The following is a 57,671-nucleotide window of genomic DNA, read 5'->3' as shown; positions in this document are numbered from 1 at the left end:
ATCTGAAAAGGAGTATGTAGGATCATGATTTATAAAAAAAGTATACCATGCAAGGACTTCTTGATGAGTTTGATATCATTGAGTACTTTGAACAACCTGAATCCCTCGTTCATTGTAATAATGATATAACGGAAACCAGTAGTGAACAGACAGTATTTACCTAGCTCCATTCCTCGATAATTAAAGGTACGTGCAACATGATTAACTTTTGCAATGTCCGTTCCGATTACCAGTGTTTTCTCTGTAATTCTCTCAATCCATTAATTTTTCTTTCCAGATCCATTATTGAGTCCCTTCGTTATTATGTTTCGTGTTTTGGTCGACCGAAACCTAGTTTACAGAGAGACTCATTTTTCTTCGAACCTTAAATTTGTTTCTCCACAGGAATACTTTCTTATATTTTAAAAAGAGTCCCTCCAAATGGAGGGACCTTCTATATTTTCTGAGTAACCTAAAGTTAAACTGTAAATCGTGACAAAGTCTCTTTCAGTTCGCTTGAGACATTCTCCAATTTACCGGATAACTGTACCAATTGATTACCGATACTTTGTTGTTCGTTACTGAGCGAAGCGACTTCCTCAGAAGTTGCAGAAGATTCTTCAGCAACAGCACTTACATTCGACATCGCATCTGACAAGACTGATTGTGTCTTGCTCAATCCTTCAATCGACTGTGTTACCGAATCTAATCGCTGAATGAAATCACCCATTTGCCCTTGTACGGATACAAAGATATCATTGGTTTCCTTTACAGCCGTCATCTGGTGTTGAAATAGCGGATATGCTTCTGATAGCGCATCTACTGTTTCATTCATTTCACCCATTATTCGATCCGTAATCTGACCTACCATATCAATAGACTTCCTTGATTGATCTGCCAATTGTCGTATCTCATCCGCAACCACCATAAATCCTTTTCCAGCTGCGCCAGCACGAGCAGCCTCAATCGTCGCGTTCAATGATAGGATATTGGTCTGTTTCGTTACGTTTTGTAGCACCTCAAGCACCTTATTAACAGATAATGTAGTTTCCTTAAGACCATCTACCTTCTTCATTAAGGAACCAACCATATTCTCCGTCTGATGTGTCTGATCCAATAGGTCATTTAGTTGATTCGTACCTAACTCACTGGAATTTTCAACATCACGGGCAGCTTTCCCCATTTCATTGTTTGCATCAATTACCGTTTGCATCTGTTGCGAGATATGCTCTGTTAGCTCATTACCTCGCTCTGCTTCTGTTGCAAGACTACTGGCACCATTAGCAATTTCCTCCGTTGCAACAGCGATCTCACGCGCGGATAAAGCCGTCTTATTAGATGCATCTGATAGTTCACTAGCTGTATCCAGAACATCCTGCGCCGTAGTATTCGTCTGATTCACTAGGTTAGTGATTTGCTCCATCATAATATTAAAACTTCCTGCAAGTCCCCCAATTTCATCATTGGATACATATTTGGAACGAACTTGAAGATTGCCCTTAGACCCTTCCATCAATAGGTTTCTCAGATTGACAAGCGGACGAGCAATCATGCGAACCAACAATAATCCTATCAGAATAGCGATGATAGCAACCCCAACTGCAGCCCAGATTGTAAAGGTAAGGATACCTCTAGCATCTTTTACTAGCTCTGAAGTGGGTATAGCCCCTATTACTTTCCAGTCCACTGTCTTAAGTGTATTGTACACAGCAAGAACTTTGTTGCCACTCTTATCTGTAGCATTCAGGTCACCGGATGGTTCTTCTTGATCGACCATAAACGTAAACTCAGTCTTGTTGCCTGCCTCTCCGGCCACACTTGAAGCAACAACCTGACCATCGGTAGTAACGATCTCTAACTTACTACCAGTACCCAGATTAACGCCTCTCAATTGTTCTTCTAGTACATCCTGTTTAAATTCCATCACAAGTACAAATATTTGGGACCTACCTGTCAAACTTTTAAGCGAGCGTACAAATTTAAAGCTAGGTTCTCCTTTTACACCTGCTTCTGTTGGTATCCACATAGTCCCGTTCTGATCTTTTATTAAGTTGAACCAATCCTGTGAACGTACCGTATCTAAATCCGTGGAAATAGCTCCGTTTGTAATCGGTTTGATTTCCTCATCGTGCGGAACAATAAAGACGCCATTGATCGCATTGTTTGTATTAACTTGACTACCCAATTTCCCGTTAATCTTGCTAACAGTATCAAATAACTCATAATCTGAAATTCCAGGTTCCGTTAGCCCTCCAATATATTGCTGCATTTCAGTATCAAAAAACAATTGCATTGAAATATCTTCATATTGTTTTAGAATAATATCTAGTTTCTCAGATGTTTGAATAATCGTCTGTTTGTTAGCATTCGCCGCGGTATTCTCAATCGTATTCTTGGCCTTTATGTAAGACATAATTCCTACAAGTAAAACAAACGTAACTATTGCTGTGAAAAATATAAGAAATAACTTAACACCGACTGATCTTGAAGGATTGAATTTTCTTAATAGTTTCCATACTTTATTATTGCTCTTCAGTTCACTTGAATTATTATCCTTATTTCGAGTTCCTTCTATCTCCTCCCCCATCTTTGCTGCTTTTCCTGTCGATTTCCGAAATAGTTTCTTCTTCTCATCCTTACCCATGTTTCTTCACCTACCAGTAAATTATGCATAACGTATCCCATATAATGAAAGCGCTATGATTGCTATTATACTAGTAATTCGACAATATGTTCAATTATCCTCTTCTAAAAAAGGAATTTAAAAAAACTGACGATTGCTTCATCGTCAGTTCATTTAATATTTATTATCTTTTAATTCGCATCATATCATAATAAGTAATTGGCTGATCAACCTTTAATGTAATACGTTGTAATGGATGACGCGCTGCATCTAACTCGTTACCATTCTCATCCCAAATTTTACCTACCACTTGTTTAAAAAATCTTCCACCAGGTCCAAAGAACTCTATCTCTTGTCCAGGCTTGAAATGATTGCGCTGTTGAATAATGGCCATTCCATTCTCGGCATTATATTCTAGCACTAAGCCTGCAAAGTCATACGGAGTAGCCTTTTCTTCCGGCTCGTAGATGTGATCTTCGTGATCAGGAGTATCATAGAAAAATCCAGTATTCAATGGACGGTTTGCGGCTTTATTAATCTCCTCCACCCATTCAGGCTTCAATACATAATTTTCTGGATCTGCCATGTAAGAATCGATAGCTATGCGATAAGCATTCACTACAGTAGCTACATAATGCAATGATTTCATGCGTCCTTCAATTTTGAAGCTGTCAATACCCACTTCGATAAGTTCAGGTATGCTCTCTAGCATACATAGATCTTTAGATCCCATGGTGAAGGAATTATCTTCCGGTTGGAACAGCGGAAGCTGTGCTACATTAGGTTTCTTTGATTCTAAGTTTGCTTGATCCTCGATATTCTCTTCGGATACCCACCCTTCATTCAGGGGTCCATCTTCGAATAAATCATAACTCCAACGACATGACTGACAACAGCCCCCACGATTCGAGTCTCGGTCAGTGAAATGATTTGAGAGCACGCAACGTCCAGAATAAGAAGAACACATAGCACCATGGATAAAAGCTTCAATTTCAATATCGACATGCTCTTTAATTTCAGCGATCTCCTTCAGGCTGACTTCACGACCTAATACAACCCGAGGCAGCCCCTCTTCCTTCCAAAACTTCACCGCTTGCCAATTCAGTGTTGACTGCTGTGTACTTAAATGTACTTCTATTTCAGGTACAATCCTCTGTGCAATTTCAATAATAGCAGGATCAGCTGTAATAATTGCTGCAATACCCGCTTCATGGAGCTTACGCAAATACTGTTCAATACCTTCTAAATCTTCGTTATGTGCATAAATATTAGTCGCAACAAACACCTTAGCTCCATATTTCTGAGCAAACTCCACACCTTCACGCATTTCTTCAAAACTAAAGTTATCCGCATTCGATCGTAACCCATAGCTTTGTCCACCAATATAGACTGCATCCGCTCCATAGTGAATGGCAAACTTCAACTTCTCCAAATTACCTGCTGGTGCCAGAAGCTCTGGTTTAGCTAGACGATTTCGCTTACCTTTGTACATCGGTTGATTCTTTACTTCCATTTGTGTACCACCTCACATATAACTTTAATCAATATACTTGTTCTTTATAAAAGAATCCAAACGTCAACTCTCGCTCTGGATCTTGAACCTTACGAATATTGTCCATAAATTGATCTTGGAATCGATAACCTTCTGGATTGGCTACATACTCATCGATCACTTGTCTGAATGTTCTCACAACCGCCTCGTTATAAGCCAAGGGCTTTAGCAATCCTTCAATTTTAAAGGTATTCACACCCGCTTCGATAAGCAAATGTAAATCCTCCAGTATACAAATGTCATCCGAACTCATAATATGAGTTCCATTCACATCTTCATAAATAGGATACTTCTCACCCGGACGATCTGCTTCTAAAAGAAACAGTCCACGTTCTTTACCCAAGCTACCGCCATCCGTTGGTCTACCTTGATGCAACATATAGCTTCCAACTAAGCTCCGCTTAGAATGGTAAATATTTGTCATTCCGTGCACCTGAACCTGCGATTCCATGTCCAGATGACCCTTCATTCCTGTGATTTCTTCCATGTTGAGCTCTCTAGCAAATACTGCTCGAGTTGCACCTCTACGTCCCCAATAGTTCGCTGTCGCATAATTTGTTGTTGTCATCTCTGCATTCCAATGAAGTTTTAACTGGGGTGCGTTCTCTTGAATAGCGAACAACACAGCAGGATCATTAAATTCAACGGCATCCACACCCGCTTCTCCTAATGCCTTAACATAATCAGTTAAGGAAGCTATGATATCATTTGTTATTAGATTATGGAGACTTACATATACTCTGACTTGATAAGCATGTGCCTGCTTTACAGCCGCTTGAATTTCTTCTATTGAGAAACTACCTGCAAGTCTCATCCCAAAAGTATCATTTCCTATCAATAAAGCATCGGCTCCTGCATTGATCAAAGGAATGATATCTTCCAACGATCCTGCAGTTACCAGAAGTTCTGGTTTTTTAACCATATTTTGCACCTCTTTTATTGTGACATACTTTTACTTTTTTCAATATTACTTAAATGTTCTTTATATGTTGTAGCAAATAAATGTTCTTGTGATCCATCTTTCTTGGTCACATAGAAGAAATACTCAGAAGATTCCGGATAAAGTGCGGCTTCAATAGAAGCAAGACTTGGACTGCAAATAGGTCCTGGTGGAAGTCCTTCAATTAAATACGTATTATAGGGACTTTTAACCTCTAAATCTTTATAATAAAGACGTTCTTTAGGTTCATCTAGCGCATATTGAACAGTCGCATCAATCTCCAACTTCTGTCCTTTATTCAATCGATTGTAGATAACACCCGCAACGAGTGAGCGCTCATGATCCGCAACAACTTCACGTTCCACTAGAGATGCAATGGTTAGCAATTCATGTAGCGTCAAGCCTCTTTCCTTAAGATCTTGCTCCCAATTATTTATAGTATTCAGCTTTTTCAGCAGTTGAGTTGTCATTGTCTTAATAATATCCGCTTCTGTAATTCCTTTTTTCAATTCATAGGTTTCTGGGAATAGATATCCTTCTAATGCATGCTTCATTTCTGAATTTGTCGATATCATATCTATAATTGCTGTGTCAGCACTTGATGACTGGTTAGCAAGTTGTAACAATGCTTCTCCATCTATAATTCCCTCTTTATCAAGCTTATCCGCCAACTGTTCGACGGTATATCCTTCAGGAATTGTGAATCGAACCATCTCTTCTTTCACCACATCACCATTGTTGAACATCGCTATTAAATCATCATTTGAGGTTCCTGGGGTGATCACGTAATTTCCTGCTTGAAATCGACTTCCCTGCTCTTTCCATTTCAAATATGCCATAAATATTAAATCGTTCTTAATCAATGCTTTCTCTTGTAACAATTCAGCAATTTGGATCGTACCCATCCCGCGCTCAATTGTAAATTCTACAAGTTCATCAGATTTCTTAACAGGTTGCATGCCATTCCAAACATATATCGCCGCTCCACCTACGGCTAAAACTAGTAGCATAAAAATAATTCCAATGACTTTAGTTCTAGCTCCCAAAAAACCCCAGTCCCTTCACAGCCAAAAAGAGCGGACTAATCCGCCCTCTCGGCACTTCATATTGGAATAAGTTTTAAATATCGATATCCTGTGGGAAAGTCATCTCATCGTACAACTCAGCGATATTCTCCCATTCCTCATCGTCATCAATGGTAACAAGTTCTAATACCCCTTCTGCAGAAGTGACAATTTTAAGAATGTCATATTCATCGCGTTCCTCATCAACGTTAAGCAGAACAGCATAGCTTTGATCACCAACAACAAATTCAGCTGTTAGATCAAATACGGAAGTAGTACCGTCTTCATCTTCCAACTCAATCGTTTGGCCGAAAGTTTCCTTCAATCGATTACTCCAATTAGCCTGATGATTAGAGATTTCACTCATCTTATTACTCTCCTCCGTCGAGTTCAGCAACAAGCGTATTAAAGGTTTCTTCAACGATTGCCCATTCCTCGTCATTATCGATCATATATAACTTGATATCGTCCCCATCCTCGTCTTCTTCATAGCGGAATGCATAAACTTCATCCGTATCTTCATCCTCGGAATCCATGGGTACAACCATCATATACTTTGCATCAGAACCATCCACTTCGAATTTCATGATGACCTCGAACTCTTCTTCATTTCCCTCATCGTCAGGAATATAGATAATTTCCGGTTCATCTACGATATTAATATTGTCATTAGCCATTTATATCACCCTCACCTTATACTCTTAGAATCCAAATAGTTTTGCAAAATCAAACTGGCTGCCATCTTATCAACGACCTGTTTACGCTTCTTCCGACTAACATTGGCTTCAACTAACGTCCGTTCTGCCGACACTGTAGTTAACCTCTCATCCCATAAATGAACCGGCAATTTAGTGATTTCCCTTAATTGATCTGCAAAAGCTATACAGATATCACCCCGGAAACCTACTGTCCCATCCATATTCTTGGGTAAACCAACAACAATCTCAGCAATCTCATACTCACGGACCAGAACAACGATTCGCTCAAATTCAGCACCTTCACGACGACGTTCTATAACCTCAAGCCCCTGACCAGTCCAACCAAACATATCGCTAACTGCCACTCCAATTCTGCGATCCCCATAATCCAATCCCAAAATTCTCATCAAGTTCTCCTAACGGTGATTGGCTAAATAAAACCGAACCAACTCTTCAATCAATTCATCACGCTCTTTCTTTCTAACCAGGCTCCTTGCATTGTTATGGCGTGGTATATACGCGGGGTCTCCGGATAAAAGATATCCTACAATCTGATTGATTGGATGATATTCTTTCTCTACCAACGCATCATATACCGTTAGAAGAATCTCCTTCGAGGAAGCCTCTAACTCATCGCCATTCACATTGAATTTGACCGTCATATCCATCGAATCCATTCACACACCTCGCTTCTTAAAAACATGTCTAGGCATATTTTAGCGAACAACCTTTTGAATATTTGTATCTTTCTCTATCATAACATATTCAATACAGTGTAAGGAAATCCATAGATGAAAAATAGGTGTTTTTTTTTAATGTCAAAGTTTTCGCTTCACCAACTTTAGTTTTTAACACTTTGAGCCACTAGCTCATTTGCTAATTTTAAAGCATCATCCAATTTCCCTGCATCCTTACCCCCTGCTTGAGCCATATCAGGACGACCACCACCGCCGCCACCGCAAACAGCTGCAACCTCTTTTACCAACTTACCCGCATGAAGACCTAACTTCACTAAATCTTGAGGTACTGATACGACAAAGTTCACTTTCTCATCCATCGTTGCCCCAAGAACTAAGACGGCATTCGGAAGTTTCCCCTTCAATTCGTCAGCAAGTGATCTTAGAACATCCATGCTCCCTGCGTTGACACGAACAGCCAGAAGGTCTACCCCATTCACAGATACCACTTGGTCACTAAGTTCTCCTGCTTCTATCATGCTCAGCTTACTTTGTAGAGATTCATTCTCACGACCTAATTCCTTAAGTTGAGCGTGCATAGCATCAATACGTTTAGGAACATCATGTAGATTAGTTTTGAGCAACTCGGCTGATTGCTTCAGAATGTCAAGTTGTCCATCCATATACTGATACGCCAATCGTCCTGTAACAGCTTCAATTCGTCTTATGCCTGATCCAATCCCACTTTCACTTACTAATTTGAAAATACCGATTTGTGACGTATTATTCACATGGCAGCCTCCACACAGTTCAAGACTGTATTCTCCAACTTGCACAACTCTAACAATATCACCATATTTCTCACCGAAAAGAGCCATAGCACCTGAAGCCTTCGCCTCATCAATGGATTTGAACTCAATATCCACATCAAGGGCATTCCAGATCTGTTCATTTACACGACGCTCAATATCAATAAGCTCTTCTTGAGATATGCTACCGAAATGAGAGAAGTCAAAACGTAGTCGTTGTGTATCCACTAAGGAACCCGCTTGATTCACATGAGATCCTAACACTTCTTTTAGTGCTTTATGCAGTAAATGGGTTGCCGTATGGTTCTTCACAATGTCTGAACGTTGCTCACGATTAACCTCTGCCTTAATTGTTTCACCCACTCTTAATTCTCCATCTTCAACTAGCACACGATGAACATGTTGACCTAATGGCGCTTTAAACATTCCTTCAACTTTGGCAGTACACTTTGCTCCTCGTAAAATTCCCTGATCACTGATCTGACCGCCACTTTCCGCATAGAATGGTGTACTATCAAGTATCACCTGACATGCTTCCCCAGCTGATACACGTTCTACCAAGGCGCCATTAACGATGATTGCCATTATTTCAGACTCTGTTTGGATGTCATTATATCCAACAAAGTTACTTTTAATCGTTAGATCTCCAAGAATACCACCTTGAATTTGCATACTGCCACTATCATGTCTAGCGGCACGTGCACGTGTACGTTGTTCTTGCATCGAAGCATCAAATCCCTCTCGATCCACACTTAATCCATGCTCTAAAGCATAATCTTCCGTCAGATCGAACGGAAATCCATAAGTATCATAAAGTTTGAATGCATCCGCACCACTAATAACAGTACGCCCTTCTTTCAGCGCTTGATTACTAAGTCCCTCTAGAATAGATAGCCCATCAGATAAAGTCTCATGGAAACGCTCTTCTTCTTTAAAGATAACCTTAGCAATAAATTCCTGCTTCTCAACCACTTCAGGGTAATAAACGCCCATGACATCCCCGATGGTTTCCGTTAACGTGTACAGAAATGGCGTATCCAGACCTAACACTTTTCCATAACGAACTGCACGGCGTAGCAGACGACGAATGACATAACCTCTACCTTCATTCGAAGGTAGCACACCGTCAGCAACAGCGAATGAAACGGTACGAACATGGTCAGCGATAACTTTAAGAGCGATATCCTGCTCCACACTGTCGTTGTATTTCACTTTTGCTAAAGCTGCAGTCTGTTGAATGATCGGCTGAAATAGATCCGTGTCAAAGTTAGAATCTACATCTTGAAGAATGGATGCAAAACGCTCTAACCCCGCACCAGTATCAATATTCTTATTCGGAAGTGGCGTATAGCTACCATCTTTATTGTGATTGAATTGTGAGAAGACTAGATTCCATACTTCCAAATAACGTTCGTTCTCTCCACCCGGGTACATCTCAGGATCTGACATATCGTTTCCATAGGCTTCTCCTCGGTCATAGAAGATTTCTGTACAAGGACCACAAGGCCCCTCGCCGATATCCCAGAAGTTCTCCTCTAACTTTACAATCCGTTTCTCTGTAAGACCAATCTTCTCATGCCATAGCTTATAAGCTTCCTCATCCTCAGGATACACAGTTACTGACAAGCGTTCTGGATCAAATCCGATCCATTTCTTATCCGTTAGAAATTCCCATGCCCATGTAATAACTTCTTCTTTAAAGTAGTCCCCAATGGAGAAGTTACCCAGCATCTCAAAAAAGGTATGGTGTCTACGTGTCTTACCGACATTCTCGATGTCATTCGTCCGAATACATTTTTGAGAATTAGCAATTCGCGGATTATCCGGCTTCTCACGTCCATCGAAGTATGACTTCAATGGTGCCATTCCTGCATTAATCCACAAAAGGGATGGATCATTATGAGGAACTAGTGGAGCGCTAGGCTCAATCTTATGTCCCTTTTCCGCAAAAAACTCTAGCCATTTGGAACGAATCTCACTTGCTTTCATATCAAACGCCTCCATTATATAGGTCTATTATATCCAAGCTTTTGAACACAAAAACGCCCCTGAATATTCAGGGACGATTAACTCGCGGTACCACCCTGGTTATCGCCTTCGTACAATCCAGTTTCATAACTAACTGCTTGTCGATACTAGCGATCTCCTTTGCTACGGCTGCTAACGGGGTCCACCCGGTGAATTTGTCTCACACTCCGAAATTAGCTTTCCGCCAGGTACACATTCAGACTCTCTCAGCCTTCATGATGATCCATCATAAAGGAGTCTGTTCTCTGGGCAAGGTACATCAGCGTACTTCATTTCATCACCGATTTGTCCATTTCATTGCATATTATCAGTCAAGTATATAGAGGTCCCAAGGTTCTGTCAATCTGGATTCACACAGTCCTTCGCTTAATATAATACGTGAAGAGATGCTGGATGATCACTTTAAGAACAGCTAAAAGAGGGACTGCAATAATGAGTCCGAAGATTCCAGCCATTTCCCCTCCTACCAATAGTGCAAATATAATAAGTACAGGATGTAAATGTAGCTTCCTTCCGACAATCTGCGGGGAGATCACATTACTCTCCATCATTTGACACAACGTATTGACGACAATTACTAATAACACCATTTTCATAGATACCGTAGATGCCATTACAACCGCCGGTGCCGCTCCTAGAAAAGGTCCAAGATAAGGAACTACATTGAATACCGCGACCACACTTGCAAGCAGTAGGGCATAAGGCATACCGATAATCATATAACCGATGTAAGCAAGGACCCCAATAATAAGACAGACCATGAATTGCCCGCGGACATAACTACCTAGGGCGGTATCTATTTCTTTTAACACAACGACAATTGTCTTTCTACCTGATCGTGGTAAGTAGGATACGACCATTCTTTCAAACACATCGAAATCCTTTAATATGTAAAATATAAGAAAAGGTATTATGAATATGTTAAGTACCACATTAATCGTACTTCCAATATTGTTCATAAAATCGGAAATCCCATGTGCCAATCGATCTTCCAACTGAAAGAACCAATCCATGACACCCGCTCTAACACCAGAAGGTAGAAGATTAGAATCTAAATTGGTCACAAAGCTTTGGGCATGCATCGTCATCTCTGGTAAATGCTCATTCAATTCATCCAATTGCTCCATAAACATCGGAATCATATTCATCAGAATGACCACTAGGCAAGATATGAATACCGCATAGATTAACAGAACTGCGATTAATCGGGGTACTTTACGATTCTGAAGCATACATACGACCGGATTGAGAACATACGAGATGATCATCGCTACCACGAATGGAGCAAGAATTACTTTGATAAATTGATATGCATAGATAAATAGCGGGCGTAGTAGCCACATGAAATACACGATAATCAAACCGAGTAACACCCAAATCAACAATCGAAACCACTTATTGTGAGACATCGATTCCAAGTAATTCTCCTCCTTTCGGGCTGGACTAGCTTTGATCATAGTATATGTCGAGAACTAGAAGAATAATCTACCTCAAAGTAACAACTTGCTTATATTTCAAAAAAAACACCCCAAATCCAATGCCTATGTATAGGCAATGGATCAGAGGTGTTGATAGCTCGTCCTTCATTCAATCTTAAGAGGTTGTTCAAAAAGTCACCTTTTGAACTCTCACTTTAAGAAGAAGCATGGACATGTGGAAAGTCCTGAGCGATTTCCTCACCGAAGAATAAATCGTCTAATGAACTCAATGTTCCATCTTCCTCTACTTGATAAACGGACATCTTCTCTCCGTTAACCGTCAATTCGATGAAACAGCCCCAGCAATAGAACTGGTGAGATCCAATCTTTCCAATATCTTTCGAATTGCAATTTGGACATTTCATTTATTTAATCACCTATCCGTTTACAGAATGAATAGCGTTATCCAAACACTCCTCATTCATTGGAGGTACTAGCACAGAGTTTTCCCCAATGACCATATCGGAAGTACAAGGTAGCCACTTTCGGCCTTCAATGATATCCGTGACAAAACCATCACTTATTTCCAGACCTATTATTGTATTGCCCATTTTCTGATCAAAGTAAACATCCGAGATATGTCCAAGCATGAAACCATCTACTGTTAGGACAGGTAAATCGTATAGTCTTTTCTTGCCCAGAGAATAGGTGAACTGTATATTGTCAACTTTCATCTTACGAATCGCCTGTTGATTACGAATCATCACGGCATCCTCACCATATGCAATGATATCGTCCCAAACAATCGTCTTTAACATGTTAGAGAACAATGCTTTACGTTCAAGTTCTAATCCAAGAATGGTCCAATTATGACCGATCATGAAGTCATGAATCTTCCCTATCTTCTTACCTTCCTGAATATCAAACACAGGAAGTCCTATCATCTCTTGAAGCTTCAAGGCAAGAACCTCCTCACCGGCCATCATACCTTCATGTCCGTCGTCAGAAAATCGCCTATATCCTGTTACGTACACGACGTAGAATGGTTCCAATAATTTGAGCGGTTTGTTCCATCTCTTCAGTAGTGTTACCCAAACCAAAGCTAAAACGAATCGCTGAACGCATAATAGGCTCAGAAAGATTCATGGCTTCGAGAACATGTGATAATTCTATTGAACCTGAAGTACATGCCGAGCCACTGGCTACTGCAATTCCTTCCATATCCATACCCAGAAGTAACGTCTCTGAATCCAGTTCAGGAAAACTAATATTGAGTATGTGAGGCAGAGATTCCGTAGAATGACCATTCACAATAAATGAATCACTACCTACTACCCGTTCTAACGCTAAGAGCAATGTTCTTCTAAGAAGTAAATAGTCATCTTTTCCTTCTTCAAAGTGACCTAACACAAGCTCGACAGCTTTCGCGAATCCCACAACACCCGCAATATTCTCTGTACCTGCACGTCGTTTCTTCTCTTGGAGACCCCCATGTAGCTGAGCATTCAACTGGATGCCTCGCCGAATATAAAGAGCCCCCACACCCTGTGGCCCATTGATCTTGTGCGCAGAAAAACTCATAAGATCAACAGGTAAATCTGCACATGAGATGGGAAGGACCCCCAACGCCTGCACAGCATCTACGTGAAAGAGGATACCCCGACTTTGCGCAAGCTTGCCTATCTCTTCAATAGGCTGGATTGTGCCTACTTCATTGTTCCCATACATCATACTAATGAGTATCGTCTCGTCAGTTATCGCGTCCACTACATCCTGAATCTGAATCCGTCCGGTTGAATCAACTGGAAGATATGTAATCTTGAATCCCTGACGCTCCAATTCAGTGCATGAATGCAAAATCGCATGGTGCTCGATGGAAGAAGTAATGATATGTCTGCCTTTATGGCTTAATAATGAAGATACCCCAAACAAGGCTAAATTATCACTCTCTGTACCGCCACTTGTAAATACGAGTTCATCAGGTGAGCATCCTAACAGACGGCTCACCTGATCTCTTGCTCCGTTCAACGTCCGCTTCGCATCTCTACCGAATGAATGAACACTTGATGCATTACCATAATGCTCGGTCATCATATTCATCATGACCTGTGCTACATCTGGATGAATGGGTGTAGATGCCGCATGATCTAAGTAAATTGATTTCATAATGTGGCCACCCTAATTAAATATAGAACATATAATTGTCAGCAGTACTCTTCTCTTCAAAGGAAATAAGATCTGCCAACGTTGTAGAATCTAACGCTTGAGCAATACCATCTCGAATTCGAAGCCATAAATCTCTCTTCGCTGGATCATCCTCTTCTGTGAAATCAACGGGTGAGATTGGACCTTCAAGTACACGAATAACATCACCTGCAGTTATTGTTGCTGGTTCGCCGAATAAAATATATCCTCCGTACGCCCCGCGAATACTTTTAACTAATCCAGCATTACGAAGCGGTGCAATCAATTGTTCCAAATAATGCTCCGATAATTGATTCTTCTCAGCAATACTCTTCAGTGAAGTAGGGCCTTCTCCAAACTTTAATGCAAGCTCCATCATAATGGTTAAACCATAACGTCCTTTTGTTGAAATTTTCATGTATGGCACCTCTTTCTATTATTCTTAAATTATTGTATGATTATTTATTGTTTATTTGGATGCATTCCTATCTATTCCGATCATTACCCTATGCATATACTAACATATTGAGTTCCTATATGGAAAACAAACTATTACAAATGTTTGAATTGCCCGCGCTGCGTGGACATATTAATGGTTGTGTGACACAACCATTAATATGTTAAACTACAGTAAGTAAATAATTTCAGTAAAAAGATGGTGATATAGATGTCAAAAGAAAATAATAACACCCGCGTCGTTGTCGGCATGTCTGGCGGTGTCGATTCATCCGTTACAGCCTTACTTCTAAAACAACAGGGCTATGATGTGATCGGTATTTTTATGAAGAACTGGGATGACACAGATGAACTAGGCCATTGTACGGCAGAAGATGACGCTGAAGACGTGCGCCGTGTTTGTGAACAGATCGATATTCCCTACTATACAGTCAATTTTGAGAAGGAGTACTTCGAGAAAGTATTTTCCTATTTCCTAGATGAATATAAGGCCGGAAGAACACCGAATCCTGATGTCATGTGTAATCGTGAGATCAAATTCGGGGAATTTCTGAATAAAGCACTCAATCTTGGAGCAGACTATGTCGCCACAGGACATTATGCCAGAGTAGTGGAAGAAGATGGCTCATATAAATTATTACGCGGTATAGATAACAATAAAGATCAGACATACTTCCTTAACGCCTTGAATCAGGCTCAATTCTCCAAAGCGATGTTTCCGATAGGCCATCTACCCAAACCTGAAGTACGACGCATCGCTGAAGAAGCAGGTTTGTCCACTGCTAAGAAAAAAGACAGTACCGGTGTTTGCTTCATCGGTGAACGTAATTTCAAGGAATTTCTCAGCCAATACCTGCCAGCTCAATCTGGACAAATGGTTGATATTGCTACGGGCGAAGTTAAAGGACAACATGACGGGCTTATGTACTACACCTTAGGTCAACGCCAAGGTCTTGGTATTGGTGGATCAGGCACAGGAGAACCCTGGTTTGTAGCTGATAAGGATCTAGATCATAACATCCTCTACGTGGTGCAAGGAGATAATCACCCTAGCCTATACTCCACTGGTCTTATCGCAACGGGAGTCAATTGGATTGCCGGAGACGACTCATTGCCCACTGAACCCTATACTTGTATAGCTAAATTCCGCTACCGTCAGCCCGACCAAGCTGTGACGCTGAACTGGCTCCCAGATGGAACGGTTCATGTTAGCTTTGATAAGCAACAAAAAGCTATTACTCCAGGACAAGCCGTCGTGTTCTACCAAGGTGAAGAATGCCTCGGCGGTGGTACTATCGACAAAGTCGACAAAGTCCCTTATATTATTCCTTCTTTGAAAGTAAAATAAACCCACAAGTACAACAATTTAAAATACCCTTCTCGTTATAAAACGAGAGGGGTATTTTGATGATAATATAACCTTTTCCACAATCACTGGCAAGTGTTATTCACGCCTGCGCTCTTGATTCAGCTTAATCTTAGATTCATTCCCCTGCTCAGTCGCTTGATAGAACACCCGTCGCGAGATCTCTTTAGGTAAATAATCTTGCTTAACATAATGATTAGGGAAATCATGTGGGTATTTATAGCCTGCGTGTCCTAGCTTCACAGCACCTTTATAGTGAGTGTCTCTCAAATGCAATGGTACTTCTGCTGATCTTATATCTTCCATAGCGCTCATTGCACGTGAAATTGCTAAGGTTACAGCATCCGATTTAGGACTTTCCACCGCGAATAATATCGCTTGTGATATGTTCAGTTTTCCTTCCGCCCAACCATTATTCCGGTAGGCATCTAGCGCACTTATTGCCTGTACCATCGCTTGCGGATTGGCAAGCCCTATATCTTCACTGCATGCTGCTATCAACCTTCGTATGAATACCATCGGATCCATCCCAAGCTTCTCAACACCATATAGAAACCAGAATATTGCTGCATCACTGGAACCACGAACACTCTTATGAAAGGCTGATATGATATCATATTGTGTCGACTCATCCGCCTTCACAATAGGGCGCCGGATCGATTCTTCTGCTACTTCGATCGTAACATGTATCGTACCATCATCTTCTGGCGTTGTAGTCAGAACTGCAAGTTCCAGTGCATTAATCGCTCGACGAATATCTCCGTTTGCCATTGTTGCTATATGTTCTAACGCTTCCTGATCTACATCAAGCTTCATGAAGCCAATCCCTTTATCTGAATCAACCAGTGCTCTTTTCATAGCGATTAGAGAATGTTCCTTGGTTAACGAATTCAATTGAAAGAGAGTCGACCTGCTCATCAGTGCTCCATTGACGTAATGAAATGGATTCTCCGTTGTAGCCCCAATAAATACAATGGTTCCCTTCTCCACCGCAGGTAACAAGGCATCTTGACGAGAGCTATTAAACCGATGCACTTCATCTAAGAATAGAATCGTCTTGGTTCCATATAAAGTCTTGCTAGTATGGGCTTGTTCTATAACTTCACGTACATCTTTAACCGTAGCTTCCACCGCATTGAGACGTACGAATGTAGCCTTCGTATGATGAGATATAATATGAGCTAACGTTGTTTTACCTGATCCAGGAGGACCATATAAAAGAATCGATGACACTTGATCTGCTTCAATCGCACGTCGCAATAACTTTCCAGGTCCAACAATATGTTCTTGACCAATATATTCATTCAGATTCACCGGTCGCATCCGATCAGCCAGTAGCCGCGAATCCATATCCGATTCCTGCTGAAACGAGAATAAATCCATTATATTTTCACGTCCTTGTTCACATTCATAGATTATTAGATTATTAGATTATTCATCCATCATATCACATCAAGCATAAACATAAGAAAAGTGCCATTTGACGTCCTTAGTTAAAAGAAATAATAGAAAAGGCAAACCAGCTCTGGGCCTACGAGGCTAGAGTGGTTTGCCTTTCATGCTGATTATCTTTCAAGCAATACACGTATATTGGTTCGTGCACCGTGTAGGCCTTTCAAGCAGGAGGTTAAGACATTAAATCGTTTCCTTTATAGAAAAACGACGATAGCGAATTGCAGTATAGATTGCTGCTATTGCTAACAACACTGCTGAAATTATAAATATGATTCGTACATTCCATATTTCAGCAAGAGCACCAAAAGCTAAAGATGAAACTGCGAATAATAACGAAATCAACGCGCTTTGTACAGCATAAATTTCAGGAAGTTCTTCAGTGCTGGCTGTTTTTTGAAGAAATGTGTTCACAGCAATTCCTTTTAGTTGTTGAAAAACCCCAATGAATCCTACAAATACTAGGGACAGCCAAGCAATCGTCGTTAAACCGAAAATGAGTGTCAAGATACTGATTCCAAAAGAAAAAATAATCAAAACATACTTTAATTTTTTCTCGAATACTGAGGAAAAACGTGAGCATATAATCCCGCCAACGACCATTCCGATAAAAAACGATGTATTTATATACCCCCACCAAGCTTCAGTCTCGCCAAGAGTTTCCGTCACGAAGACATAGAGTATAGAAGCAATCCATACAACATCTGCAACGGATTCAAATACGATGATTACATGGAGACTCTTATACAGAGGATTTCTCCATACGATTTGCCAACCTTCTTTTAACTCACCACTCTGACGATCTTCGGAATTTTTTTTATGAAATTCGGTTGGATCAACAATCTTAATCATTAGTAAGGTAGCTATCAGATACAATGCCAACGTGATTAAAATAACATTTTGGCCGCTTAAAACTGCAACAAGTAAACCACCAAGTGCCCATCCAGCTAAATTAACTGTTTCGTAAATAATGGAAAAGAAGCTATTGGCTTTCACAAGTTCACTTTTCGGAACCAAACGTGGTAACATGGCTTGGCTTGCTGGCGCTGCCCACCCGTCTAAAAATGCAATTACAAATACGAAACTTATTATAACGAGTATGCTTGACCATATGTGAAATACTAAGATAAGCGATAGAAAACATAATAATAGTGTTTTACACACTTGCGAACAAACAAGCAGGGTCTTTAGTCTATATCGATTTAACAATAGCGGAGAAATCATCCCGCTAATAAAACGACCAAACATACTGAGAAAAGGTACCAATGCTAATATAAATGGCGACTCTGTCAAAGCATACAAGATCGAAATAAGCCCCACGATATAAAAAATATCACCCAAATTGGCCATTGATTGACCAATCCAAAGAAAACGGAAAGATTCACTTTTCATTCTTACTACCCCTTTGCAATCAAAATTTAATTCTGATTAGTACAGGGTAGTTTTTACATTCGTCTTATACCTCCCAAAATCTATTATTATTTACAAGATAAAATAACACCAACTATTAATTATAAAAGACTCGAAATCAACACAATTTATAGAAGTAGTAAGAATGAGTTATATAGTTCCATTATAAGTAAATTCGAGATATTTAGATACAACTATTTCAGAACACTATTCAAAAAACTTATACTTTCAATTAACATAAGAAGGACTGTCCGACATCATTTGCCGGACACTTCATTCCGAGTAGTAATCAGCTTCCGTGTTCCACTAAGGTTCCTTGAATTGTTCTCAAGGGATGAAACACGACTTTAAAGGCGGACCGTAAACTTTTCGCTCCATATCCATCTCCTTCTTTTATTCCACTTTCGAGAGCATTACTACTTCTAGATTTGTTGCTAACCGCTCTTCGATCCGATAGGTGTATCTATGTACTCATTCATAATACTCGGGATACATTTCTCCTCCACAGCAAGTGTATACAATACAACTAAATCCAGTTTGGTGCTAGTATAAATAGTGGACAAAAAGTGATCATTTAATGAAGTCCAACAAATAGAAGTACAGAAAGAAGTATTGGGTAAATGCCCGCTCTATAGCCATGGGATTATTGAAGGGACTAAAGAGTACGATTGCGGTAAAAAGATTAATTAGCAAAAAAGGCAATATATTCGATGCTAACTCAAATTTTAGATCGGTGGCTATTAAAAATGTGTCTAGAATGTTACTTTTACTTCTTGGTCCATTCTTTTTTTCTGTCACAATAAATTACATCCTCATGCGCTTTTAACAAAACGATACGTATCGTATCACTTTTCAATTGTTATTCATTTCTTGTTTATTATACATCCGGCCCGTTCATCTATCCCCATAATCTTTACAAGGAATAGATAAACTAGATGCTCGAATAATTTATTTCTAAAGATTACTATCAAATGCTTAATAATTATCGATTGTCTTCGTAACAAGCTCAGTAAGTTCAGCATCGTCCATTAATGAACCATCCCAAACAACAGTCATGCCTGTAATTTTACCTTCATCATTTAATTCTAAAGCTGTGGTACCACGAGGTAATGATGAATTAGCATTTGCCCATTCATAACCGCCACCTTGGTCGCCTCCTACTACATAGCGAATGGTTGTATCAGCACCATATGGTAAATCCTGTGTTGCTTTTTTAAAGAAACGTGCAATCGCTGCTGGTCCTTTGATTTCTGTGCGTAACGTCATATCTTCAAATACGCCATCATATGCGAATAATGCAGCTGCTGCTTCATAGTCATTTGCTGATAATGCGTCATTTAATTGTTTTGAGAGATTTCGGATTTTTTCAGATGCATTTTGTTTGATATCTTCACCTAAATCAGCTTGGTATTGTTCTGCAGGTGTTTGAGTCTGTCTCAAGTAATCTTGTGACCAAGTGTTACCATCCCAATAGTCAGCCCAACGTGTAATTTTACCTTCATCGTTGAATGTAACGGATCCTATCAAACGAATTTCTTCGCCGAATAATTCAGGTGTATCTGTAAATAACACCATGGCGCTATTTTCGTCACCTATAATTTTTGTTGCGTAAGATTTTCCTTCACCCCAGTTTGGCATATACCCTTCAAACGTTGATTTTAATACGTCATATGTGAATGGCCAACCCAATGTCACATCGTAGTATTCCACACTTTTATCGAAGAATGACATAGCACCTTCAACATCTTGTGTGGACTTAATATTAAAGAATGAATTTAATGTAGCGACTACTTCATTAGAAGCATGCGTTTTATCTGCAATATCTGGAATCACCATTTCTACTTTTTCTTTATTAGTTTCTGCAGCTTTTGTATTTGTGTTTGTCTCAGTTGCTGCCCCTCCATTTGTACTTGAACAACCTGCCATAATAGCTACTGTTACGCCTAATATTACTAATCCTTTTTTCATTTCTAATACACCCCATGCTTTCTATTTTATTTTCCGAAATGTTTATTAATTGTATCTTCAACTTGCTTTAACATACCTTTATATGCTTCTTCATCCAGGTATCCAATATTTCCGAATAGTAAATGGTTCACAGGTTCAATTCCAGTAAAATTCCATATTCCAATGTCAGAAGTGATGTTTCATAATATGTTAGCTCCTTCTAATTAATTTTGATGATTAAATATGGCTTGATTATTAATCATAATCCTATAGTATAGTACTATGTTCATAATTATAAGTAGTAACTTTTTTAATACGTAGTCACAAAAATAGTACCATCAAGGAAGAGAGGGCTTTGTATGACACAAAGTAAGTTTCAAGGTGAATCTCCCATAGAAAAAATGAAAATTTGTCCAGTTACACATACTCAACTCATAATTTCGGGGAAATGGAAACTCCCCATTCTATGGCAGTTAAGTAAACAGACAAGAAGATTTAGTGATCTTCAAAGGTCATTACCTGGGGTTTCAAAGGGAATACTAACACGTCATTTGAGAGAATTGGAAGAAGATCAAATGGTTCATAGAGAAGTATATAAAGAAGTCCCTCCTAAAGTAGAGTACTCATTAACATCTACAGGGAAAAGTTTTATACCTATACTGGAAAGCATGAGCGAGTGGGGTGAAATTCATAAGAAGAGTATATAAAAAGGAAATGCGTCAACACATACTGAAAAAGCTAATTCCTATATTGTAGTAGGTCTTAGCCTTTTCTTCTTCACTTTAACTCATATATTTCAAACTTCCACCCAACTACCAAGTTCATAACAACGTCCTTGGTGAAAAAATGAATAATAGAAAAGATAAACCACCTCTGAGCTGAACTGCACCCCGATTGTTAGACACAACTAACATTCGGGGTGCAGTTCAGCTAGGGTGGTTTATCTTTTCATGCTGATTATCTTTCAAACAATACACGTATATTGCTTTGCGCACCGTGTAGGCCTTGCAAACAGCGGGTTAAGACATTAAACCGTTTCCTTAATGAAAAACTGCGAATAATAACGAAGCCAACACAGTTTATAGTGGTAGTAAGAATGAGTTATATAGTTCCATTATACGTAAATTCGAGATGGATTGAACTAACTCTTTACAGAAGATTTACCAAGCTCAATCCTCATTTTTACAATCACTTTACGTATACTATCTTCGGATAAATAATAAGCTTGCTGAAGATCCTCCACAGAGCGACCTTCTGAATATAATTGATATATTTCTTCATTCCGACTAGTAATCAGCTTCCGTGTTCCACTAAGTTCTCCCCAGCCTACACGCTGATTGTTCTTCTTCGGGACATATATTATTTCCCCCTGAATATACTTTTGAAGTTCTTTCAACAAATCAGGTGGAAGTACATCCCTGCCATTTTTGTAATTCGCGATAATCAATTGCCTCCTTAAACGATTGCTTTTGTCTTGCTCCATTTAAGTCTGTTTTACAAAAATTCATTGATTTCGCCTCCTTTTCGTTTATGTATTTTGAACTTCCTCTATTATACTCCACAGAACACTATTATGGCATTAAAAGTAATAAGGGAGACCGCTTGCAGCGGCCTCCCCCTACTACGGGTTTCCGCTTACGCGGAAACCACCTCGTATGCTTTGATCATTTCAATCAGCCTCCTTTCACGGCGTAATGGTCGGTCCGACACCCTTATTAACTCATATAATCAGGGGCACAACAAGTGAAAGAATAAGTATAACTATTCTTTATTCAGGCCAACCATGAACCGCAATATCCTCTTCCAAACTCTCTAAGTAATCAGGAATAGCTTCACCATGCAGAATCCATAGCTCATGCAGCGCACGCGTACATCCTACATACATCAGCTTAGCATCCCATGCCTGTGGACCATAATGGTCTACATCCGCATCGGCAACAATAACAGCATCAAATTCCAAACCTTTGGAGAGATATACTGGAAGTACAGAAAGCCCTCCTTGGTAAGCTTGCTTACTTCCGTCGATCAGATGGATATCCGATCCATTGCCAGCTAATTGTTCATGTAATTCTCTAGCCTCACGAAGGGTTCTCGTCAGAATGGCTACCGTTCGGTATTCTTTGGATGAGAGCCGTTGTAATGCTTCTTGCAAACTACTCAACCTTGCTTCGTCACCGTTGCCATAAGGAATCAACCGAACAGGATCTCCACTACGGAATACTGGAACAGCCATCAGATCACTTTGAACACCCTTCTCAAGAATACCATTTGCGAATTCGATAATCTCCATCGTTGAGCGATAGCTTCGAGTTAAGGCGAAGTAGGCTGTCTCATCTGGTTGGAACAACAAACTCATCTCTTCCCAATGATGAATACCCCGGTAAGCATGAATACCTTGTGATAGATCACCTAGAATCGTAAAGGAATGACCCCGCACAAACAAATCTAATACAGCTACTTGAAATGGGGAGAAATCTTGCGCCTCGTCAATAACGATATGATCAAATCGCTGCTCACTCGTATTGCTGTGAAGTAAATAGTGAATGTACAGAAGTGGTGATAGATCCTCTTCACGAATAATATCTTTCTTAAGATCTTGTTGCGTTGATTTCAGTACACTGGCAGGAATACCTTGTAAAAATTCCTCTGACCAACTGGATGGTGTCTTCAAGGTACGGAATAGTTGTTTATATAAAATCAAAGGCTCATACTTAGGCCATTTGGCTGCATAACTTTTCTCACGTAGTGTTGCCTTTTTCTTACGTTCTTTAAGCACCTTTTCAGATGGTGATTTCTTGAGTTCCATCTCCACCCAACGATGAATTCTCGCCATGACGCGTTCTTTGCGTTTGGCAAGGGGATAAGGCTTATATTCTTCATTATACCAATACAGAATCTTGTCGCGTGAACACACGGCACCTTCCCATGGGGAGAAGTCCCCTTCAGGGACGGACGAAGTCTCCAAAGACTCTATCAAGCTTGAGATCATCTTCATAAGTGTCAATGAGCCTTTAAATCGACCAGATACCTCATCATTTAATTCACGAGTTTCACCCGAATATTCGAACCAATAGTGGAGCGTCTCCGCAGCATCTGCAAGAGGTAAATTCAATTCAAGGACATTCATGGCCCAATCAGCAAATGTACTCTGTTGTATATCTCCCACACCTAATTCTGGTAACACATCCGATATATAATCCAAGAACATATGGTTCGGGGCAAAAATAATCATTTTGTCTGCCGTAACCTGCTCCTTATACTGATACAGCAAAAATGCCAACCTGTGTAAAGCCACAGTCGTCTTGCCGCTCCCCGCTACCCCTTGAATAATGAGCGCTGTGTTCTTGGCTGCACGAATGATTTGATCCTGCTCAGCCTGAATAGTTGATACGATATCGCGCAGACGATTATCTTTGTTCTCGCCAAGACGATAGACTAGAAACTCATCAGAGACAGCTGGTTGCTCATTCTCCCGATTATATGTATCCGCAACTCTCTCCAATATCTGCTTTCGGATAACAACGTTTCGTTTTAGATAGACAAGTCCCTCAATTCAACCCTCAGGTGCTTCATATGACGTAGAGTCCTCACCACCCGTGAATGAGTAAAAAAGACTCGCAACAGGCGCTCGCCAATCGATCACAAGTGGCTGTTCAGTAATAATTTCTCTATCCACACCTATCTTACCAATATACAGTGGTTTTCTTTCTTCATCCTGCGTAGCTTGGAAATCCAATCGTCCAAAATAGGGTTCATTAACGCTTTTGCCTAGTGCAATGCGTTTCTCTTCCCGTGCAGCCTCAAGGACTTGTTCAGTGAAATCATGTCCAGTATAGACATCAATACCTTGTAATCGCTTCAGCTGCCGATCAATTTCCGAGATTGAATCATTTAGCCTTTTCTCTTCCTCTTGATAGGCACTTTGAAAATCTTCTTCCATTTCAGTTACCTCCTAAAAGTTTTATGGAGCTTTGCTTCCTGTGTTACTTCGCAATAAAACTCGCTTCGAAAGCATTTACTTAGTTTTGTGGAGCAATACTTCCTGAATCTCTTCGCAATAAAACTCGCTTCGAAAGCATTTACTTAGTTTTGTGGAGCTTTGCTTCCTGTGTTACTTCGCAACAAAAGAAGCTAATTATAGCATACCGATAGTTCAGAAACCACAGTTGATTCCCTCAATCCCATTTCTTATCCTTCCTTAAGAAAAACGCCGATCAACGCCTTCACCATTGACTATTAGGTACATTAAATACATCTAAATTCAACCCAATCCCTCTGAAGCTAACATTAGTTGCATGGAGTACATCTAGATTACAGGAATCCTCACTTTTCAGCGTAATCGCCATTTTTAACTGTAGTTTTGACAACTATTTCTCCCTTTCTCTTCTTTTTTCGCTAATTAAATGCAGTTTATGCATCTATTCTAGTCTCACCTTCACTACCTTCATCACGAAGCATTGTTCATCACTCTAACATCTCCACTCTCTGCAAAAATGGATAGTCTTTTAAAAATCATAAAGGGTAGAGTGGACAATTCTCCAAAAAGCTTATACTTTCTACTATGTAAAAAAAGGCGTGAACACCGAAACTCGGTATCCACGCCAGAGCTCTTATGAAATTAGTTACTCTCGCTTATGTCGTAATCCCATTATTCGCAAGAAGATCACGAACCGCAACGCTGGACATAATCAATCCTACGACGGGAGGTACGAAGGCATTACTTGCCGGTGGCTGTTTAGCCTTCCGAATATTAGGAGCATTATCCGACACTATTTTCTGCGTAATATCTTCTCGGGGCTTAATCGGGTTCTCTGTCGAGAATACGACCGTCACACCCTTCTTAATGCCATCCTTACGAAGTTTAGTCCTGATCACTCGGGCGAGTGGATCTACTGTTGTTTTGGATATATCAGCTACTTGGAACCTTGTTGGATCCATCTTATTCGCTGCACCCATACTAGAAATGATCGGAATTTTCCTCTTCAGGCATTCTTTAATAATGTGGATTTTATATGAGATGGTGTCTGATGCATCCAGTACATAATCCATTTCGTACTTGAACAATTCCTCATACGTTTCATCCGTATAAAACATATTGAGTGCGATAGTCTCACAATCAGGGTTAATCAATTTAACACGTTCAACCATCAATTCCGTTTTTTCCCGACCAACAGTCGTTATTAGCGCATGGATTTGGCGGTTTACATTCGTAATGTCCACGACATCTTTATCAATCAATATGATTCTTCCAACACCCGTACGGGCAAGGGCCTCCACTGCAATCGCCCCTACCCCACCAATGCCGAGAACCGCTACTGTACTATTCTTCATAACTTCAAGACCTTCAGTACCAATCGCAAGTTCCGTACGTGAGAATTGATTCAGCATGGTGTAGAATCCCCCTCTACTATTTCTTGTCTTCGCCAGGCTTTTTCGCCAATTTAATATGAAGCTGTTCAAGCTGTACATTTTCAACTGGAGAAGGAGCATCCATTAACAAATCTGTTGCACTAGCTGTTTTTGGAAATGCAATCGTCTCACGAAGGTTAGTACGTCCAGCTAATAGCATGATAAGTCTATCTAGACCAAAAGCAATCCCACCATGCGGAGGTGTTCCGTACTCAAATGCATCAAGAAGATAACCAAATTTATCATAAGATTCTTCAGGAGATAGACCGAGTGCGTTGAACATTTTCTCCTGAATTTCACGTTTGAATATCCGCATCGAACCGCCACCAACTTCATAGCCATTCAGTACAATATCGTAAGCTTCCGCACGCATCTTCAGAGGATCTGTATCGAACAACTCCACATCTTCATCCTTTGGACGAGTGAACGGATGGTGTTCTGCTATATAGCGTTTTTGATCATCATCATAGCTAAGCAATGGGAAGTCCAATACCCAGACAAATTTGAATTCTTTGTCATTAATTAATCCCAGTTGACGACCAATTTTTAGACGCAATGCACCTAGAACATCTGCAACGACCTTGCTATTATCCGCTGAGAATAACAATAGGTCTCCCTCTTCAGCCCCAGTACGTTCTTTAATCGCTTCAATTTCTTGTTCCGTAAAGAATTTCACGATAGGCCCTTTAAATTCGCCTTCTTTGACTTGAACCCAAGCTAAGCCCTTCGCTCCATAACGACTAGCGTATACTCCTAGTTCATCGATATCTTTTCGACTCCAAGTACCGCATCCTTTAGCGTTAAGACATTTCACTTCTCCGCCTTTCTCTATGACAGAAGCGAATACCTTCACCCCGCTGGTTGCGACAATATCGTTCAACTCAACGAGTTCCAAACCAAAGCGCAAGTCTGGTTTATCGGAACCATACTTACTCATAGCTTCGGCATGACTAATACGTTGGAATGGTGTCGGTAATTGTACACCAACCGTTTCTTTAAAGAGACGAACCATCAATTTCTCCATCATTTCCAAAAGCGTATCTCGATCTAGGAAAGATGTCTCAATGTCGACTTGAGTGAATTCTGGTTGACGGTCTGAACGAAGATCTTCATCGCGGAAGCAGCGAGCGATTTGATAATAACGTTCTATTCCACCTACCATCAATAATTGTTTGTAGATTTGTGGAGATTGAGGAAGTGCAAAGAATTCTCCAGCATGTACCCGACTCGGTACCAAATAGTCACGTGCACCTTCTGGTGAACTCTTGGTCAAGATCGGAGTTTCTACATCCATAAATCCTTCTTCATCCAAGAAGTCACGGAATACTTTGGTTGCCTTTGAACGTAGCATAAGTGTCTGTTGCATCTCTGGTCTACGCAGATCCAAATAGCGATACTTCAGACGAAGTGATTCATCTACTTCAACACCATCTTCAATGAAGAATGGAGGTGTCTTCGCTGCATTCAACACATCAATTTCTGTAATTTGAACTTCAATTTGTCCTGTAGGGAGATTAGCATTAACTGTCTCCGCATCCCGCATCACAACTGTACCTGTGACGGATAGGACATATTCACTACGTACCTTATCAGCAATCGCTAATGCGTCACCGGAGAAAGCTGGACTAAATACAATCTGTACAATACCGCTACGATCACGGAAATCAATAAACATAACGCCGCCAAGATCACGACGAGTCTGCACCCAACCATTTAGGGTAACCGTTTCTCCGATCTGTGCTGTCGTTATTTTTCCACATTGATGTGTTCTACTCATGATTCATCATTCCCCTTTTATATAATTAGCCTTGTAGAGGTTGTTCAAAAAGTCATCTTTTGATCACGAAGTATATCAAGAAGCGTATTCGACATCGAAGATTGAATTCAGCCGGTCCTTCCGGTGCTCACGTAGGTACTGCCTACGCTCCGCTCCTCACTCCCTTGCTTCATCCAATCTTCTCGGTGCTGAAAAGTCAACTTTTTGAACACACACTTATAGGCGGTTTACACTAATTTCAGATGGAGCTCGTCCAATTTCACAGTCTGCTGTTCACCTGTCACCATAGACTTCAACGCTATTTCACCACGACCCAGCTCATCATCTCCAAGTATAGCCGTATAACGAGCCTTAAACCGATCGGAGGATTTCATTTGTGCTTTCATTTTACGTCCCAAATAGTCACGTTCTACTGAAAATCCGTGTTGACGAAGCTTGAATACTTGTTTCGTAATCTCTTTATCAGCTTCTTCACCTAAAGCAACGAAGTATACATCCAACGATTTCTGAACCTGAAGTTCAACCTGTTGCTTCTCAAGAATCAGTATGATGCGTTCTAGACCTATCCCAATACCAATCCCTGGTTGATCTGGACCGCCTATTCCACTGACAAGTCCGTTATAGCGCCCTCCGCCACCAATCGTATCGATAGCGCCAATGCCCTCTGCTTTGAATTCAAAGGCAGTATGCGTATAATAATCCAAGCCACGAACGAGTCGAGGGTTAATCACATATTCTACGTCCATTACATCCAAATGTTGCTTTACTTTCTCAAAATGTGTACTGCATTCTTCATCTAGACTTTCTAGTATGGAGGGTGCATCCTGAAATTTATCTTGATCAACCTTACAATCCAATACACGCATTGGATTACGATCTATCCGTGATTGGCAGTCTTTGCATAAACTGTCCTTCATCGGGTTGAGATAGGCAAGCAATAGCTCTCGGTAAGCGGTACGCGTCTCTGCTGTTCCTACAGAGTTGATCTCCACCTTCACACCTTGAAGCCCTAATTCTTTGCAAAATTGATAACCAAGCGAGATAACTTCTGCATCAATAGCCGGATCAGTGGCCCCAAAAGCTTCTACACCAAATTGATGAAACTGACGATACCGTCCTGCTTGAGGACGTTCATACCGGAACATAGGCCCGATATAATATAACTTGCATACATCAGGTTCACCATATAACTTATTCTCCACATAGGCTCTCACTACGCCTGCTGTCCCTTCTGGACGCAAAGTCATGCTACGGTCGCCCTTATCATTGAACGTATACATTTCCTTCTCAACAATGTCTGTTGTATCTCCAACACCACGTACAAACAAATCAGTCTGTTCAAAAAGCGGTGTGCGAATCTCGCGGTAATTAAACCGTCGACATAGATCTCTCGCCTTCTGTTCGACATATTGCCACTTCTCTACAACACCTGGTAATAAATCTTGTGTTCCTGTTGGTTTTTGAAAGGCCATTACAACTACCCCCTATTACATAATTAACCATTTTAAAATACAAAAAAATCTCCCGCCCTGTTCAAAAAGAACTAGGGACGAGAGATTATCATTAACATAATCACCCGTGGTACCACCCACATTATCGGATAACATCGCCATGTCATGATCCAAAAGATCATTCCATCGCTATCCGCTCATACGATTAACGCCCGTTCAGCGCAGTGTAGCTACTATAAATATACGAATCCTCCAGATCGAGTATTCCGCTTATTTCGCCAACTGTTCTCGAGGAAGTCATTCATCTGGTCAACAAGAGAATCCTTACAGCCAAGGGACTCTTCTCTGATCTTGTGAAGCTCAGATTACTTAATCCTGTCATTAAATCAATTTTCAACTATTTGTAGATTGTAATGAACTAGCGCGCTAAAGTCAATAGCTGACGTCATTTTACGACAGAAAAAAGACCTACAATCGATATCGTAGGTCCAAAATTATATTAAAAAAGGGGGTCATAGGTCTATTATAGTCAAGCTATGTTAAGAGAACATGAATACTACATTACGGTTATATTACATTTTTGGAAGCGCTTTAATATGTGCGTTATTTCGACGGAGTTTTTGAACAATTTCATCATAGTGTTCATCTTCAACCTTCGTAACAAGAACATAATTTAAGCCTTCATAATTATCCACATCGGTAAGATTCGTCAATCCCTCTCTTGGGTTGACATCTGACTCTGTTGACATATCTGATTGGGGATCATTCTCCATTACAATAGGAACAATATTATTTCCCGCTACACCGCCTGCTCCAGACATGCCGAGAGCTCCCACTGAAGTCGTATTATCTGAAGGACTAATAGCCACTAAAGGTGTTAGAAGATTAGTACTTCGGCCAATGGTATTCTCAAGCTTGCTAACTTCCAGGTTCTCAGTTTTATAGGCTAGAAGAGATGTTCTTGCACCTTCCGCTTGATCTTCCGTTTGAAAATAGGCTTGAATTTGTTTCGTCATGGGAAGTCCTCCTTTTTTCAGATCACAATCTTACATTACATTCTAGTGTCTAGTCTGTTATTACCCAAAAGTCATACTTTCATAACATCAGCAAGAAACAATCAAGAACTTTTCGCTATTCGCCAAAATGTAAAAAAGACAACTCTTCAAAGTTGTCCATTTCAGAATTATCTAATGTCTAGGAATCTGATTTCTCCACTGCCCTTTAGGGCTTACGAGCCCTAATGGAAATGACGTCGTATTCGCAGCACGATCATTGTGAATGATTTCAGCAATATGACCCATTGGGAGCAACGATAGTGCTTGGCAAGATGATTGTTTCGGTGAGTGACGCATGCTGTATAGTACTCCTTTGGTAAATAAGAGTGATCCTCAACTTCTACTCTCATCTTCCCCTGGGAAGTCCTATTCTATGCGTCTGACCTGCTTTCAATAATTAAAGTTACAGGTCCCCAATTCGTTAAAGAAACATCCATCATTTCGCCAAATTTACCTGTTTCAACTTGAAGTCCCTTAGCACTCAATTCTCGATTAAACAATTCATAAATTTCTTCAGCTACATCTGGCTTTGCTGCAGCCATAAAGTTCGGTCGCTTCCCATTACGACTATCCCCATAAAGTGTAAACTGAGATACTGATAATATCGCACCACCCGTATCTTTAACACTAAAATTCATTTTCCCTTGCTCATCTTCAAATATACGTAAACCGGATACCTTTTCTGCCAAATATTTAGCATCCTTCTCTGTGTCTCCATGAGTTACACCTACGAGAACCATCAGCCCGTGACTAATCTGTCCTACGATATGGCCATCAACTGCAACAGACGCGTCTTTGCAGCGCTGGATAACTACTTTCATAAGCTCTTACTCGCTCCCTTATCAACCATCTCGCGATTATTGGATAATTCGGTTAACTGTATATACATCCTTCACCCGTTTAATTCGTTCAACTACCGAATGAAGATGATCCGTGTTACGGATCAGAATAGTCATGTGCATCTGAGCCATTTTATTCTTATCAGAACGACCAGTAACAGCTGAAATATTAGTCTTTGTCTCAGATACTGCTTGTAGCACCTCATTCAATAGACCGTTGCGATCATGACCAGTGATCTCGATGTCGACGCTATAATTAGCTTCGGCCTGTTCTTCCCACTCAACTTCGATAACCCTTGCTGCTTCCTCCCCATCCATGTCTGTGGGAATATTCGGGCAATCGATGCGATGAATAGATACTCCTCTTCCGCGTGTCACATAACCGCTAATATCATCACCTGGAACAGGGTTACAGCATCGTGCGAACCGCACCAATAAGTTATCAATCCCTTTTACACGAACTCCATTCGTAGGGCGATTTCTTTTTTCTACCGTAGGGGCTTTAATCTCCTTGATTTCCAACGTCAATTCGATCAGATTTGCTTCTTCCTGTTCCTTGCGTAACTTCTCCGTCAACCGCGAACATATTTGAGATGCAGTTATACCACTATATCCTATAGCTGAGAGCATATCCTCCAAGTCATTGAAGGCGAACTTCTTAGCCACTTCCATTAATTTATCTTCAGTCATCCATTCTGAAGGCTCCAAAGCAAGACGCTTCAATTCACGCTCAACAGATTCGCGTCCCTTTATAACATTCTCTTCTCGTCTCTCCTTTTTAAACCACTGCTTAATCTTACTCCGAGCATGAGAAGATTGCGCAATCTTAAGCCAATCCTGACTAGGACCGTAAGAATGTTTAGATGTCATGATCTCAACAATATCTCCGGTCTTCAGTTTATGATCTAGAGGCACGATTCTACCGTTCACCTTAGAACCAATCGTCCGATTTCCAACTTCTGTATGAATTCGATACGCGTAATCTAACGGAACTGATCCTGAAGGTAGCTCTACAACTTCTCCTTTAGGCGTAAATACAAACACTAGATCCGAGAAGAAATCCATCTTAAGTGATTCAACGAACTCGGAGGCATCTTTAGCCTCGTGCTGAAGTTCAAGAATTTCACGGAAGAATGTTATCTTGTTATCGAAATTACCTGCCGCAGCTACACCTTCCTTATACGCCCAGTGAGCCGCAATACCAAATTCAGCAGTCCGATGCATTTCTAAAGTCCGAATTTGCACTTCCGTAGGCTCACCATTAGGACCGACTACGGTTGTATGCAACGATTGATACATATTAGCCTTAGGCATAGCGATATAATCTTTAAATCGTCCAGGCATAGGCTTCCATAAGGTGTGAATGATGCCTAATGTAGCATAGCAATCTTTAATATTGTCCACAATAATACGAATAGCTAACAAATCATAGATCTCATTAAATTGTTTGTTTCTTGTAGTCATTTTATTATAAACACTATAAATATGCTTAGGCCGACCCGAAAGATCACCATCAATACCCATTTCTTCTAATTTCTCTTTAATCTTTAAAATAACATTCTCAATAAACTCTTCCCGTTCGGCACGCTTCTTGTGAATTAGATTCGCAATACGATAATACTGCTGTGGATTTAAGTATCTTAGAGAAAGATCCTCCATCTCTCCTTTAATGGCAGAAATACCAAGCCGATCAGCGATTGGACAAAAGATCTCTAATGTTTCATAGGCAATTCGACGTTGACTCTCTTCCGATTGAAACTTCAACGTTCTCATATTATGAAGACGGTCAGCTAATTTAATGACGATGACACGTATATCCTGTGCCATGGCAATAAACATTTTGCGATAATTCTCATTCTGCTGCTCTTCCTTAGAACCGAACTTAATTCGTTCAAGCTTAGTAAGACCATCTACAAGCATTGCACAGGTATCGCCAAATTGGTTGCGAATCTCCGCCAAGGATACCGTTGTATCCTCAACGACATCATGTAGTAGTGCCGCAATAATGGATAGTGTATCCATCTGCATACTCACGACAATTTCTGCAACCGCTAACGGATGCAGAATATAAGGCTCGCCCGATTTACGTACCTGACCGTAGTGAGCCTGGTCCGCGAAATCGTATGCTTCACGAATGCGAATCAGATCATTTTCTTTTATATAGGCTTCAGCCTTTTCAAGTAATCTATCTATGCCCATTCTAGTCAATTCCGTTTCCCTTCTATATAAAATGGAACCCGCATCTTATATAAACTTGGCAGGTTCCCTCCGTGTGATTTTTTATTAATTATGACGCTTACGACGCAATACGTCAACACTTCATCCAATCACTGGTAAACCCTGACAATGAAAGGGCATTAACGACATAAAAGTAGTCTATTCAGTGTTTTTTACGAAAATGTTATTGTAATATTCAGCAAATCTATTTACTCTTAGTAAGATCCATTTGTACACCGTCACATTAATAAATAAAATAGGAGTGAGATTCTTTGCAAAGAGAAATTCAAGTCAATGAGAAATTACCTTTCGGCCCAGGCTTTCTACTTAGCCTACAACACTTGTTCGCGATGTTCGGTAGTACCGTATTAGTCCCCAATCTATTCGGTGTCGATCCTGGGATGATTCTACTTATGAATGGGATTGGCACATTATTTTACATTCTGATTTGTAAGGGTAGAATACCTGCTTATCTAGGCTCCAGCTTTGCATTTATAGGACCAGTACAATACGTGATAGTTCAACATCCAGGTAATGGATATTCCCTAGCGCTAGGTGCATTCATTATTACAGGGGTTATTTTCTGTCTCGTTGCGCTAATCGTAAAGTTTGCAGGTACAAGCTGGATTGATGTTGTGTTCCCTCCAGCGGTTATGGGAGCGATCGTTGCAACCATCGGACTTGAACTCGTTCCCGTTGCAGCACGAATGGCTGGACTTATCGCTCCTGAGAAAGCAGCTGCTACCTGGAGTCCAGATCCCACTACCATCATTATATCCATGACAACATTAGGAGTGACGGTTATCGGTGCGCTTATGTTCCGTGGATTTCCGAAGATTATACATATTCTAGTCGGAATTGTAACGGGTTATACACTGGCATACTTCATGGGTGAAGTGAATACAGAAGCGATTGCTGGGGCTAGCTTCTTCTCCGCCCCACAAATTACAACACCAAGCTGGAACTTATCCGTCATTCTAACGATCATTCCAGTATCCCTTGTTGTCATTGTTGAACATATTGGTCATTTACTTGTAACTAGCAGTATTGTTGGTAAAGATCTAAATAAAGACCCTGGTCTACACCGTTCACTATTGGGAAATGGAATTTCAACGATTTTCTCTGGATTTGTAGGTTCAACTCCTAATACAACTTATGGAGAGAATATAGGCGTCATGGCTCTTACGAAAGTATACTCCGTCTTCGTTATTGGTGGAGCTGCTATTATCGCTATTGTGCTATCCTTTTCTGGATCTTTCTCTTCTGTTATTTCTAATATTCCGCCTGCAGTTATGGGTGGCGTATCTCTACTCTTATTCGGTGTCATTGCAGCTTCAGGTCTTCGAATATTTGTAGAACGAAAGGTTGACTTCTCTAAAGCATCCAATATGATATTAGCTACTCTAGTACTCGTTATTGGTTTGAGCGGTGCAACACTCAGCTTCAGTGGTATAGAGCTCAAAGGTATGGCCCTTGCAACGATTGTCGGTATTGCACTTAGTCTGTTCATCAAAACAATTGATGTGCTTGGCTTATCGAATGAGAAAGAAGATAGTGCTTAACAAATATCCATAACATCCTAAGCATGAATAAAAGCCCTTTTCCTTATATACTGGAAGAGGGCTTTTTATCGTATTCATTTCACACTATTTCCCGGGAAACTTGTTACTTATGATTCATAGGATAGAAGTGAGAGTACTTCAACATCCGTTAACTTGTCTCGTCCATGTAAATGCTCCAACTCAATTAAGAAAGCAGCACCCACGACATCTCCACCCAGTTGTCGAACTAAGTTCACAGAAGCAGAGATGGTTCCTCCAGTAGCCAATAAGTCATCAGCAATCAGTACCTTCTGTCCCTTTTGAATAGCATCTGTATGCATCGCTAGAGAATCTTTACCGTACTCCAAATTATAGCCAGCCTCAATGGTCTCGTACGGTAGTTTACCACTTTTACGAATGGGTATAAAACCAACACCCAATGCGTAAGCAAGTGGTGCTCCAACGACGAACCCGCGTGCCTCTGGACCAGCAATAACGTCGATCTGAAGATGGGCAACAAGCTCCTTCAGTTCATCGATTGCCTTCTTGTACATCGGTCCATTCTGAAGTAGTGTCGTAATATCTTTAAAGCTAATCCCTTGTTCTGGAAAATCTGGAATGACGCGAATATAATCCTTCAAATTCAAATTCAAATTGGTATCCTCCTAAAAGTTTTTGAGCGTTACTACTTGATATACTTCGAGAAAACTCACTTCGGAAGCATAATCACAGTTTTTGAGCGTTACTACTTGATATTATGAACCCTCTCTTAAGAGGGATAGCATCCATTGCGTCAATTGTGCGGTATTCGTATCGAAAAGATTCTGCTCCATCTCTGCAAGAATAACTAATTCACGAAAATGTGCAGATTGATCAAGGCCCTTCTTCGAAGGGGTAGAGACAAGATTAATCATTCCATCGTTCCGCTCGATAAATGATAACTCTTCGAATACGTCCATCATCAAGGAGAGCATCCTTACCGACGTCGAAGATTGACGACTAATTTGACCTAATACATCCTTCTCCGGTAAGGGTTCAGACCCTATTCGAGACAACATGATATATAACTTTTTAAATAATTCCCTATCTGGAACTTGGAGCTTCTCTTTGACATCGCTCTTAACATCATATCCAACAAAGACATTATGCAATGACTTGAAATCGGCCAATATCATATGAAGCTGCCGCGGAGATCGGGGTGCATCCAAAACAAATAAAGTTGTTATATCATCCTTCCCCTCTTGAGATGCAACTAAATTAGTCGCGACAATTCCATCGACCTCATCATATACCCAAAGGGATAGTTCATTCAAATCATTTGTTACATCCTTGGTCGTCTCTTCTGCAAATATAGCTGCTATTTGAGTAGTTTGACCCCTTAGACGCGAATTCAAGAGTTGCAAATAAGTATTTATTACCCCTTGTGATCCTTTCAATCCACGTAAATCAAAAACTTGCGGCTCAGATATCATGATATCGTGAAGCATAAGTTGAAGTTTACGGGAACCATTCCACTCATTAATAGACAACTCTCCGATGACATCGATTGAAGCACCTATTGTCAATAGGTCAGCCAGATCACCTTGCCCGAAGGAAACAGCTTCCAACCTGCTATTTCCTTGCTGCATAGTTAGTCTAAGATGCTTCTGATCACGACCCATTTTACGAGTTTCCTGCAGTGTCACGTCTCTTATAATGAAGCGTGGTACCGGATTAGCCATTCCAAAAGGTTGTAACAACTCCAGTTCTTCGATCACTGAAATCGGTAAATCCGCCAGTTTCCATTCTCCATCGGCAACAGTAACAGGAATTAGATCTTCTGGCATTAAGATCGCCTTGGCATATTCATTAAGAGCATATTCAAATTGTTCTAACTGATCTACATGCAAGCTCATTCCAGCAGCTGCAGGATGCCCCCCATAATGATCCATTAAATGTTTACAAGAGGTTAGAGCCGCATGAATGTCGATAGCTGGAATAGATCGGGCTGAACCTTTACAAGTTCCACTATCTGCATCAATTCCGAGAATGATGACGGGGCGATAGTAACGTTCTAATATTTTGGAGGCTACAATGCCAACCACACCAACATTCCAACCATTACCTGCTAATACAATCACAGATGGTAGTCCGCGAGACTCTATTTTCCCTTCAAGTTGAGCTAAAGCTTCTTGAAGGATATCTTCAACAACGGTTTGTCTTTGTTTATTTAAGCCGTCTAATTCATGAGCTAAGCCTATAGCTACAGTGGAATCCTCCGTTGTCAATAAAGAAACCGCTCTTCCAGCATGATCAAGTCTACCACTCGCATTAATTCTCGGAGCCATTCCAAACGCAATATTCGTCGAGGTCAATGTCTCTTTGTCTATTCCACTTACTTCAAGCAAGGCTTGAAGTCCTGGAAAAGAAGATCTTCGCATTGAGGTGATCCCTGTTCGAACAAGAATGCGATTCTCACCTGTCAGCGGCATTAAATCGGCTACAGTACCTATCGCAACGAGTTCAGTCCACTCAATAGGTGGGTTGCCTAATAAAGCCTGACATAGCTTGTAGGCAACTCCAACGCCCGCTAATCCTTTATAAGGATATAGGCAGTTGGACAGCTTCGGATTAATTAGGGCATAGGCATCTGGCAATATATCCGGTGGTTCATGGTGATCCGTAACAATAACATCGATCCCAAGAGAATTCGCATAGGATATCTGATCCACAGCACTTATTCCTGTATCTACAGTGATGATTAGAGAGACACCTTGTTGATGAGCCCAGTCGATAGCATGATTATGAAGTCCATATCCTTCGTTAGAACGATGGGGAATATAAATATCAAACGATGCATTCATATGACGCATAAGATAAATCATCAAAGATGTGCTTGATACGCCATCTGCATCGTAATCACCATACACTAAAATATGTTCTTCACTTTCAACAGCATGAACAATTCTCGGTACCGCTTCCGTCATTCCTCGTAATAAAAAAGGATCATGTAAGTCATCCATGCTTCCTTGTATAAACATGTTAGCATCTTCGACAGTACATACCCCTCTAGTTATTAAAAGAGAGGCTATCAACGGAGATATAGACAATGCCTTGGCAAACTCCTCTGCCGTATTAGCATTGAATAGTTGTGACTGCCACTTATATTTCGAATGGAGCACGTCAATTCACCTTTCTTTCTCTTACCTTGTTCATATTCAAATTCATAAAATGCGTGTTCAAAAAGTCAGTTTTTCAGCACCGAGAAGATTGGATGAAGATAGGGAGTGAGGAGCGGAGCGTAGGCAGTACCTACGTGAGCACCGGAAGGACCGGCTGAATTCAATATTCGATGTCGAATACGCCCCCCTGCTATACTTCGTGATCAAAAGATGACTTTTTGAACAACCCCTTAAAGTTTATTGGAGTAATGTTGGTATATCCTGATCCAATGATCCATGATTCGATTTATAAGGATAACCTGGATCATAAGGAATGACTTCAATACTGACATCACTAACATGAAGAAATCGATTCATTAGTAACTTTTTTACATGTCCAGATATAGCATGACCTTCAAGCACGGTAATACTTGGATTAACACTCACTTTTACATGAACAACAATATAATGTCCTACCTCTTGCGATTTCAATTCATCCACTGTGATAATGCCATGAACGCGCTGAATCGTATCCATAAATTCGGATTTATTTTCTTCCACCAGTTCCTCATGAGGATGCCTACCATAAATCGAATCCACCATAAGTAGATATCCACCCCTAAGAATTAGACCCGACACAATGATGGCAGAAATGGAATCCATGTATAACAATCCAGGCCAACCATACACATCTCCCAAGACAGACAGAGATACCCCGAGGAGTACTATGAACGAAGTATATAATGCTAGTCGGTGGTTCGAAGTATACACCGTATGTTCACCATTATTTCTTTTCTTAGATACGCGATATTGAAATTGAAATATGCCTTCTCTTACAGCAAAAGAAACAAAAATAGCAACAACTGAAAACTGTCCAGGCGCCTTTAAATTACCCTTTGAGAGATTATGAATAGCGTCAGTGGCAATTTGTACTCCTCCCATTATAACCAATACAGAGAAGAGAATCGTTATAACTAGCTGAGTTTTCTCGGCTCTACGACTTCCATTAACTTTAGCCTTCTTCCAAGGAACTTTATCAGCAAGACAAGAAAAGGCATCCGTTGCTGAATACAATGCATCACCAAGTAAAGCCTTACTGTCTGAGAAATAACCAACAAATCCTTTAAATATAGCTAGTGTCAATTCACCGATAATTCTTGTCCAAGTTGCGGTTTTATTTGGTATTGAATGTTGTATAGCCACATAAGCCCCCCTCTAGCAACTTCAATGCCCATAACATTTGAAAGCCGCGTCATCATTGACCGCGGCTTTCAAAATGTTATTCCTAATTATTATATGCTTATGATGCTTTGCCGACTGGTTTATTCTTTTGTTTACTCTTAAGTAGAAGCCAGAGTGGGCTTGCAATAAAGATCGAGGAATAGGCACCGAATATTAGTCCAATGACCATCGCCAAAGAGAACATTCTTATCGATTCACCACCAAATAGGAATAGAAATAACGCGGCAATAAATACCGTGAGTGCGGTATATAGTGAACGCTTAATCATTTGGTTGACACTCTTATTCACCAAGACAACAAGATCTTCATTGGTTTTCAGCTTAGCAAAACGCAAGTTCTCACGTATTCTGTCGAATATAACAATGGTATCATTGATTGAATAACCAACAATAGTTAATACCGCTGTAATGAATATCAAATCCACTTCCAACTGGAATAGGGAAAATACGGTGATGACCAGGAATGCATCATGGATGAGCGCTACGATCGCTGCAACTCCAAATCGCCATTCAAAGCGGACACTCACATAAATAATAATACCAACACAAGATAGAAGCACGGCGTAGATAGCATTTCGTCCAAGCTCTTTAGCCATTTCTGTATCAACTGTATTGATCTCAAATGAAGCACTGCTATCTAACTTTTGAAACTCTAATATAAGTTTATTATGGTTTTCCTCTGTCAGTACTTCGTTAAATCGGATGTTAATCCGTTGCTCTCCCTCTGTAATATCCGTTCCCTCATCAATTCCGATATTTTTCAGAACAGGTTCAATTTCATTTTTTGTTAACGTCTTTGAAAGTGATACATCCACATTCGAACCCGCTTTGAAATCAACACCGTAATTCAATCCAAAAACCGCGAGGCTAATAAGACCTAGGATCGTAAGAATAATGGAAAGGGTATAGAAATACTTACTAACATGAACAAAATCAAATTGTTTCTTAAAGTTCACGAATTTCACTCTCCTTTACACCAAATTGCTTCGGTTTTTTAAGTAAGCCTGACTTAACCAACAAGGTAATTAGCCAGTGAGTGAAATATACGTTCGTGGCAATACTTAATACAATCTCTACCATTAATACTAATGCGAAACCTTTTACAGCACCTGTTCCGTAAGCATACATAACACCAGCAACAATGATCGTCGTCAGATTAGAATCTAGTATCGTACGGAAAGAAGACTTATTCCCTGCTTTAACAGAGGACATCACACTTCTACCGTTACGCATTTCTTCCCTGATCCGCTCGTTGGTAATAATATTAGCATCTACAGCCATCCCGATCCCTAATATAACTGCTGCTATACCCGGCAGTGTTAAGGTGAAATCAGCCATTACGAACACTAGTATAAGCAACCAAGTATGCAGAATCAATCCAAAGCTAGCTATTAATCCAGGTGTACGATACATTCCGATCATGAATAATAGAATAGCAGCAGATGCAATTAGCCCTGCTACAACAGTCTCATCAAGTGACTGCTTACCGAGCGTTGCCCCTACACTTTGGGAGTATTTCTCTGTAAGCTTCAATGGTAACGCGCCTAGATTAATCGTATCGCGTAAGCTCTTAGCTTCCTCATTAGTGTAGTTACCAGTGATTTGAGCTTTACCATCCGTTAATTCAGCTTGAACAGTCGGAGCAGAAAGCATCGTTTCATCCAAGAAAATAGCTAATTCTTTGTTAATAAGACGTTTTGTAATTTCAGCAAACTTCGCCTTATCTTTTACTTGGATACTTATTAAAGGTTTATTTAGATTGTTATATTCGACTTCTGCACCATTCTCTTTAAAGTCATTTCCTAAGAGTTCAATTTTAGTGAAATCAGCCTCTTCTATTCCTCCATCAGGCGAACTACGAAACGTTAGATTCGCAGGCTCTTTCATTTTCTTTCTAACCTCAGCCTCGTCGGTAACTCCGGCTATTTTCAGACGAATTCGGTTAGTTCCTTCTGTAGTTACCTCAGGTTCGCTTGTCCCTTGAGAATTCGCACGTTTCTCTAAACTTTGAGCTGTATGGGTCAACGATTCTTTGGTGACCTTTTGCCCTTCTTCTAGAGGTTGAGCCTCATACAGAATTTCAAACCCACCCTTAAGGTCAAGACCCAAACGGATCTTATCAAGTAACCCTGGAGTTGATACTGCCATTACGCCAGATAACACAATTATTGTAACAAAAAAACTGACAATTCTCTTCATTCCGTTCTTATTTCCCCTTTCGTCCTCAATATTCCTATTATAGCTATGCCTTAAAATGCAGTCAATTTATGATTTTGTACAATTCGTGTCTTTTTGGCATTTAACGACAAAAAGAATCCCCCCTTATTCAAAAGTAGATCCTTTGTACGCCGCCATTGTCATAAAATTCATAAACCCAGTTACCTTTAAAGATAGAATATCATTAACTAACTTATGGAGTGAAGGTGTTCCATCTTTCTCATATTTCGAACTGACACAATCCCAAATATCTTTCTCCGTCACATGCTCATATCCGATAAGTCTAAATTCCTCAGCTTTACTCTGGCACATCATTTTAATATTCTCATCGAGCTGGACAGTGCTTATCCCTTCAATTTCCACGCGTAACCCATCCTCTCTATGGTGTCTGTACCACTTCATCGAGTAATTCGACTTTAAATCTCTAATTCCTTTTTTTCGAAATATAAGAAAGTATAAGTTTCACGATATATTATCTAGCATGAGAATGGACAGGTTGAGCATATCCATATAGTAATCGTCATGCTGGACATCCGGCTAGCCTTGACTTGGAAAGAGGGAGTGAATATTGAATACACGTCATAAACAAACTTTTATACAAGGAACCATGATTCTATTGACAGCAGGGATCATCAATCGCATCTTGGGCTTTATCCCACGAATTGCTTTACCCCGTATTATTGGAGCGGAAGGTGTAGGTATTTACCAATTAGGATATCCTTTTTTCCTTGTCATTATGACTCTGATTACTGGTGGTATCCCACTTGCTGTATCCAAACTTGTCTCTGAGGCCGAAATTGCAAATAATCCGCTGGCTTCAAAACGTATACTACGTATTAGTCTTGGCTTAACCTTCACGCTAGGCATTATCTTTATGCTGCTGTCCATATGGTTCGCACCTTGGGTAACGCAGAATATTCTGACTGATCCCAGAGTTTATCATACATTTGTAAGTATGAGTCCCATGCTCGTTATCGTTGCTGTCTCTTCCGTATTCCGTGGATACTTCCAAGGCAAACAAAACATGATCCCATCAGCTGTTTCCTCCATAGTAGAGACGCTGGTTCGAATGGTATGTGTTCTAAGTTTCTCTTTCTTGCTACTACCAAAAGGAATTGAATTTGGTGCTGCTGGCGCAATGCTCGGAGTCATGGCTGGTGAATTTATTGGTCTGCTTATACTGCTCTTCCATTATCATGCCGAAGATAAAGATGTTACTCATTCTAACAACGTTACTGAAGAGTTACCTGTCCATCTTAAAGTCGGTGTACTACGTCGCTTACTTAAGATTACAATTCCTGTTACTGCAGGCAAACTTGTAGGATCCTTCTCCTATTTGTTTGAATCTATCATTACAGCACAGAGCCTTGCCATAGCGGGTTTAGCCACTTCTGTTGCTACGGCCCAGTATGGTGCGCTACAGGGTATGGTTATTCCCCTATTATTGTTACCAGGAGCATTAACAACATCATTAGCTGTTTCTCTTGTACCCTCTTTATCGGAAGCTGCAGCACGTAACGAGCAAGCTACTATTCACAAAAGACTCAATCAGACGATAAACCTAGCCCTTGTAACGGGTGCACCTTTTTCAGTCATTATGTTCGTCCTATCCGTCCCACTATGCTTATTACTATACAACAATCAGAATATTTCGGGTATGTTACAACTTATGGCACCTTTTGCCTTATTTGTATACATACAAGGGCCCTTACAAGTAGCACTTCAAGTATTAGATCGTCCTGGCAAGGCTCTCCGAAACACATTGATTGGGGCGGCAATTAAGCTATTTCTTATTTGGTACTTATCATCTCAACCTCAATATGGTATATATGGTGCCGTGATCGCAATTATTGTTAACAGTATCATCGTCACTTTAATGCATGGATTCAGTGTAACTAGATTACTCTCATTTAGATTCAATGTTCTCAATATTATAAAAGTGTGTGTAGCCATGATTCTAATGGCCGCAGGAACACATTTAGCTTATACCCAACTACCCTTCCAACAACATATCTGGCTGCAGTTCATCATCTCAAGTATTATCGGGATCGTTATTTATATGATCATCATATTTAGAATTAAACTTGTATCTATCCGTGATTTAGAGAAATTACCCATCATCGGACAATGGTTTCCATCTAGTTAGTGTCTTTTAAGTCAATATAGATTTGATTCTTATGATCAATACTACACAGAAAAACATCCTTGAACTCGTTAGCACCATTCGACTGAATCATGTTCTTTAACCAGAATCGTGTCTTATTCATCAATAATAAATTTTCATCCATGACTCGACCATCCATAATCAACGGAATAGGTAATCCCTGATGGGTTATCCTTCCAACAGGCATAAGCACCTTCCTTCTGCTTTTCCATTTCTTTGCCACCGTTAAATCGCTGGAAGAACTAGACTGCGTATTCGAATCTTTTGGGAATACCGTGAGCTGGCCCGTAGTCTCCAAAATCGCAAATTCCACATCAGCTATATTATCGATATCTTTTTGACGGATCTGAAACATGAGATCATCTAGATTATATCTCTGCTTCTTCATCGCATCTCGGTGTAACTTACCTTTGGATATAAGAACAACCGGTTTACCATCAAATAGCAAACGTAGTTTTCGACTTTTTAAGCTAATCTGCGCGATGACGATTTGTAACACTACAAGCGTAACCATCGGGATGATACCTTCCCACAAAGGTCTCTTGATATCTTCAAGCACAAATACGGCAATTTCCGCAATCATAATAGAAATAACTAAATCAAATATGGATAGTTTCCCAATTTCCCTTTTCCCCATAATACGAATCGTAGCATATATAAAAAAATACATCAGCAGAGTTCTAAATATATATGCCGTAAAGTCCATATTCACTTAAATCCGCTCCTTAATCTTGTTACAATTGACATATTGTATAGTTATTGTCGCCTTTTAGTGTACAACCCATGCATTCAATAACGCATTCAATTAATGGGATTTCCTTCGGCAAGTGAATTCTCTATCCTAATTGTTGTAATACTGGGGCAAGCCTTATCATAGAATGACAGTAATATATGGACTATAAAGGGGGTAACAACATGCAATCTATCCGTCAATTATTCTCATTTAGAATTAGTAATCCGATTCTAGCCGGACTATGCTATTCATTCGCATGGATGATGCTAGGCGCATTCATTCTCTCACTTTTCTTGTGGTTAAGTGGACTTCAGGAACATGACCTTACAATGTACACATACATTATTCATGCATTCTCTGCCCTTGCTGGTGGTATAGTCACAGGTAAGCGTTCAAAGCAAAAAGGATGGGTTCACGGAGGACTGACAGGAGTGTTTTATGGACTAGTTATACTTCTGATTGGGTTTCTTGCATTAGATGGTTCTTTTACACTAAAGGATATCTCTTGGGTCGGAGCTAGCTTTATAATCGCTGCTATTGGAGGAGCGTTTGGAATTAATTTAAAAAGTAATATGTAGTTCCCAAATATATCCTCTTTCTTTTATATGTGGTACACTAATTCCAGTCATGCTAAAAAGAAAGGATTGTTTTTGTGATTTATGATTCCATGGGAACTATTGCTCTAACTTCAGCAGTAACCGTTGTATTACTTATTTGGATAGGGTCTCTTCGAAACCCTTTCTTAATCGTCAAAGAGTTCACCCAATCACTTCTATCTTCACGTACATTTCTAGTATTATTCCTAGGCGTTGCGTGTATTTTATTAATTAACAAATACGAGTTGCAATTCGAAGAGAGTTTGAACTATCAAGCTGATTTCACACCATTTATTTTTGGCATAGAAGGCCATTTCGTGCAAACTTTGCAGCAATTCTTTTACAATCCAATGCTCACTCAAGTATTAGTGTTTTTCTATGTCATTATATTTCAATCTTTATTGATCGCTTCCATTGGAGTCTACATGTTGGATCGTAACAAGGTGTTCGTATATGCAACCTTCTTTGCTATTATGATTAACTATGCAGTAGCTATCCCCTTCTACATTCTTGTTCCTGTAAATGAGACTTGGTCCTACGCACCTTCAGGAGTAGTCTTTCACATGTTGGATGTCTTCCCATCATTCGAGCAGGACTACAGATCGCTGTCCGGTATAAATAACTGCTTCCCAAGCCTTCATACGTCCATCTCCGTAACGATCATGCTGCTAGCAGCTCGTTCAGGAAATATACGTTGGAGAATCATAACCGCTATTAGTTCAACCATTATCGTGTTCAGTATATTCTATCTTGGTATTCACTGGCTCATCGATATGCTTGCAGGATCAATACTAGGTATTACCGCTTCTACTTTGGGTATCTATTGGGCTAAGTTAGCGGTTGCTAAGGAACACGGTTCAATCAGAGTGCGTTCTAAGTTACACAACACTTCCATGTAAAAGGAGTTCAAAAAGTCATCTTTAATTACTGAAATTCGACTTTTTGAACACGGATCACATATATAAATAGAGGTTGTCCATTAGTCAGAATAACTAATGGACAACCTCTATTTCATTTAGAATATAAGATTAATGTGCAATCTTTTACTATTTCACATCTGTACGGGTACCTTGACTTATTGAACTACGATCAAAAGTCAGCCTAGTCGCATCGTTTACGAGAAGAACAATAATATCATCTGTAATCTCTACGATTTTTCCATGAAGACCACCAATCGTTACTACTTTATCACCCTTTTGGAGAGTGCTTAGCATGCTAGTACGTGCCTTTTGTTTCTTCTGTTGTGGACGAATTAACAAAAAGTAAAAAATAGCAAACATTAAAACAAATGGCCATATCAGTTGAAATATGGAGCCTGCCCCCCCAGTGCCGGAAGCTTCTGTTGCAAGTTCAAACATTTCTTTTCCCCCTTAAATTAATGTCATCATGCTAGAATCCTTTAAGATTCTCATGAAGACCATACTGATCAAAAAACTCATCGCGAAAATCAAGCAGTCTGTCTTCCATAATACTCTGACGAACCTTGCGCATTAATTCTTGCAAGAAGTACAGATTATGGTATGTAGTCAGTCTCAGTCCAAAGGTCTCATCAGCTTTGATCAAATGCCGCAAATAAGCTCTCGAGTAATTCCTACATGTATAACAATCGCATGCTGGATCTAAAGGACCGTAGTCACGAGCATACTTCGCGTTACGAATTACAACTCTTCCTTCGCTTGTCATCGTTGTCCCATTACGAGCGATCCGTGTTGGTAGAACGCAGTCAAACATATCTATTCCACGAATAGATCCTTCGATCAGAGCATCAGGAGATCCCACGCCCATTAAATAACGAGGTTTATTGCTAGGAAGGAGTGGAACTGTATAATCCAGCACATCATACATTAGCTGTTTTGGCTCTCCCACACTGAGTCCACCAATAGCATAACCCGGGAAATCCATGGAAGTCAAATCCCGTGCACTTTGCTTACGTAAATCCTCATACATCCCACCTTGAACGATACCGAATAAAGCTTGATCTTTACTCCGTGCATGACTTTCTAGGCAACGCTCAGCCCAACGAGTTGTCCGTTCAAGAGATTTTCTAGCATACTCATGTTCAGCTGGGTATGGTGGACATTCATCGAAAGCCATCATAATGTCCGAGCCAAGTGCATTCTGAACTTCCATTACAACCTCTGGAGAGAGAAATAATTTATCTCCATTTAGATGAGAGCGGAAATGAACACCCTCTTCTGTAATTTTACGCATTTCACTTAGACTAAAGACTTGAAATCCACCGCTGTCGGTCAGAATTGGACGATCCCAATTCATAAATTTATGAAGCCCACCTGCTTCGCGGATAATATCGTGGCCTGGGCGAAGGTATAAATGATACGTATTACTAAGAATAATCTGTGCATCCATTTGCTTAAGTTCTTCTGGGCTCATTGTTTTAACTGTAGCCAGTGTCCCTACAGGCATAAATGTAGGTGTCTCAATAATGCCATTGGGCGTATGAACTCGTCCTAGACGGGCTCCTGATTGTTTACATGTTTTGATATGTTCATAAGTTACTGCTGCTACCATAATGTTTTTGTATCCCTTCCTTATAGAGGTTGTTCAAAGTTTCATCTTTTGATCACGAAGTATATCATGAATCTTACTCGACATCGAATATTGAATTCAGCCGGTCCTTCCGGTGCTCACGTAGGTACTGCCTACGCTCCGCTCCTCACTCCCTATCTTCATCCAATCTTCTCGGTGCTGAAAAGCTGACTTTTTGAACACGCACTTATATAGTTTAATAAATAAACATCGCATCACCGAAACTGAAGAATCGATATTGCTCCTTCACAGCTTCTTGATATGCTTCGAGAATATGTTCTCGTCCTGCCAAAGCACTTACAAGCATGACCAACGTAGACTTTGGTAAATGAAAGTTGGTAATTAAGGCATCTACGACGGTAAATTGGTATCCTGGAAACATAAAAATGCTAGTCCAACCACTACACTCTTTCAATGGACCGCCTTCACATTGCTGACCGACCGTTTCTAGTGTCCGAGCAGACGTTGTTCCAACGGCAATAATTCTCCCACCGTTCAGATGCGTTCTATTCAACAAGTCTGCGGTTTCCTGAGACAAGGAGTAATACTCCTCATGCATGACATGATCTTCCACTCGCTCAACTGACATGGGTCTAAATGTTCCTAACCCGACATGCAACGTTATGAATGCCACTGATACTCCCTTTGCACGAATATCATGAAGTAATTCCTCTGTGAAATGAAGTCCTGCTGTAGGTGCCGCTGCCGAACCCTCATGACGGGCATACACCGTTTGGTAACGTTCACGATCATCTAACTTATCCTTAATATAAGGTGGAAGAGGCATTTGTCCCAGACGATCGAGAATTTCCTGAAATACACCCTGATAAGTGAATACGAGTACCCGGGCACCCATATCACCTTCAGATTCAATTACTGCTTGAAGTTCATCACTGAATATAATGACATTGCCTTGTCTCAGCTTCTTACCTGGCTTTACTAATGCTTCCCACCGGTCCTGACCCAAATTTTTAAGTAACAGAACCTCTGCTTTCGCACCAGTATCCTCTTTCACTCCGAACAATCTCGCAGGAATAACTCGAGTATCATTTAATACAAGTGTATCACCCGGTTGAAGATAATCCGTTATATCTTTAAAGGTATGATGTTCCATCGAACCATCTTCTCTGCTCAACGTAAGCAAACGCGATGAGCTTCGTTCCAAAAGTGGTGTCTGGGCAATCAATTCCTCTGGCAGATCAAAATTATATAATTCTACATCCATGTTGTCGTCATTCCTTAACAATAGTGACATTTTGATAATAGTGTTTCAAAATATCCTGATAATCATACCCTGCATCAGCCATCCCTTTGGCTCCCCATTGAGAAAGTCCTAGTCCATGACCGTTTCCTTGACCGATAAATTTAAACTTCTCACTCGCATCCACTGCTGTCGCCTTTGAGTCACCATTCATGATGACTGTCGTAGTCCCATTAAGGTTACTAACCCCCGCTGCTGAAATGACAGAAGTCGTTGATGACGTAGATGCTTGTACCGTTGCACCGTCGGAACCTAATACAGTATAACTTCCGGTGGATACAATATCAAATAAAGTACTCGGTAAGCCATTCAATGCTGATCTAAACAAGTCTGGATACTTCACATCCAGTATTTGACCATTTACCTTCAGTTCAGTAACACGACTCGAAGGCCCACGTTTCGTTACTTCAAGCGAACTAATCGTCGATGGTAACTGCAGTGATGCCTTTCCTTGCATAGCCTTGAGTAGCTCAGCAGAAGTATAAGGACCTCTAACCCAAGAATAGGAGTTGGATTCTGAGACCTTTTCAAGAATAACGGCAGTCTCTCCCGGATTAAGCTTAGCTACAGGTGTTACATTCGATTGAATTTGTGGTGTTGGACGGACATTCGTATCTAATGATGTTATCGTTAATTGAGCAAGCCCTGCTACGGTTGTATTACTCAATTCCTTCACATTATCTTCACGTATATAACCTGTCAGTCCATTATTCAATAAAACATAATACCACATCTTCAAGTTATTTTGAGCAGATATATCACCTTCACTTGTTACATTGATAAAGGTATTGTTACCACTATTCCATACTTCACTAGAATCAGCTGTTACCCCACCACTATTAGATGAGAAGATAGCTTCAACTACCTTACCATCCTTTACGAGAACTTCACCCTTCGTTTCGTCAACAGCTTGTGTAATACTTGCAGCTTCTGAGCCTAAGCCATTATAAACTTGACTTAGCGTCGTATCGACCACATCTGCCACTTGATATTTATTTCTTTGAAATATAGCATAGCTTCTTGCAGCTACCGCTTGAGTCTTCAGTGCCTCTGACGACCATGAGGAAGGTACTTCTCCCCCAACAACAGAATATAGGTATTGTTCTAGAGGCAGTTCATTCACCAACGCTAACTGACCATTATATGAACTAATTTCCCAATTTCCACGATAACTCCGCGCTGCTCTCTCTGTTACTTTCATTCCATTGAACGGATCCGGAATCCATACTTTCGCAGATTCACCGCTTATTTGATAATGTGCTACCGTTTGATTAGGAGATAAATGAAGTCCAACATCCTGACGTAGTATAAGTGCTGGAAGAGAAGAATCTATAGCCGCTAAAGTAATCGCAGGCATAATCTGACTCATCTCTTGTTGAATAATACTCAGTTCACTATCATTTGTCGCTTCTCCTACCCATACCGCATATTGAATTTCACCTGTCGGCATATATTGGATAACAGTCATAGCATCAAAACCTGAAGCTTGAATCATGCTTTGTTGTGTCATCGCTTGATCTAAAGTAGCATGAACACCTGCAGACCCGTGTTTGCTCCCCTTTAGCGAAGGTGTTTGACCGTTCAATTGAGCTGCTGCCGTCTGGCTAACACGGATCACAGCTTCTCTACCAGCTTGTTCAGTAGCATACATTCCGGTATACAGTTGATACACCGTCTGTCCTCCCAATGAAGAACTGAATAGAATGGGCTTATCATTCGCTGTTGTGGACAAATTCTGGAATGCTGCTGCAATCTTATTCCAATCTGACGTCTCCAATACTTTTACCCGAAATGAATCCACACTGAATCGTACTTGTGTACTCCCCATGAAAGAAGCCATCTCACGGTATCCAACTGAGCCATTCATCCCTGCACTCCAAGAAGATCCAGACTCAAGTGTTACTGCTGGAGTGATGGATCTGTAGGCACTTCCCAAGTCAACAAACATTGCGACCCTTATCGTATCTTGAACGAGTCCTGCCGCCATAACCTTTTGTGAAGTATTCAGACAAGATAAGCCAATAACAGCAACTAGCATACATGTAGTAATCTTCTTCAGAAACCCTTTTTTCAAATTAAGAATCATTGAATATCTCCTCTCTAGGATCGAATATTTATTTCTGCTGAGGTGGTTGTGGTAATCCTAAGTGTTGATACGCTGCAGACGAAACCATTCTCCCCCGTGGAGTCCGTTGTAAAAAACCAATCTGCATGAGGTAAGGTTCGTATACATCCTCAATCGTCTGACTCTCTTCTCCAATCGTTGCGGCAATCGTATCTAGTCCCACTGGTCCTCCACGAAAACTCGTAATCATCGTATGAAGTATTTTATAATCGATCACATCTAATCCTCTTGGGTCTACTTGCAACATTTGGAGGGCTTGATCCGCAATTTCTCTCGTAATTATTCCGTCTCCACGTACTTGAGCATAGTCGCGTACTCGTTTTAACAGACGGTTAGCGATACGAGGGGTCCCCCTCGCTCTAAGCGCAATCTCATCGGCTGCATCTCCTACAATCTCAATCCCAAAAATGTCCGCTCCCCTCGATACGATAAAACTTAATTCATCCACACTATAAAATTCTAACCGACTAACTACACCGAAACGATCTCGAAGCGGCGCCGATAACAAACCTGCACGGGTAGTAGCACCTATTAATGTAAACGGAGGTAAATCCAACCTTACAGAACGAGCACTTGGCCCTTTACCAATCATAATATCTAGAGCAAAATCTTCCATTGCAGGATACATGACTTCCTCTACTGTCCGATGCAGACGGTGAATTTCGTCAATAAACAGTACATCGCCTTCTTGCAGATTGGTTAGTAACGCAGCCAAATCACCTGGGCGTTCTATAGCAGGACCTGATGTTGTCCGCAGATTAACTCCTAATTCATTAGCTATAATATTAGCCAGTGTCGTTTTCCCGAGCCCTGGAGGGCCATATAGAAGTACATGATCTAGCGCCTCATTACGCATTTTGGCTGCTTCAATATAAATTTTTAAGTTTTCCTTCACTTGATTCTGTCCGATATATTCTGCCAAATAGCGAGGGCGAAGACTTAACTCCACTGCCTGATCTTCCATCATCAAGTTCGCTGATATAATACGGTCATCCATTAACTATCGCTCCTCTTCCTCAGCCCGCATAGAGCAGTTTGAGCGCCTTCTTCATTAAGACGTCTATCGTGTCCTCATATGTGATCTCATCTTTAATTTTTAACCATACACTGTCAAGTTCTGTCTCCGTATACCCAAGGGCCTTCAATCCTTCCCTAGCCTCAGACCAAGAGGATCCATCTCCTTCTTGAGGTTCAGGGACAGTGAATAAGCCACCTGAAATAACAGTCGTAGCGAAACCATCCAGCTTGTCCTTCAAATCGAGAATCATCCGTTGCGCAGTTTTCTTTCCGATACCCGGAAGTTTAATTAAGAAAGGGATATTCTCTTGATGAATCGCAGACACAACAAGTTCTGGATCTCCCCCACTTAATATGCCTAGGGCTACCCTTGGACCAATGCCCGATACTTCAATTAGCTTACGAAACAACTTCTGTTCATCTCGTGTCGGGAATCCAAATATTAATATCGCATCCTCGCGCACGTTATAGTGTGTATAGATCGTCACTTCACCTTCCACCTTAGCAAAGGCATAGGGATTCGGACAAAATACGCGATATCCTATACCACGGACATCAACGACAACATAGTCATTCTCCAAATGGACAACCGAACCTGTTAGGTAATCAATCATTTCTTCAGCACCTCTTTGATCATCGTATTTAATGTTGATGAGTGAGCGTGACATATAGCAACAGCTAGAGCATCCGCAACATCATCAGGCTTAGGAATTTCCTTGAGGTTAAGATAAATTTTTACCATCTCCTGAACCTGCCTTTTCTCAGCCTTACCATAACCTACAATAGCTTGTTTCACTTGTAATGGTGTATATTCTGCAACGGGTAGTCCCTTTTGCACCGCAGCTAGAATCATCACACCACGCGCTTGACTGACAGTCATAGCTGTCGTCACATTCCGATTAAAGAATAGCTTCTCAAAAGCGACAGTATCTGGTTTATATTTATCTATCAACTGTACCATACCTTCATACACATGTAGCAACCGATCTTCCTCTGGCGTATGAGCTTCGGTCTGAATGCATCCATATTGCACTGGAATAACCTTACTTCCTACCTTGTCTACGAAACCAAAGCCGACAATAGCAATACCCGGGTCAATTCCTAAAATTCGCAAAATCAATCTCTCCTCTGTCATAAAGCGAACATATGTATTCGTTATCTCATTATATGAAAAACTCTCTATTAAGTCTATTACTCTAAGGAAACTACTCCTTTTTAGGATTGAAAGTTACCTTTTAACTCATGAATAAATGTCTTCATAGATAAGCTTATCATCGATTCATTGCGATAAACGATTCCAACTGTTTTTTGGGGTATGGGCTCAACGATGGGAATAATACGAATCTGCTTATCTTCAGTATAATTTACATGTAGATAGGATTTAGGTAAAATAGTTGCACCAATATTCAGCCGAACCATCTGCATCATAGATTCCATCGTCGACAGTTCCACTATTGGCGTCAAGACAATTCCTTCTTCTTTTCCGTACATATCAACCATTTGTCTAACCAAGAACTTCTCAGGAAACAATATTAGTGATAAGTTTTGCAAATAATTGAATGGAACGCTATTTTCTCTAGCCAAGGGATGTGCTGATGAAACAGCTAAACTAAGCTCTTCTGTATAAAGTGGATGACTAATCAAGTTCGCATCTTCCAAAGGTAGAAAGACAACACCCATATCCAATTCATTATTCAACAAGCCATGCCTTGTTTCTTCCGTTGCTAACTCAATCACAGATAACGAAATATTAGGGTACTTCTCATGAAAAGAAACGATGGTCGTTGTCAGTAGATGGTTTCCCGAGCATCCAATCCTTAGCTTCCCGCGTTGTAATCCCTTGATTTCCGTTATTTTTATTTGTGCTTGTTCTAGCTCATAGAATACTCTAATCGCATGATTCCGCAAAATATGACCAGCTTCTGTTAAATAGTTCTTTTTGCCAATTCTCCTGAACAAGGGAGTTCCCAATCTATTCTCAAGCACGCGGATCTGCTGACTCAACGTAGGTTGACTGATTCCTAGTCGTTCTGCTGCTTTAGTAAAATGTAATTCTTCACAGACGGCAAGGAAATATTCTAGAACTCTAAATTCCAAATTTATTACCTCATTTCATATATAGGCCATAACTATCATTCTAATAGATATTATTGGATTGACCAATTGTTTTTTTATTCATTATAATGGAGTAAGTATATTTCATTGAGACTCAGGAGGAGTTAAAGTATGAAGGACATTCAAATTTTCAAAAGAAACGACCTTAAACAGAAACCACTTCAAGACCATCTAGAATTTGGACAGATTTTTACAGATCATATGTTTTTATTAGATTACAATTTAGAACAAGGTTGGCATGATGCTCGTATCGTTCCTTATGGTCCCATAGTGTTAGATCCTGCTGCCATGGTATTGCATTATGGTCAAGCTGTTTTCGAGGGAATGAAGGCATTCTTAGCACAAGATGACCAAATCCTTTTGTTCAGACCGAATAAAAATATGGAGCGCTTCAACCAATCCAATAATCGTCTTGAAATTCCAGAAATCGATGAAGACTTTATTCTACATGCTATTCAAACCTTAGTTAATATAGATAAAGAATGGATTCCTTCAGGTAAAGGAACCTCTCTATATATTCGTCCATTCATTATAGCGACTGAGCCTTGTCTTGGTGTACGGGCCTCCCATACTTATCAGCTTCTCGTCATCTTATCTCCGGTTGGCGCATACTACAGTGAAGGATTAGAACCCGTTAAGATCAATGTGGAGTCTTCTTACGCGCGCGCCGTTCGAGGTGGACTAGGGACTGCCAAGGCAGCAGGTAATTATGCAGCTAGCATTAAAGCTCAAACCGAAGCTAAAGAAGCCGGATATTCTCAAGTTCTATGGTTAGACGCGCTGGAGAGGAAATATATTGAGGAAGTTGGGAGTATGAATATTTTCTTTAAAATTGATGGAAAAGTCATCACTCCGGAGTTGAACGGTAGTATTTTAGCAGGGGTAACCCGTGATTCTATTATCGAGCTATTACAGAACTGGGGTATATCGGTAGAGGAACGCCGGATTTCGATGGAGGAAGTCTACGAAGCTTATCATAATCACACTTTGGAAGAAGTCTTCGGAACCGGTACAGCAGCTGTTATCTCTCCCGTTGGTGAATTATTCTGGAATGAGAAACAAGTGATCATCAATGAGGGACAAATCGGTAAGCTGTCACAACAACTTTATGACACCATTACTGGTATCCAAACGGGTTTGATTCCAGACACTCTACAATGGACTGTACAAGTATAGACCTAATACAGCTAAACAGGGGTGTCCCTAGTCATTATTAATGACTAAGGACACCCCTGTTCTTTGATCAATTCCTACTTACTCCGTCCTCTTCATAACGTTCTCAGTATACTCTTGTGCGAAGTCACTAAATGTGGATATCACACTATTGTATTCATCTAAATCCTGAATTCGAATACCAGTATATAGTTGTTCCAACACACCCTCAGGCAATGCTGATTCCATAGAATTAATATCAAGTTGAAAAAAAGTCTTCAATACCTTTTCCTGTTTCGGTGGACCTTCAAATAACGTAAGATTACCATCCGCATCCATACTCATATATGCACTTTGTTTGCACACAGGAGATAGGTCTTCGACCCATTCCACCAGCCATACTTCCTCATGCTCACTAAATTGTCCATTCCATGTTGGATTTTCATGAAGCAATTCTATAATTTTGTCAGAACTCATCTGTCCCATAGCTCTTTCTTCTTGACCACATATATAGTTTTTCTGAATTACAACCCTATGGGCTTTATTCGAATCTTTCAAGCTTTTCAAAAATTGTTGCCTTTCTACAGATAACTCAGTAGAAGCTGTATTTTGCAAATACTGCAAAGTCTCCATAGCAATTTGTGGTTCAGAGTATAATAAAGATTCGATTTGTCCCGAGAGATGAATTCCCCACCAAGCGAGCATAGCGATAATGACACTCAAGGCTGTTGCTCCAATTCGACGCTTCCACCTTTTCCAATTTCTCATCAACTTTTTTTTGAGTTTCGAAGCATTCACGCTGATCCCCTTCTATCTGCTTACTTTTCTATATTGTGCACCTCAGTCACAATATTTATACAAACAAGCAGTTAAAGGGAGTCTTAGTTTATAAATAGTTGAAAATACGAAAAGAACCATCGAAATAATTCGATGGTTCTCAACTTTATCGGGACGACACGATTCGAACATGCGACCCCCTGGACCCAAACCAGGTGCTCTACCAAGCTGAGCTACGTCCCGAAACAATACCGATGGCCGGACTCGAACCGGCAAGCCCTGCGGCACCGCATTTTGAGTGCGGCGTGTCTGCCAATTCCACCACATCGGCTTACTCTAACTAATAAAGATGGTGCGCCCTAAGAGATTCGAACTCCTGGCCTTTTGATTCGTAGTCAAACGCTCTATCCAGCTGAGCTAAGGGCGCAAATAAAATGGAGCGGACGACGGGAATCGAACCCGCGACCCTCGCCTTGGCAAGGCGATGCTCTACCGCTGAGCCACGTCCGCATAAAGATGGTGCGCGTAGAGGGACTTGAACCCCCACGTCGTGAAACGCTAGATCCTAAGTCTAGTGCGTCTGCCAATTCCGCCACACGCGCACACTTTGATAAGAAATGGTGAGCCATGAAGGATTCGAACCTTCGACACCCTGATTAAAAGTCAGGTGCTCTACCAACTGAGCTAATGGCTCATAAACTGTGAATCTTTAATAATTATAATGGCGGAACCGACGGGATTCGAACCCGCGATCTCCTGCGTGACAGGCAGGCATGTTAGACCAACTACACCACGGTTCCACATAAATATAATTGGTTGCGGGGGCAGGATTTGAACCTGCGGCCTTCGGGTTATGAGCCCGACGAGCTACCGGGCTGCTCCACCCCGCGTCATCTAAAAAATTACTATGGTGGAGGCTGAGGGGATCGAACCCCCGACCCTCTGCTTGTAAGGCAGATGCTCTCCCAGCTGAGCTAAGCCTCCATGTCTAAACGTGTACAAATTAAAATTGGTGACCCGTAGGGGACTCGAACCCCTGTTACCTCCGTGAAAGGGAGGTGTCTTAACCACTTGACCAACGGGCCGTTATGGCTCCCCGAACAGGACTCGAACCTGTGACAACTCGATTAACAGTCGAGTGCTCTACCAACTGAGCTATCAGGGAATATAGTATTTCATAATACATTCTTTACATCACTTATGTATGTAATCATGTCTTACAAAATGGCTGCTTGGCGACGTCCTACTCTCCCAGGACCCTGCGGTCCAAGTACCATCGGCGCTGGAGGGCTTAACGGTCGTGTTCGGGATGGGTACGTGTGGAACCCCTCCGCTATCGCCACCAAACATGCATTTGTGTAACAAATGCTGCCGTGAGAAATTCGGTTCATCACGTTAGTGTGAATGAATTTCATAACGTTACTAATCGCTGCGAGAAAATATCAGTCTTCAAAAAAGACATGCAGCTTATCCAGATGTTTGATCACCTGAAAACTAGATACGAACGAATTTATGTTAGAATTATTAGGATAAGCCCTCGACCGATTAGTATTGGTCAGCTCCGCACATTGCTGCGCTTCCACCTCCAACCTATCTACCTCGTAGTCTTCAAGGGGTCTTACTAATTGGGAAATCTCATCTTGAGGGGGGCTTCACGCTTAGATGCTTTCAGCGCTTATCCCGTCCGCACGTAG

Annotated in this window: 49 protein-coding genes, 11 tRNA genes, 2 rRNA genes and 3 pseudogenes (1 of these 65 running past the window's edge); 8 read left to right on the top strand and 57 right to left on the bottom strand. The window is 40.6% G+C overall.

What is annotated here, in order from left to right:
* A pseudogene (locus tag AC1TO8_RS05175) lies at positions 1-98 on the top strand (IS1634 family transposase) (its annotated part extends 165 nt beyond the left edge of the window); the annotation flags it as partial.
* A gap of 359 nt (positions 99-457) precedes the next feature.
* Here AC1TO8_RS05175 and AC1TO8_RS05170 read toward each other — a convergent pair.
* From AC1TO8_RS05170 to cymR, 14 genes are all read right to left on the bottom strand, one after another.
* Positions 458-2,623 (bottom strand): methyl-accepting chemotaxis protein, encoded by a 2,166-nt coding sequence (locus tag AC1TO8_RS05170; RefSeq protein WP_482054554.1) that lies wholly within the window; start codon positions 2,621-2,623, stop codon positions 458-460.
* Between the two features lie 163 nt (positions 2,624-2,786).
* Positions 2,787-4,115, bottom strand: coding sequence for a peptidase U32 family protein (locus AC1TO8_RS05165; RefSeq protein ID WP_482054553.1), 1,329 nt, complete (start codon positions 4,113-4,115; stop codon positions 2,787-2,789).
* Between the two features lie 28 nt (positions 4,116-4,143).
* A complete protein-coding gene (locus tag AC1TO8_RS05160) occupies positions 4,144-5,076 on the bottom strand; it encodes a peptidase U32 family protein (RefSeq protein WP_482054552.1) in 933 nt (310 codons plus the stop codon).
* A gap of 14 nt (positions 5,077-5,090) precedes the next feature.
* The gene (gene mltG, locus AC1TO8_RS05155) at positions 5,091-6,140 is read right to left on the bottom strand and encodes an endolytic transglycosylase MltG (RefSeq protein ID WP_482054551.1); all 1,050 of its coding nucleotides are present in this window, start codon (positions 6,138-6,140) and stop codon (positions 5,091-5,093) included.
* A 73-nt stretch (positions 6,141-6,213) separates the two neighbouring features.
* Positions 6,214-6,525 (bottom strand): DUF1292 domain-containing protein, encoded by a 312-nt coding sequence (locus AC1TO8_RS05150; protein ID WP_482054550.1) that lies wholly within the window; start codon positions 6,523-6,525, stop codon positions 6,214-6,216.
* Positions 6,526-6,529: 4 nt separating this feature from the next.
* Positions 6,530-6,835, bottom strand: a complete 306-nt coding sequence (locus tag AC1TO8_RS05145; protein WP_438347061.1) for a DUF1292 domain-containing protein — start codon at positions 6,833-6,835, stop codon at positions 6,530-6,532.
* An 11-nt stretch (positions 6,836-6,846) separates the two neighbouring features.
* The gene (gene ruvX, locus AC1TO8_RS05140) at positions 6,847-7,263 is read right to left on the bottom strand and encodes a Holliday junction resolvase RuvX (protein WP_482054549.1); all 417 of its coding nucleotides are present in this window, start codon (positions 7,261-7,263) and stop codon (positions 6,847-6,849) included.
* A 9-nt stretch (positions 7,264-7,272) separates the two neighbouring features.
* Entirely contained in the window at positions 7,273-7,533 is a 261-nt protein-coding gene (locus tag AC1TO8_RS05135; protein ID WP_438347063.1) for an IreB family regulatory phosphoprotein, read from the bottom strand.
* Positions 7,534-7,697: 164 nt separating this feature from the next.
* The gene (alaS, locus tag AC1TO8_RS05130; protein WP_482054548.1) at positions 7,698-10,331 is read right to left on the bottom strand and encodes an alanine--tRNA ligase; all 2,634 of its coding nucleotides are present in this window, start codon (positions 10,329-10,331) and stop codon (positions 7,698-7,700) included.
* Positions 10,332-10,720: 389 nt separating this feature from the next.
* The gene (locus tag AC1TO8_RS05125) at positions 10,721-11,779 is read right to left on the bottom strand and encodes an AI-2E family transporter (RefSeq protein ID WP_482055217.1); all 1,059 of its coding nucleotides are present in this window, start codon (positions 11,777-11,779) and stop codon (positions 10,721-10,723) included.
* A 224-nt stretch (positions 11,780-12,003) separates the two neighbouring features.
* Entirely contained in the window at positions 12,004-12,213 is a 210-nt protein-coding gene (locus tag AC1TO8_RS05120) for a hypothetical protein (protein WP_482054547.1), read from the bottom strand.
* Positions 12,214-12,225: 12 nt separating this feature from the next.
* Complete coding sequence (locus tag AC1TO8_RS05115) at positions 12,226-12,747, bottom strand: PRC-barrel domain-containing protein (protein WP_482054546.1); 522 nt, start codon at positions 12,745-12,747, stop codon at positions 12,226-12,228.
* Between the two features lie 55 nt (positions 12,748-12,802).
* Positions 12,803-13,954: a cysteine desulfurase family protein gene (locus AC1TO8_RS05110; RefSeq protein ID WP_482054545.1), complete on the bottom strand. Its 1,152-nt coding sequence runs from the start codon at positions 13,952-13,954 to the stop codon at positions 12,803-12,805.
* 16 nt (positions 13,955-13,970) lie between these two features.
* Positions 13,971-14,390 carry a cysteine metabolism transcriptional regulator CymR gene (gene cymR / locus AC1TO8_RS05105; RefSeq protein WP_482054544.1) on the bottom strand — a complete coding sequence of 140 codons (420 nt, stop codon included), beginning with the start codon at positions 14,388-14,390 and terminating at the stop codon, positions 13,971-13,973.
* 249 nt (positions 14,391-14,639) lie between these two features.
* On the opposite strand from cymR, the gene mnmA reads away from it, so the two are divergent.
* Positions 14,640-15,776 (top strand): tRNA 2-thiouridine(34) synthase MnmA, encoded by a 1,137-nt coding sequence (mnmA, locus tag AC1TO8_RS05100; protein ID WP_482054543.1) that lies wholly within the window; start codon positions 14,640-14,642, stop codon positions 15,774-15,776.
* Positions 15,777-15,872: 96 nt separating this feature from the next.
* Here mnmA and AC1TO8_RS05095 read toward each other — a convergent pair whose 3' ends face one another.
* From AC1TO8_RS05095 to AC1TO8_RS05080, 4 genes and pseudogenes are all read right to left on the bottom strand, one after another.
* The gene (locus tag AC1TO8_RS05095) at positions 15,873-17,177 is read right to left on the bottom strand and encodes a replication-associated recombination protein A (protein ID WP_482054542.1); all 1,305 of its coding nucleotides are present in this window, start codon (positions 17,175-17,177) and stop codon (positions 15,873-15,875) included.
* A 252-nt stretch (positions 17,178-17,429) separates the two neighbouring features.
* Positions 17,430-18,638, bottom strand: coding sequence for an MFS transporter (locus AC1TO8_RS05090; protein WP_482054541.1), 1,209 nt, complete (start codon positions 18,636-18,638; stop codon positions 17,430-17,432).
* A 993-nt stretch (positions 18,639-19,631) separates the two neighbouring features.
* Positions 19,632-20,624, bottom strand: a complete 993-nt coding sequence (locus tag AC1TO8_RS05085; RefSeq protein ID WP_482054540.1) for a nuclear transport factor 2 family protein — start codon at positions 20,622-20,624, stop codon at positions 19,632-19,634.
* Positions 20,625-20,650: 26 nt separating this feature from the next.
* A pseudogene (locus AC1TO8_RS05080) lies at positions 20,651-20,800 on the bottom strand (NAD(P)H-dependent oxidoreductase); the annotation flags it as partial.
* Positions 20,801-20,962: 162 nt separating this feature from the next.
* Between AC1TO8_RS05080 and AC1TO8_RS05075 the strand changes: the two are divergent.
* Positions 20,963-21,310, top strand: coding sequence for a winged helix-turn-helix transcriptional regulator (locus tag AC1TO8_RS05075; RefSeq protein ID WP_482054539.1), 348 nt, complete (start codon positions 20,963-20,965; stop codon positions 21,308-21,310).
* Between the two features lie 434 nt (positions 21,311-21,744).
* Here the strand turns inward: AC1TO8_RS05075 and AC1TO8_RS05070 are convergent, their stop codons facing one another.
* The 10 genes and pseudogenes from AC1TO8_RS05070 to AC1TO8_RS05025 all read right to left on the bottom strand — a co-directional run bounded on the left by AC1TO8_RS05070 (position 21,745) and on the right by AC1TO8_RS05025 (position 33,333).
* Positions 21,745-22,086: a CD3324 family protein gene (locus tag AC1TO8_RS05070; protein WP_482054538.1), complete on the bottom strand. Its 342-nt coding sequence runs from the start codon at positions 22,084-22,086 to the stop codon at positions 21,745-21,747.
* 285 nt (positions 22,087-22,371) lie between these two features.
* A pseudogene (locus tag AC1TO8_RS05065) lies at positions 22,372-24,543 on the bottom strand (HelD family protein).
* Between the two features lie 283 nt (positions 24,544-24,826).
* Positions 24,827-24,949 carry a hypothetical protein gene (locus AC1TO8_RS05060; RefSeq protein ID WP_482054537.1) on the bottom strand — a complete coding sequence of 41 codons (123 nt, stop codon included), beginning with the start codon at positions 24,947-24,949 and terminating at the stop codon, positions 24,827-24,829.
* A gap of 286 nt (positions 24,950-25,235) precedes the next feature.
* Entirely contained in the window at positions 25,236-25,991 is a 756-nt protein-coding gene (locus tag AC1TO8_RS05055; protein WP_482054536.1) for a tRNA threonylcarbamoyladenosine dehydratase, read from the bottom strand.
* A 19-nt stretch (positions 25,992-26,010) separates the two neighbouring features.
* Positions 26,011-27,789: an aspartate--tRNA ligase gene (gene aspS, locus AC1TO8_RS05050; RefSeq protein ID WP_482054535.1), complete on the bottom strand. Its 1,779-nt coding sequence runs from the start codon at positions 27,787-27,789 to the stop codon at positions 26,011-26,013.
* A 227-nt stretch (positions 27,790-28,016) separates the two neighbouring features.
* The gene (hisS, locus tag AC1TO8_RS05045) at positions 28,017-29,261 is read right to left on the bottom strand and encodes a histidine--tRNA ligase (RefSeq protein ID WP_482054534.1); all 1,245 of its coding nucleotides are present in this window, start codon (positions 29,259-29,261) and stop codon (positions 28,017-28,019) included.
* Positions 29,262-29,812: 551 nt separating this feature from the next.
* Positions 29,813-30,256, bottom strand: a complete 444-nt coding sequence (locus tag AC1TO8_RS05040) for a hypothetical protein (protein ID WP_482054533.1) — start codon at positions 30,254-30,256, stop codon at positions 29,813-29,815.
* Between the two features lie 171 nt (positions 30,257-30,427).
* Positions 30,428-30,592, bottom strand: coding sequence for a hypothetical protein (locus AC1TO8_RS05035; RefSeq protein WP_482054532.1), 165 nt, complete (start codon positions 30,590-30,592; stop codon positions 30,428-30,430).
* Positions 30,593-30,666: 74 nt separating this feature from the next.
* The gene (gene dtd, locus AC1TO8_RS05030) at positions 30,667-31,116 is read right to left on the bottom strand and encodes a D-aminoacyl-tRNA deacylase (RefSeq protein ID WP_482054531.1); all 450 of its coding nucleotides are present in this window, start codon (positions 31,114-31,116) and stop codon (positions 30,667-30,669) included.
* Between the two features lie 36 nt (positions 31,117-31,152).
* Complete coding sequence (locus tag AC1TO8_RS05025; RefSeq protein ID WP_482055216.1) at positions 31,153-33,333, bottom strand: RelA/SpoT family protein; 2,181 nt, start codon at positions 33,331-33,333, stop codon at positions 31,153-31,155.
* A 290-nt stretch (positions 33,334-33,623) separates the two neighbouring features.
* On the opposite strand from AC1TO8_RS05025, the gene uraA reads away from it, so the two are divergent.
* Positions 33,624-34,913, top strand: coding sequence for a uracil permease (gene uraA, locus AC1TO8_RS05020; protein WP_482054530.1), 1,290 nt, complete (start codon positions 33,624-33,626; stop codon positions 34,911-34,913).
* A 107-nt stretch (positions 34,914-35,020) separates the two neighbouring features.
* On the opposite strand, the gene AC1TO8_RS05015 is transcribed toward uraA, so the two are convergent.
* The 6 genes from AC1TO8_RS05015 to AC1TO8_RS04990 form a co-directional block, all read right to left on the bottom strand.
* Entirely contained in the window at positions 35,021-35,539 is a 519-nt protein-coding gene (locus AC1TO8_RS05015) for an adenine phosphoribosyltransferase (protein ID WP_482055215.1), read from the bottom strand.
* Positions 35,540-35,647: 108 nt separating this feature from the next.
* Positions 35,648-38,053, bottom strand: coding sequence for a single-stranded-DNA-specific exonuclease RecJ (gene recJ / locus AC1TO8_RS05010; RefSeq protein WP_482054529.1), 2,406 nt, complete (start codon positions 38,051-38,053; stop codon positions 35,648-35,650).
* A gap of 237 nt (positions 38,054-38,290) precedes the next feature.
* Complete coding sequence (locus tag AC1TO8_RS05005) at positions 38,291-39,235, bottom strand: cation diffusion facilitator family transporter (protein WP_482054528.1); 945 nt, start codon at positions 39,233-39,235, stop codon at positions 38,291-38,293.
* Between the two features lie 97 nt (positions 39,236-39,332).
* Complete coding sequence (gene secF, locus AC1TO8_RS05000; protein ID WP_482054527.1) at positions 39,333-40,229, bottom strand: protein translocase subunit SecF; 897 nt, start codon at positions 40,227-40,229, stop codon at positions 39,333-39,335.
* Positions 40,219-41,472: a protein translocase subunit SecD gene (gene secD, locus AC1TO8_RS04995; RefSeq protein ID WP_482054526.1), complete on the bottom strand. Its 1,254-nt coding sequence runs from the start codon at positions 41,470-41,472 to the stop codon at positions 40,219-40,221. Before secD ends, secF begins: the two co-directional genes overlap by 11 nt.
* A gap of 123 nt (positions 41,473-41,595) precedes the next feature.
* Positions 41,596-41,805 (bottom strand): post-transcriptional regulator, encoded by a 210-nt coding sequence (locus tag AC1TO8_RS04990; protein ID WP_482055214.1) that lies wholly within the window; start codon positions 41,803-41,805, stop codon positions 41,596-41,598.
* 292 nt (positions 41,806-42,097) lie between these two features.
* Between AC1TO8_RS04990 and spoVB the strand changes: the two genes are divergently transcribed.
* Entirely contained in the window at positions 42,098-43,636 is a 1,539-nt protein-coding gene (gene spoVB / locus AC1TO8_RS04985) for a stage V sporulation protein B (protein ID WP_482055213.1), read from the top strand.
* Here spoVB and AC1TO8_RS04980 read toward each other — a convergent pair.
* A complete protein-coding gene (locus AC1TO8_RS04980) occupies positions 43,629-44,360 on the bottom strand; it encodes a YetF domain-containing protein (protein ID WP_482055212.1) in 732 nt (243 codons plus the stop codon). The two genes, spoVB and AC1TO8_RS04980, sit on opposite strands and share 8 nt — an antisense overlap.
* Before the next feature lie 209 nt (positions 44,361-44,569).
* On the opposite strand from AC1TO8_RS04980, the gene AC1TO8_RS04975 reads away from it, so the two are divergent.
* Positions 44,570-44,965 carry a TIGR04086 family membrane protein gene (locus tag AC1TO8_RS04975; RefSeq protein WP_482054525.1) on the top strand — a complete coding sequence of 132 codons (396 nt, stop codon included), beginning with the start codon at positions 44,570-44,572 and terminating at the stop codon, positions 44,963-44,965.
* Between the two features lie 89 nt (positions 44,966-45,054).
* Entirely contained in the window at positions 45,055-45,882 is an 828-nt protein-coding gene (locus AC1TO8_RS04970; RefSeq protein WP_482054524.1) for a phosphatase PAP2 family protein, read from the top strand.
* Between the two features lie 147 nt (positions 45,883-46,029).
* Here AC1TO8_RS04970 and yajC read toward each other — a convergent pair whose 3' ends face one another.
* The 8 genes from yajC to AC1TO8_RS04930 all read right to left on the bottom strand — a co-directional run bounded on the left by yajC (position 46,030) and on the right by AC1TO8_RS04930 (position 54,030).
* On the bottom strand, positions 46,030-46,341 hold the full coding sequence (yajC, locus tag AC1TO8_RS04965; RefSeq protein ID WP_482054523.1) for a preprotein translocase subunit YajC: 312 nt from the start codon (positions 46,339-46,341) through the stop codon (positions 46,030-46,032).
* Positions 46,342-46,372: 31 nt separating this feature from the next.
* The gene (tgt, locus tag AC1TO8_RS04960; protein ID WP_482054522.1) at positions 46,373-47,512 is read right to left on the bottom strand and encodes a tRNA guanosine(34) transglycosylase Tgt; all 1,140 of its coding nucleotides are present in this window, start codon (positions 47,510-47,512) and stop codon (positions 46,373-46,375) included.
* A gap of 214 nt (positions 47,513-47,726) precedes the next feature.
* Positions 47,727-48,755 carry a tRNA preQ1(34) S-adenosylmethionine ribosyltransferase-isomerase QueA gene (queA, locus tag AC1TO8_RS04955; RefSeq protein WP_482054521.1) on the bottom strand — a complete coding sequence of 343 codons (1,029 nt, stop codon included), beginning with the start codon at positions 48,753-48,755 and terminating at the stop codon, positions 47,727-47,729.
* Between the two features lie 7 nt (positions 48,756-48,762).
* Positions 48,763-50,877 (bottom strand): SpoIID/LytB domain-containing protein, encoded by a 2,115-nt coding sequence (locus AC1TO8_RS04950; RefSeq protein ID WP_482054520.1) that lies wholly within the window; start codon positions 50,875-50,877, stop codon positions 48,763-48,765.
* A gap of 28 nt (positions 50,878-50,905) precedes the next feature.
* On the bottom strand, positions 50,906-51,913 hold the full coding sequence (gene ruvB / locus AC1TO8_RS04945; protein WP_482054519.1) for a Holliday junction branch migration DNA helicase RuvB: 1,008 nt from the start codon (positions 51,911-51,913) through the stop codon (positions 50,906-50,908).
* A 19-nt stretch (positions 51,914-51,932) separates the two neighbouring features.
* The gene (gene ruvA / locus AC1TO8_RS04940) at positions 51,933-52,547 is read right to left on the bottom strand and encodes a Holliday junction branch migration protein RuvA (RefSeq protein WP_482054518.1); all 615 of its coding nucleotides are present in this window, start codon (positions 52,545-52,547) and stop codon (positions 51,933-51,935) included.
* Positions 52,544-53,047 carry a crossover junction endodeoxyribonuclease RuvC gene (ruvC, locus tag AC1TO8_RS04935; RefSeq protein ID WP_482054517.1) on the bottom strand — a complete coding sequence of 168 codons (504 nt, stop codon included), beginning with the start codon at positions 53,045-53,047 and terminating at the stop codon, positions 52,544-52,546. Before ruvC ends, ruvA begins: the two co-directional genes overlap by 4 nt.
* Before the next feature lie 101 nt (positions 53,048-53,148).
* Positions 53,149-54,030 carry a LysR family transcriptional regulator gene (locus AC1TO8_RS04930; RefSeq protein WP_482054516.1) on the bottom strand — a complete coding sequence of 294 codons (882 nt, stop codon included), beginning with the start codon at positions 54,028-54,030 and terminating at the stop codon, positions 53,149-53,151.
* A gap of 129 nt (positions 54,031-54,159) precedes the next feature.
* Here AC1TO8_RS04930 and AC1TO8_RS04925 point away from each other — a divergent pair, with 129 nt between their 5' ends.
* Positions 54,160-55,224 carry a branched-chain amino acid aminotransferase gene (locus AC1TO8_RS04925; protein WP_482054515.1) on the top strand — a complete coding sequence of 355 codons (1,065 nt, stop codon included), beginning with the start codon at positions 54,160-54,162 and terminating at the stop codon, positions 55,222-55,224.
* Positions 55,225-55,302: 78 nt separating this feature from the next.
* Here AC1TO8_RS04925 and AC1TO8_RS04920 read toward each other — a convergent pair whose 3' ends face one another.
* From AC1TO8_RS04920 to AC1TO8_RS04855, 14 genes are all read right to left on the bottom strand, one after another.
* Positions 55,303-55,968 carry a BofC C-terminal domain-containing protein gene (locus AC1TO8_RS04920; RefSeq protein ID WP_482054514.1) on the bottom strand — a complete coding sequence of 222 codons (666 nt, stop codon included), beginning with the start codon at positions 55,966-55,968 and terminating at the stop codon, positions 55,303-55,305.
* 178 nt (positions 55,969-56,146) lie between these two features.
* A tRNA-Pro gene (locus tag AC1TO8_RS04915) sits at positions 56,147-56,220 on the bottom strand.
* Between the two features lie 6 nt (positions 56,221-56,226).
* A tRNA-Leu gene (locus tag AC1TO8_RS04910) sits at positions 56,227-56,308 on the bottom strand.
* A gap of 19 nt (positions 56,309-56,327) precedes the next feature.
* Positions 56,328-56,404, bottom strand: a tRNA-Arg gene (locus AC1TO8_RS04905).
* 8 nt (positions 56,405-56,412) lie between these two features.
* Positions 56,413-56,487: transfer RNA gene (locus tag AC1TO8_RS04900), tRNA-Gly, on the bottom strand.
* A 7-nt stretch (positions 56,488-56,494) separates the two neighbouring features.
* Positions 56,495-56,579 (bottom strand) — tRNA-Leu (locus AC1TO8_RS04895).
* Between the two features lie 16 nt (positions 56,580-56,595).
* Positions 56,596-56,671: transfer RNA gene (locus AC1TO8_RS04890), tRNA-Lys, on the bottom strand.
* Between the two features lie 28 nt (positions 56,672-56,699).
* Positions 56,700-56,777 (bottom strand) — tRNA-Asp (locus AC1TO8_RS04885).
* A 13-nt stretch (positions 56,778-56,790) separates the two neighbouring features.
* Positions 56,791-56,867: transfer RNA gene (locus AC1TO8_RS04880), tRNA-Met, on the bottom strand.
* An 18-nt stretch (positions 56,868-56,885) separates the two neighbouring features.
* Positions 56,886-56,961: transfer RNA gene (locus AC1TO8_RS04875), tRNA-Val, on the bottom strand.
* Positions 56,962-56,987: 26 nt separating this feature from the next.
* Positions 56,988-57,062, bottom strand: a tRNA-Glu gene (locus AC1TO8_RS04870).
* Positions 57,063-57,066: 4 nt separating this feature from the next.
* Positions 57,067-57,142 (bottom strand) — tRNA-Asn (locus tag AC1TO8_RS04865).
* Between the two features lie 65 nt (positions 57,143-57,207).
* Positions 57,208-57,324, bottom strand: a 5S ribosomal RNA gene (gene rrf / locus AC1TO8_RS04860).
* A 178-nt stretch (positions 57,325-57,502) separates the two neighbouring features.
* A 23S ribosomal RNA gene (locus AC1TO8_RS04855) occupies positions 57,503-57,671 on the bottom strand; the annotation flags it as partial.

It is taken from the genome of Paenibacillus sp. Y859, assembly GCF_056786405.1.
This window is presented reverse-complemented; position numbering and strand designations above follow the sequence as displayed.

Coding starts and splice junctions, on each gene's coding strand:
- AC1TO8_RS04925 (WP_482054515.1), top strand. CDS start 54,160: ATGAAGGACATTCAAATTTTCAAAAGAAACGACCTTAAACAGAAACCA.
- AC1TO8_RS05135 (WP_438347063.1), bottom strand. CDS start 7,533: ATGGATTCGATGGATATGACGGTCAAATTCAATGTGAATGGCGATGAG.
- yajC (WP_482054523.1), bottom strand. CDS start 46,341: ATGTTTGAACTTGCAACAGAAGCTTCCGGCACTGGGGGGGCAGGCTCC.
- alaS (WP_482054548.1), bottom strand. CDS start 10,331: ATGAAAGCAAGTGAGATTCGTTCCAAATGGCTAGAGTTTTTTGCGGAA.
- ruvB (WP_482054519.1), bottom strand. CDS start 51,913: ATGGATGACCGTATTATATCAGCGAACTTGATGATGGAAGATCAGGCA.
- AC1TO8_RS05025 (WP_482055216.1), bottom strand. CDS start 33,333: ATGGGCATAGATAGATTACTTGAAAAGGCTGAAGCCTATATAAAAGAA.
- AC1TO8_RS05035 (WP_482054532.1), bottom strand. CDS start 30,592: ATGCGTCACTCACCGAAACAATCATCTTGCCAAGCACTATCGTTGCTC.
- AC1TO8_RS04975 (WP_482054525.1), top strand. CDS start 44,570: ATGCAATCTATCCGTCAATTATTCTCATTTAGAATTAGTAATCCGATT.
- AC1TO8_RS05150 (WP_482054550.1), bottom strand. CDS start 6,525: ATGAGTGAAATCTCTAATCATCAGGCTAATTGGAGTAATCGATTGAAG.
- AC1TO8_RS05125 (WP_482055217.1), bottom strand. CDS start 11,779: ATGTCTCACAATAAGTGGTTTCGATTGTTGATTTGGGTGTTACTCGGT.
- AC1TO8_RS04990 (WP_482055214.1), bottom strand. CDS start 41,805: ATGATGTGCCAGAGTAAAGCTGAGGAATTTAGACTTATCGGATATGAG.
- AC1TO8_RS05170 (WP_482054554.1), bottom strand. CDS start 2,623: ATGGGTAAGGATGAGAAGAAGAAACTATTTCGGAAATCGACAGGAAAA.
- AC1TO8_RS05085 (WP_482054540.1), bottom strand. CDS start 20,624: ATGAAAAAAGGATTAGTAATATTAGGCGTAACAGTAGCTATTATGGCA.
- secD (WP_482054526.1), bottom strand. CDS start 41,472: ATGAAGAGAATTGTCAGTTTTTTTGTTACAATAATTGTGTTATCTGGC.
- cymR (WP_482054544.1), bottom strand. CDS start 14,390: ATGAAAATTTCAACAAAAGGACGTTATGGTTTAACCATTATGATGGAG.
- AC1TO8_RS05110 (WP_482054545.1), bottom strand. CDS start 13,954: ATGAAATCAATTTACTTAGATCATGCGGCATCTACACCCATTCATCCA.
- AC1TO8_RS05055 (WP_482054536.1), bottom strand. CDS start 25,991: ATGCTGAATCAATTCTCACGTACGGAACTTGCGATTGGTACTGAAGGT.
- aspS (WP_482054535.1), bottom strand. CDS start 27,789: ATGAGTAGAACACATCAATGTGGAAAAATAACGACAGCACAGATCGGA.
- AC1TO8_RS04980 (WP_482055212.1), bottom strand. CDS start 44,360: ATGGACTTTACGGCATATATATTTAGAACTCTGCTGATGTATTTTTTT.
- AC1TO8_RS05040 (WP_482054533.1), bottom strand. CDS start 30,256: ATGACGAAACAAATTCAAGCCTATTTTCAAACGGAAGATCAAGCGGAA.
- AC1TO8_RS04920 (WP_482054514.1), bottom strand. CDS start 55,968: ATGAGAAATTGGAAAAGGTGGAAGCGTCGAATTGGAGCAACAGCCTTG.
- AC1TO8_RS05160 (WP_482054552.1), bottom strand. CDS start 5,076: ATGGTTAAAAAACCAGAACTTCTGGTAACTGCAGGATCGTTGGAAGAT.
- ruvX (WP_482054549.1), bottom strand. CDS start 7,263: ATGAGAATTTTGGGATTGGATTATGGGGATCGCAGAATTGGAGTGGCA.
- tgt (WP_482054522.1), bottom strand. CDS start 47,512: ATGGTAGCAGCAGTAACTTATGAACATATCAAAACATGTAAACAATCA.
- mnmA (WP_482054543.1), top strand. CDS start 14,640: ATGTCAAAAGAAAATAATAACACCCGCGTCGTTGTCGGCATGTCTGGC.
- AC1TO8_RS05120 (WP_482054547.1), bottom strand. CDS start 12,213: ATGAAATGTCCAAATTGCAATTCGAAAGATATTGGAAAGATTGGATCT.
- AC1TO8_RS05165 (WP_482054553.1), bottom strand. CDS start 4,115: ATGGAAGTAAAGAATCAACCGATGTACAAAGGTAAGCGAAATCGTCTA.
- dtd (WP_482054531.1), bottom strand. CDS start 31,116: ATGAAAGTAGTTATCCAGCGCTGCAAAGACGCGTCTGTTGCAGTTGAT.
- AC1TO8_RS04970 (WP_482054524.1), top strand. CDS start 45,055: ATGGGAACTATTGCTCTAACTTCAGCAGTAACCGTTGTATTACTTATT.
- AC1TO8_RS05090 (WP_482054541.1), bottom strand. CDS start 18,638: ATGAAAAGTGAATCTTTCCGTTTTCTTTGGATTGGTCAATCAATGGCC.
- AC1TO8_RS05145 (WP_438347061.1), bottom strand. CDS start 6,835: ATGGCTAATGACAATATTAATATCGTAGATGAACCGGAAATTATCTAT.
- AC1TO8_RS05060 (WP_482054537.1), bottom strand. CDS start 24,949: ATGGCGATTACGCTGAAAAGTGAGGATTCCTGTAATCTAGATGTACTC.
- hisS (WP_482054534.1), bottom strand. CDS start 29,261: ATGGCCTTTCAAAAACCAACAGGAACACAAGATTTATTACCAGGTGTT.
- AC1TO8_RS05095 (WP_482054542.1), bottom strand. CDS start 17,177: ATGGATTTATTCTCGTTTCAGCAGGAATCGGATATGGATTCGCGGCTA.
- AC1TO8_RS05070 (WP_482054538.1), bottom strand. CDS start 22,086: ATGGAGCAAGACAAAAGCAATCGTTTAAGGAGGCAATTGATTATCGCG.
- AC1TO8_RS04950 (WP_482054520.1), bottom strand. CDS start 50,877: ATGATTCTTAATTTGAAAAAAGGGTTTCTGAAGAAGATTACTACATGT.
- queA (WP_482054521.1), bottom strand. CDS start 48,755: ATGGATGTAGAATTATATAATTTTGATCTGCCAGAGGAATTGATTGCC.
- spoVB (WP_482055213.1), top strand. CDS start 42,098: ATGATTCTATTGACAGCAGGGATCATCAATCGCATCTTGGGCTTTATC.
- AC1TO8_RS05075 (WP_482054539.1), top strand. CDS start 20,963: ATGACACAAAGTAAGTTTCAAGGTGAATCTCCCATAGAAAAAATGAAA.
- ruvA (WP_482054518.1), bottom strand. CDS start 52,547: ATGATTGATTACCTAACAGGTTCGGTTGTCCATTTGGAGAATGACTAT.